This window comes from Flavobacterium sp., from assembly GCF_049318185.1.
Taxonomy (GTDB): Bacteria; Bacteroidota; Bacteroidia; order Flavobacteriales; family Flavobacteriaceae; genus Flavobacterium.
Map to the genome: position 1 here is coordinate 1 of NZ_JBMOGV010000006.1, position 46,604 is coordinate 46,604.

The window sequence follows — 46,604 nt, forward strand, 5'->3', positions numbered from 1 at the left end:
AATACGCTTGGAATGATGATCAACGAGATATTGCTAACGAAAAGATGGGTGGAAGTGCTGCTATTCAACGTTATAAAGGTCTTGGAGAGATGAATGCAGAACAATTATGGGAAACTACAATGGATCCAGCATATAGAACTTTACGTCAAGTTACGATTGATAGCCTAGCCGAAGCTGATAGAGTTTTCTCTATGTTAATGGGTGATGAAGTGCCGCCAAGAAGAGAATTCATTGAGAAAAACGCAGTGTATGCTAAGATTGATGCTTAAAAATATTTTAAATTTTGAATTATAAATTTTTAATAATTCAAAGTTTAACACCAATTAAAATTCAAAATATATAATTTAAAATAAAAGGAATGAAAGTTACGATTGTAGGAGCAGGAAACGTTGGAGCTTCTTGTGCTGATGCTATCTCTTATAGAGGAATAGCTAGCCAAGTAGTCATATTAGATATCAAAGAAGGTTTTGCCGAAGGTAAAGCCATGGATTTGATGCAATGTGCTACCAATACTGGATTTAATACCCAAATTACGGGAGTTACCAATGATTATTCAAGAACAGCTAATAGCGAAGTAGTAGTAATTACTTCTGGAATTCCTAGAAAACCAGGAATGACCCGTGAGGAATTGATTGGCATTAATGCTGGAATTGTAAAATCGGTGGCAGAAAATTTATTGCAACATTCTCCAAACGCTACCTTTGTTATTGTGTCTAATCCTATGGATACTATGACATATTTAGCATTCAAATCTTTAGGTTTACCAAAAAATAAAATCATTGGTATGGGTGGTGCTTTGGACAGTTCTCGTTTTAGGTATTATTTGTCTAAAGCATTGAACAAACCCGCCAATGATGTTTCGGCGATGGTTATTGGAGGTCATGGTGATACTACCATGATTCCGTTAACACGTTTGGCTTCCTATAATGGTATTCCAGTTTCTGAATTTTTATCGCAAGTACAATTAGATAAAGTAGCTGCTGATACAATGGTTGGTGGTGCCACTTTAACCGGACTTTTAGGAACTTCTGCTTGGTATGCTCCTGGTGCATCTGTAGCTTATTTGGTAGACAGTATTTTAAATAACCAAAAGAAAATGATTGCTTGTTCTGTTTTATTAGAAGGCGAATATGGACAAAACGATATTTGTATTGGAGTTCCATGTATTATTGGTAAAAACGGAATTGAAGAGATTGTTTCCATTCAATTAAATGATGCAGAAAAAGCTTCATTTGCCAAAAGTGCTGATGCCGTTCGAAACATGAATAATGATTTGAAATCTCATTTAGGATAATATATTTAGATAAAAGAAAAAAAGACTGCATAACGTGCAGTTTTTTTTTGATATTAATCGTTAAAATATTGGTTAATCTTATCTATAATTATATATTTGCACGTTTCAAGAAAAGGAATTATTGTAAATTCAACAGTTTATTACATAATGTTTTGAATTTCAATGATTTTATTTTTTTAAATAATTTAACATAAACAGAGAATTAATTAATTTTTAGAATAATGCAGAATAAAGGACTAGTTAAATTTTTCGCAATTTTATTTGCCTTGGTAAGTATCTACCAACTTTCATTCACGTTTGTGGCTAACAAAGTAAAAGATGATGCCAAAAATTTCTCAGGAGGAAATCCAGTTAAAGAAATAAAATATCTTGACTCAATTGGTAAAGAAAATGTATTTCTTAATTTCTTTACTTACAATGAAGTAAAAGACAAACAAATTAATAAAGGCCTTGACCTTGAAGGAGGAATCAACGTAATTCTTCAGATTTCGGTTAAAGATGTCTTGAAACAATTGTCTAACAATTCAAAAAATCCTGTTTTCAATAAATCTTTGGAAGATGCAAAAACAAATCAAAGAGGTAATCAATCTTATTTGGATGCCTTTTATGAAGCGTTTGATAACAATTCAAAGGGAACAGTAAAATTAGCATCTCCTGATATTTTTGCGAATAGAAATCTTCAAGGTGAAATTGATTTCAGTATGACTGATGCTCAAGTGAAAAAAGTCTTGGTTAAGAAAGTTGATGAGTCAGTTGAATCAGCATTCGGAGTTTTAAGAAGTCGTATAGATAAATTCGGTGTTACACAACCTAATATTGCCAAACTTGGACAAACAGGAAGAATTTTAATTGAATTACCTGGTGCAAAAGATGTTGATCGTATAAAAAAATTAGTTTCAAGCAAAGCGGAATTAGAGTTTTGGGAAACCTACAAAGCTGAGGAGTTAATGGGCTTTTTAAGTTCAGCAAACGAAGCTTTAAAAGCTACAGTTAAAAAAGATGAAAAAGTTGCTGCTGCAAAACCAGCAGATTCAATTAGTAAATTATTAACTGATAAGGATAAAGATTCTACGGCAACCAAAAAAGGTAACAATCCTTTATTTGATAAGTTTATTTCTCAAGGTGGTGGACCAGTTTTAGTTATTGCTTCACCTAAAGATACTGCAACTATAAATGGTTATTTCAAAAAATCAGAAATTCGTTCTTTGTTACCAGCAGACAAGCGTTATGCAAAATTTGTTTGGGGAAAACCAAATATAAAAGTTGATGAGAAAACTAAGAAAGAATCAGAAACAGTTGAATTATATGCTTTAAAAGGTAACAGAGATGATGTTGCTCCAATGAGTGGTGGTGTAATTGTTGACGCAAGAGACACTTTTGACCAATCGGGTAAACCTGCAGTTTCAATGCAAATGAATGGTGCTGGAGCAAGAACTTGGGAAGAATTAACAGGAAGAGCATTTACTCAAAAAAGTTATATTGCTATAGCTTTAGATGATGTAGTATATTCTGCGCCTGGTGTTACTTCTGGACCAATAGCGGGTGGTAGATCTGAAATTTCTGGAAATTTTGAAGTTGCAGAAACTAAAGATTTAGCTAATGTTTTAAGAGCTGGAAAATTACCTGCAACTGCTGAAATTATTCAATCAGAAGTAGTTGGGCCATCTTTAGGAGAAATTGCCATTCATGCCGGTTTAATTTCTTCAATCGTTGGATTCTTATTAGTTTGTTTCTGGATGGTTTTCTACTATGGTAGAGCGGGTTGGTATGCTAATGCTGCATTATTATTGAACTTACTTTTCCTATTTGGAGTAATGGCAAGTTTTGGATTTGTGTTAACATTACCTGGAATTGCTGGTATCGTTTTAACATTAGGTACTGCAGTTGATGCTAACATCATTATTTATGAAAGAGCAAAAGAAGAATTACGAGATGGTAAATCACTTGCAGATGCTGTTGTGACTTCCTACGGTTGGAAAGGTGCTATGCGATCTATTATTGATGCTAACGTAACACACGTTTTAACCGGAACAATTTTATTCGTATTCGGAACAGGATTAATTCAAGGATTTGCTTTAACTTTATTAATAGGTATATTTACTTCTTTATTTACTTCTATTTTTATAGCAAGAATTTTTATTGATAAAGATATTGCTAATAATAAGACATTAACTTTCTCAACTAGTCTTACTAAAAATTGGTTTACAGGTTTCCATTTCGATTTCATCGGAATAAAAAAATGGTCCTACTTATTTTCTTCAGCTGTAGTTGTAGTAAGTTGTATTTCTTTCTATTTTAATGGTTTGGATGAAGGTGTAGATTTTGTAGGTGGAAGAACTTTTCAAGTTAAATTTGTAAAAGCTGTTGAACCAACTCAGGTTTCAGATGAATTATCTGCTGAATTTGGAACTACAGTAGAAGCAAAAGTTTTTGGAGATGCTAACCAATTAAAAATTACTACAAAATACAAAATCAAAGAAGATGGAGTAGATGTAGATAAAGAAGTAAACGAGAAGTTGTTCAATGCTTTGAAAAAGTATTATGGTGCTGGTATAACGTATGATAAATTCATCAATACCTATGACGGAAAACAAGTGGGTGTATTGCAAGCTTCAAAAGTAGGCGCAGCTATTTCTGCGGATATAAAAACCAACTCGTTTTGGGCTGTATTAGGTGCTATGCTTGTAGTTGGGTTATACTTAGTGATATCATTCCGTAAATGGCAATATTCACTTGGAGCACTTGCGGCTGTTGTCCATGACGTAATATTTGTATTGGGAATGTATTCATTGTGTTACAAATATGCACCATTCCACATGGAAATGGACCAACATTTTATTGCTGCAATTTTAACAGTTATTGGTTACTCTATGAATGATACCGTTATTGTATTTGACAGAATTAGAGAGTATTTAGCTGGAGACAGAAAAGGACACTTTAAAGATGTGGTAAATGCCTCTATTAATTCTACTTTGTCTAGAACTTTGAATACATCATTGACGATGATTTTAGTATTATTAATCATGTTTGTATTTGGTGGGGAGTCAATTAGAGGATTTATTTTCGCCATGTTGATTGGAATTATAGTGGGAACATACTCTTCATTATTTATTGCAACACCAGTGTTAGTAGATACTATGAATAAAGTTGCTATTGATGATATTGAAAAAAGACATGGAAACTAATTCAAGTAGTAAATAAACTTAAATAAAAGGGTTGTCAATTTTGACAACCCTTTTTAGTTTTTATGTATTTATAATCAATATTTAGAACTTAAATATTTTATATAATTAATCTCAAAAGTTTTAATTTAATTTCATCCAAAGAGTCGATATAATTAATTAATTCATAAGTGTTTTTTGTATTTTTGGAGTTCTAATATTTATCAAAATGAAAATCGTTATATCGCCAGCAAAATCTTTAAATTTTGAAAAAGTAGTACCAACTTTGAGTTTCACCGAACCAAAGTTTTTAAAACAAGCTACCACAATTCAAAATATTTTAAAAAAGAAAAAGCCAAAACAACTTTCTGAGTTAATGGATATATCTGAAAAATTAGCTGAACTTAACTGGCAACGTAATCAAGAATGGCAAACTCCATTTACTAAAGATAATGCCAGACAAGCTATTTATGCTTTCGATGGCGATGTGTATACAGGATTGGATGTTTATAGTTTGCCATCAGACAAATTATCTGTTTTACAGGATAAACTCAGGATTCTTTCAGGATTGTATGGTTTGCTTAAACCATTGGATTTAACGCAAGCTTATAGGTTAGAAATGGGAACTTCTATGGCTATTGGCAAAACTAAAAACTTGTATGAGTTTTGGAAAAAAACAATTACAGAAAATTTAAATGAAGAATTACAAAAAGAAGAGTTGTTTATCAACTTGGCTAGTAATGAATATTTCAGTGCAATAGATGTAAAGTTGTTGAAAGTTCCAGTTATTACTCCTGAATTTAGAGATTATAAAGACGGAAAATTAAAAATGATTAGTTTTTTTGCCAAAAAGGCGAGAGGATTAATGGTGCGATACATTTTAGATACTAATGCAGAAACTCTAGAGGATTTAAAAGGATTTAACTATGAAGGTTATGCTTTTGATGCTAATTTGAGTAGAGGAAATACATTGGTTTTTACAAGATAATTACACGTGCAAATATTCCTGATATTCTCTTATAGTTTCTTTAGTTGCTTTTTTTTGATCTCTCGCCAATTCTCGCATGGCTTCTACGCCTTTCTTGGCACAACGTTTTACTTTGTATAAACGTGTTGAAAAGGTTTGTAGTTTCTCTAGATCTTGAGGTGAAAGTTTAGTTTCTAATTCACTCATAAAGTCATTGAATTCTTTTAAAACAACTTTGTTTTCTTCATAATCAGTTTTTAAATCATCAAGAAGTTCATGAATTTCTTTACTAATGTCATTGCTAATGTCTTCACTTTTCTTGCAAAGTTCAGCAATTATTTTTTTATCGTGAGCATTAAAAAGTCCCATAATAGTTTGGTTTTAGTTGTTGGTCTGACAAGTAAAACCAAATTTAGGAAAATGTTTAGTAATAATTGCAAAATTGTTGATAACTAAGTAATTAGCATAATATAATCATTATAATTATCAAAAAAGCAAAGTATAGTAAAAATCTATAGTTAACATTTAATTAATTGTATATCAATTTATTATATAATATTAATTAAAGTATATTATTAATAAAATTTTCAATGGAATGAATTCCGTTTTTTGAAATGTATTGAATAAAACTACTACCAATAATGGCTCCTTTTTGGCGTTTTATAGCTTGTTGGAAGGTTGTTTTATTACTTATTCCGAACCCAATAATTTGTGGATTTTTCAAATTCATGTTTGCGATTCTCTCAAAATAGTTCATTTGAATTTCATCAAAACTATCCCGACTACCTGTTACGCTAGCAGTACTGACCAGATAAATAAACGCGTTAGAATTAGCATCAATTAATCGAATTCTTTCGTCAGATGTTTGAGGTGTTATTAAGAAAATCATAGCAATACCATGGCTTTCAAATAGTTCTTTGTATTCTAGGATGTAGATTTCCAAGGGTAAATCAGGGATTATTAAACCGTCAATACCTGTTTCAGCACATTTTTTTATGAAATTATCTATACCAAATTGTAAAATCGGATTAAAATACCCCATAATGACTAACGGAATTTCAATTGTTTCCCGAATGTTTGTCAATTGTTCAAATAAAAATTCAGATGTCATTCCGTTATGTAATGCTGTAGTTGAGCTTGCCTGAATAACCGGTCCGTCTGCCAATGGATCACTAAAAGGAAGTCCGATTTCAATCATGTCTACACCATTTTTTTCTAAATTTTCAATTAAACTTTTAGTATCGTTTAAGTTAGGAAAACCTGCTGAAAAATAAATAGATAGTATTTTTTTATTTGTAGATAATTTATTTTGAATTCTGTTCATTTTTATAGCTTAAAATATTTAATATAGGTGTTTAAATCCTTGTCACCTCGACCTGATAAATTGACAACAACTACATCGTCAGGTTGGAATTTTTTATAATGGAAAACGGCAAAAGCATGAGCGGTTTCTATAGCAGGAATAATACCTTCGGTTTTAGTCAAATCAATTCCTGCTTGCATAGCATCTTCATCTGTTATGGCAATAAATTCTGCTCTTTTTGTTTCATATAAATTAGCATGCATCGGTCCAATACCGGGATAATCCAGTCCTGCAGAAATAGAGTAAGGTTCAGTGATTTGTCCATCTGGTGATTGCATTAAAAGTGTTTTGCTTCCGTGAATAACGCCAATTTTACCCAAGACGGAAGTAGCAGCACTTTCGCCGGTATTAATTCCTTTTCCAGCCGCTTCAACAGCAATTAGTTTTACATCTTCGTTATCCAAAAAATGATAAAAAGCACCAGCAGCATTGCTTCCGCCTCCAACACAAGCAATCACATAATCAGGGTTTTCTCGATTTTCTTTTTCTAAAAGCTGGCTTTTTATTTCTTCCGAAATGACACTTTGAAAACGTGCTACCATATCAGGATAAGGATGCGGACCAACTACCGATCCAATAATATAAAATGTATCAACAGGATTGCTAATCCAATCTCTAATGGCTTCATTGGTAGCGTCTTTCAGGGTTTTTGATCCTGATGTCGCTGGACGAACTTCGGCACCGAGCATTTTCATTCGGGCTACGTTTGGTGCTTGACGTTCAATATCTACTTCGCCCATATAAACAAAACATTGCAAGCCCATTAAAGCACAAACAGTTGCCGTTGCAACACCATGTTGCCCTGCTCCAGTTTCGGCAATAATACGTGTTTTGCCTAGTCTTTTAGCTAACAATATTTGTCCGATAGTATTATTGATTTTATGCGCCCCAGTATGGCATAAATCTTCTCGCTTTAGATAAATTTTTGTATTGAATTGCTTAGATAATCTTTTGGCAAAATAAAGTGGTGTTGGTCGCCCAACATATTCTTTTAGCAAGAAGTGAAATTCCTCCTGAAAGCTTGGTTCTGCCGTAATTGATAAATATTGTTGCCGTAATTCCTTTACATTAGGATAGAGCATTTCTGGGATGAATGCACCACCAAAGTTACCGTAAAATCCTTTTTCGTTAACGTTATATTTCGATGTCATAGCTATGGTTTAATTTTTGGATAAATTCATTTATTTTTTTTGGATTTTTCATTCCAGGTTCTGTTTCAAATTTGCTATTAAGGTCAATAGCATAACAGTTTTTTGCATACTTTTTTTGAAGAAATTCTTTTATACCTTCGATGTTTTCATAGCCAATTCCACCGCTTAAAAAATAGGGTTTTTCTAAAGAATAGTTTTCTAAAATATTCCAATCAAAAGTTACTCCGTTGCCACCATACTGTTTTCCTTTTGTGTCAAATAAAAAGTAAGAACACGAGTTTTTATAAAATAATAATGTATTAAAATTGAATTCATTATCTACTGAAAACGCTTTAATTACTTTAACTAATTTAGTTTCGATTTTATGACACAACTCAGGAGTTTCTTCACCGTGCAATTGAACCAAGTCAAGTTGATATTGCCTTACTTTTTCTTTAATTTCTTCATAAGAAGCATTTACAAAAACACCCACTTTTTTTATAGATTTGTTACTATATGGAATTGTATTTTCAAAATATCTTGGCGATTTAGTATAGAAAATAAAGCCCAAATAATCTGGTTGAAGCAAAGCAATTTCTTCCATATTTTCAGGATATTTCATACCGCATATTTTTATTTTTACTCCCATTATTTTTTTAATTCAGTTATAAATTCTAATAAACTTTCACCAGGATTATTGGTTTTCATAAAATTTTCTCCTATCAAAAAACCTTGAAAGTCATGATTTTTTAAAAGTTTTACATCTTTAATTTGGCTTATTCCACTTTCCGATATTTTAACAAAATCGTTTGGAATATGCTTTATTAAATCTATACTTGTTTGTAAACTCAATTCAAAAGTTTTTAAATTTCTATTGTTAACCCCAATAAGATCCAGACTTGGCATAATGCTTTTTTCTAATTCTTCAAGATTATGAACTTCTAATAAAACTTCTAACGTTAAGGATTGTGCAAACTCGGAAAGTTGCTTTATTTCTTCTTTGGATAAAACCGCTGCAATCAGTAAAATAGCATCAGCGCCATTGGCTTTGGCTTCCAAGATTTGATAGTCATCAATAATAAATTCTTTCCGAAGTAATGGTGTTTTGACAGTTGCTCTAGCCAAAATAAAATCATCTAACGAACCACCAAAATAGTGGTTATCCGTTAAAATAGAAATACCACTTGCACCAGCATTTTCATATCCTTTAACCACTTCTTCAACAGAAAAACTATTGTTTATAGTAGCTTTTGATGGAGAACGTCTTTTGTGTTCCGCAATAATTCCGAATGGTGAATTCATTATTGATTTCCTCAAGGAATTAGTTTTGGAATTAAATAAATCTGAATTTTCCAGTTGTTTAACAGAAACTACAGCTTTTTTTAGCGCCACTTCTTTTCTTTTACTAGCAATTATTTGATCTAAAATTGTCATTAGGCTTGGCTGATTTGTTGTAATTTTTTTAATTTTTCAAGAGCTTTTCCTGATTGTAAACTTTCTTTGGCTTTGACGAAAGCATCTAAAACTGTAATTTTCTCAACTGTTACAATGGCTAAAGCGGCATTGGCACAAACCACATTTTGTTGTGCTTCGGTTCCATTTCCAGAGATGATATTCATGAAAATTGATGCTGATTGTTCAATAGTTTCTCCTCCTTTGATATCTTCAAATTGCAATTTTGTAAGTTGAAAATCATTCGAGGTAATTATACTTTCTGAATTTCGGCTAATCATTTTAGTATCTGCTGTTAGTGAAATTTCGTCATAACCATCCAAAGCATGTAAAATGGAATAATTCACATTGGTATTTTGGTACAAATAGGCATACATTCGAGCCAATTCTAAACTAAAAACACCAACCAATTGATTTTTTGGAAACGATGGATTGACCATTGGTCCCAACATGTTGAAGAAGGTTTTAACTCCCAATTCTTTTCGAATAGGCCCCACATTTTTCATAGCTGGGTGAAATAGTGGTGCGTGAAGTATGGCAATATTAGCTTCATTAATGCATTTGTTCAAGAAACTGTTATCATTACTGAATTTCACTCCTAAACTTTCCATCACATTGCTAGAACCCGAAATGGAAGAAACGCCATAATTTCCATGCTTTGCGACTTTAATTCCAGCGCCAGCGGTTACAAAAGATGCTAAAGTGGAAATATTGAAAGTATCTTTTCCGTCACCACCAGTGCCACATAAATCAATCGTGTTGTAATCTGAAAAATCTATTGGAATGCAAAGTTCTAATAAGGCTTCTCTAAAACCCGAAAGTTCTTCAATGGTACTATTTCGCATCATGAAAACCGTTAAAAAAGAAGCTATTTGACTTGGGTTATATTGCCCTGAAGAAATGTTTACCAAGACTTCTTTGGCTTCGGCATTTGTTAGCGTTTCATGATTTATTAATCTGTTTAAAATTGTTTTCATGAGTTTACCCAGTTTTCTAAAATTTGTTTTCCAAATGGAGTTAACACGCTTTCAGGATGAAATTGAACACCTTTAATATCAAGTGTTTTGTGTCGCAATGACATGATTTGTCCGCTTTCGTCTACCGAAGTAATTTCTAATACATCCGGAAAACCTTTATTTGCAACAACCCAAGAATGATAACGTCCTACTTCAAACTCGTTAGGGAGCTTATCAAATAAAGCTTCGTCTGTTACTGATTTTGTTACTTTGCTTGCAACACCATGAAAAACTTTATCTAAATTGATTAACGTACCTCCAAATACTTCTCCAATGGCTTGTTGTCCTAAACAAACGCCTAGTATACTTTTACTTTCAGCATATTTTGATATCACTGCCTTCAATAAACCTGCTTCCTCAGGAATTCCAGGTCCGGGAGAAAGTAGAATTTTATCAAATTTTTCTAATTCTTCTAACTCAAATTCATCATTTCTATAAACAGAAACACCTGCGTTTAAATCTTCTAAATAGTGAACTAAGTTGTATGTAAAACTGTCGTAATTGTCAATAACTGCTATCTTTTTCATAGTTTGTTTTTTAAATGGTTTCTGCTAGTTCTAAAGCTTTATTTAAAGCACCTAATTTATTGTAAACTTCTTGCATTTCGTTTTCTTCATTTGAACTTTCAACAATTCCTGCACCAGCTTGGTAATGTAGTTGGTGATTTTTGGATAAAAAAGTTCTTATAATTATGGCGTGATTAAAATTTCCTTCAAAGTCCATGAATCCAATAGCGCCGCCATAAAAAGTTCGATTTCTATTTTCGATATTTTCAATTAATTGCATCGCTTTATGTTTTGGAGCACCACTCAAGGTTCCAGCAGGAAAAGTATTGGCTACCAATTTCATGGAATTTCCTTTTAGTTTTCCAGTTACTTTGGAAACCAAATGTATGACATGGGAAAAAAATTGAACTTCTTTGTATTTTTCAACTTTAACTTCCGAACAATTTCTGCTTAAGTCATTTCGGGCTAAATCGACTAACATCACATGTTCGCTATTTTCTTTAGTATCTTCGGATAGTTTTTTGGCTAAAATAGCATCTTGTTCATCGTTTCCCGTTCGTTTGAATGTTCCGGCTATCGGATGAATTTCTGCATTATTATTGGATATTACTAATTGGGCTTCTGGCGAAGAGCCAAAAATTTTGAAATTACCATAATCAAAAAAGAACAAATAGGGTGAAGGGTTTATACTTCTTAAAGCTCTATAAACATTAAATTCATCGCCTTTGAAAGCTTGAGAAAATCGTCTGGATAAAACCAATTGGAATACATCACCACGATGACAATGTTTTTTGGCCAATGAAACATTGTTTTTAAATTCGTCATTTGTTAAATTGGAAACAGCGATTCCTTCTTTGGAAAATGAGTAACTCGCAAAAGTTTTGGTTTGTAATAATTGTTCAATTTCTTTAATGTTATTCGTGTTGTTTATGCTGTGGCAAAAAATATAAGCTTCGTTTTTGAAATGATTAATAGCAATAATATTTTGATAAACGGCATAATATAATTCGGGAATGGCTATGTCATTTTCTTTTTTGGCAATGGTAATTTTTTCAAAATACTGCACAGCATCATAACTCATATAGCCAAATAAACCATTATTGATGAACTTAAAATCATTCTTTTCTGGTTTGAATTGAAAGGCAAAATCTTGAATAATTGTTGGAATGTTTGATTCAATTGAAATAATAACTTCTTCCGAAGTACCATCAGGAAAGGTTTTTGTAATAGTATTATTTTCAATTTTAATGGAAGCAATAGGATTGCAACATATATAGGAAAAACTATTGTCAGCTGTGTGGTAGTCACTACTTTCAAGCAAAACACTATTGGGAAATTTATCTCTAATTTTCAAATATACACTAACAGGCGTAATGGTATCTGCTAGTATTTGTTTGAAATGGGTTTTTAAGGTGTATGTTTTCATAAACTTTATTTTTTGTATAAAAAAAAGGCTTGTCGTGATTGACAAGCCTTTTATGATATTTATATTTAAAATATACTTACTATAGCTCAGTTCACGACGTTTGACGTAAATTGTTCCACCACCAAGTATTATTTAAAGTATTGTTCATTTTGTTTTTAACTTTAACAAATATAGTCAAGTCTTTTTTATTTTCAGACAAAAAAATAAAAAAACCTCGAATTTTTTTTCGAGGTTAATTTTTCATAGCAATTGTTCTGTATTTATTAAAACTGAAGGGCTATAGCTAATTCGAATTCGTCATAAATGGCCTTATCCCCAATGCTTTCAAAGAAACTTTTTGAACCATATTTAATGTCGTATTTTGTTCTGTCAACTTTGAAAGTTGTTGAAGCTTTGTTTCCATTTACAGTCATATCAAAGGTTATTGGTTTAGTAATTCCTTTGATGGTTAAATCAGCAGTTACGGTGTATAATTCTTTTGATTTTGTTGCAATAGTTTTAAATTCAATTTTTGCAGTGTCAAATTTTTCAGTTCCAAAAAAATCATCTGCTTTCAAGTGACCTTCTAAATTTTCTTTTCCTTTTCCTGCTTCTAAATCGGTAACGGTGATAGAAGCCATATTAACAGTGAAAATTCCACCAGCAAGTTTGTTTTTTTGGAATACTAAAACACCATCTTTAAAATTAATAGTACCTGAATGTTTTCCGGTTACTTTTTCTCCAACCCAGTTGATATTACTTTTTTCAAGGTTGATTTTTTTGTTTTGTGAAGAAACAGCGTTTGTTCCAAAAGCTACTAATAATGCAATTGCGATTTTTTTTAATTTTTTCATTTTTTAGATTGTTTAAATTTTAGATTATAAATTGATAAATAGTTCTTCATTTGATTTACGGACTTTCGCATAATGCTGTGTAGCATCATCTTCGTGACGGTATCCAATAGTTGCCAGAACAGAAGCATTTAAACCTAGTTTTGTAAGTCCAAGTATTTCATTGACTTTTTCTGGTTCAAAACCTTCAATCGGCGTAACATCTATTCTTAATTCGGCAGCTGCATTTAACAAATTTCCTAGTGCTAAATACGTTTGTTTAGAAGTCCAAGTATTTCTAACGTCTTCTGAAAGTGCGCCAATTTTTGATTTCATAAAATCTCCGTAACCTTTCAGCGCATCAGCTGGTAAACCTCTAGTTTCAGCAGTTAAGGATAAACTAGCATCAATGTCTGCATCACTAAAATTTGTCATATTTGCAAATACAATTAGTTGAGAAGCATCAACAATTTGTGTTTGTCCCCAGGCTACAGGTTGAATTTTTGCTCTTAATTCAGGATTTTCAATTATAAAAACCTTGTATGGTTGTAAACCATATGAAGAAGCTGACAAACGAATCGCCTCTTTTAAAGTTTCTAAGTCTTCTGTTGATACCTTCTTTGTTGTATCAAATTTTTTGGTTGCATAACGCCAGTTGGCATCTTTAATAAAATTACTCATAGCTATTTTTAATTAATGGTTCTATATTTTTCTAATAAATTATTTAATTCTTTTAATTCTACTGGTTTTAAATTATAAGCAAATAGTTGTTCGTGTTGTTTTACTATTGGATCTAATTCATTTAAAACATTTAACCCTTTTTGAGTAATTAAAACTTCTATCTTTCTTCGGTTTTCTGGACAAACTTCTCTAGTGACAAAATCTTTAAGTAATAATTTATCAATTAATCTAGTGGTGTTACTGCTTTTTGCCAACATACGTTCTTGTATTACAAACATATTAACAGGGCAACCTTTCTGACCGCGAAGTATTCGTAAAACATTGTATTGTTCACCTGATAAATCATAAGGCTTAAGTATCTCACTAAAATTATCATTTATCACATTTTGTGTATACATGATATTCAAGATTACTTTCTTTGCTTCATCTAATGCTACTGTCGTTTTTATGATTTCTTCAATTTTCATAATTACCTATACAATATTTGTAGGTACAAATATAGATTAATTTTTATTTCTACATATAAATATAGTGTTATTTTTTTTCTTAAAAAATGGAATTGGCGTTAGTAGCTAAAGTTTTTCAAATACATTTTTTTAATTCTTAAATAAACTATATTTGTTAATCTGAATTATTAATTATGAATTTATCACAACAAGACTGGAAAGCACAATTAGATAGAGATTCAAATGCATTCATACTAGATGTAAGAACAGCCGATGAATGTAGCGATGGTTATATTCCAAATGCAATAAATATTGACATTTACAAAGGGCAAGGATTTATTTATGCTATTGAAGAATTAGATAAATCTAAAAATTACTTTGTCTATTGTAAAGCTGGAAGCAGGAGTGCTCAGGCTTGTCAAATTATGAATGAATTGGGTTTTGAAAACACTTTCAATCTTGAAGGTGGATTTATGCAATGGAAAGGTGATGTTGCTTTTTCTATTGAAGAATAATTTTAATTATGAAAATTCCAACTTCCAATAATTCTAGTGTTGTAATAATCGGTTCTGGATTAGCCGGTATTGCTTTAAAAAAAAATACTTAGAAATAAAAATCTTCAAGTAGTTTTATTGAATAAGCATAATTACCAAACTTTTCAACCTTTTTCTCATAAAGCGGCAACAATTGGAAGAAATCTAGCTATGAAGTATAAGTTATGAAAAAATTAATATTTTTATTATTTACCATCATTTTGATTTCTTGTAAATCAACTCAACTAGATTCCAAAAAATCTCCTATTTTACTAGATATTTCAAAAGAAACCGATGATAATGCTATTGTAAATCTTAAAAATTACAGCAACGATTTTGTGTTTGATATGAAATATGCCACAGACGATAATTTTCTAAAAGAAAAATTGTATCCGTGTGCCGAATGTTTCCTGAGAGTAAAAACAGTAAAGTCATTACTCGAAGCCAATAAAGCTTTTTCACAAAAAGGATATAAAATCAAACTATTTGATTGCTACAGACCAATAGCCATTCAAAAAAAGATGTTTAAAATTGTTCCTGATCCAAATTTTGTGGCTAATCCAAAGAAAGGTTCTATTCACAATCGTGGTGGTGCAGTGGATATATCTTTGGTTGACTCGCTAGGTGTGGAAGTGAATATGGGAACTAAATTTGATTTTTTTGGGGAAGAAGCTAGTCATAATTACCAAAATTTATCTGAAGAAATATTGGCAAATAGAAAGTTTCTAAAAAAAATAATGTTACAAAACAACTTTAAATCATTCGACTCTGAATGGTGGCATTATAATTTGAACGGAAGTAATACTGATAAAGTTGAAAACTTAAAATGGTATTGTAACTAGTTTTCAATACATTTCAAGTAATTGACAAAGTAATTTTCTGGTTCATAGGTCTTTTTATCCATTTCTGAAACAAAAGATGTTTTGAAAGGAAAGTCTAAAGTTTCACCCAAAAATTTTACTCTCATGAAGGTTACTGGCGATATTTTCAAATCTTCATAATTATCTTTAGAAAAAACAAATGAGCCGCTAATAATTCTCGTGTTTTGGTTTCTCTCATTTCGAACTAGTGTACCACAAGTATCATTTCCAGTGTATAAAAGCGTAACTATTTTTCCGTTATTTAATTGAAGATAAATTCTTGAATTTGTATCTAAACAATATGCTTTAACAAATTCAAAACTACTGGCTAATTGTTGAGTTTCAAGACTAATAACTCCATTAGTGTTTGATAAAGCAAAAAAGATATTGTTTGAATTTCCAGCAAAACTTCTTTCAAAAATCATTTGCTGTTTAGTAGCTTTATAAGTGCCTAAACTATCAGTTACATTTGTGTCTATTTCACAAGGTTTTTGGGCAAATGCAAAAGTGTTTAGTAATAAAAATAATACAAAAATAATCTTCTTACTCATAACTTTAAAATTGATTTTTTGGTATTTGTGAACCTTCGGTTTCATAGTTGTTTTAATTTGTCGCAAAGTAAAACTATTTTAGTATTATTTACATCAGTTGTAAAAAAACAATATAGGTTTCCTCCATCAGCTATTTTCCATTTTTTCCTTATGATTTCAACTGAATCAGGAAAGTTTCTTGTTGTGATATTAGCCTTTTCATTTTCAAGAAATGTTTTCATATCTGTTTTTGTATAATTAATAGATTTTTTTATTTCAAAAACTCTACCAGGAAAATCAATTAGGTTTTCGGAAGTGTATAGATGTGAATGCTGATGCAGTTTTTCAATTTTAAAATAAGAAGGAATTACATCAAAACCTCCAGATTTCATAATAGCTGCATTGGGTTCGTAAAGATATTTTTTTGGTAAAAAATAGCTGAGATTTAATTCGGTTTCATTCAATTTAAATGAAAATTCTTCAGTTTTGTTTTTCGAAATATTTACAGTTGTAATTCTAGTTAGTTTTGAAGTATCTTTTTCTAAAATCCAAAGTAGTTCTTTGACTTCATTTTCAATAGCTATGATATGAATAGCTGAAACATTTTTTAATTCTGATAATCCAGCAGTAATATCAAGTATTGGTGCTGTTTTTATCATAATATTGGATGAATATTTAAAATAAGTATCCAAAAGTTCAGGCACATTTGGTAAACAATCTTTCAGCATGAAAACCTTGCCTTTGGCATCATTTCTTCTAGAAGGATCAATATAAATCCAATCAAATTTTTGATTTAAAGTTGCCAATATTTCCAAACTATCACCAGTGAAACACTTTATAGTTGTAGCTTTTAATTGTTCAAAATTATGCTTTACAATTTCTGACAATTCAGGATTGATTTCGCAATGAGTAATCTGATTTACTTTTTTTGAAAAATAATAATTATCTACACCAAATCCGCCAGTTAAATCTATTAGGTTTTTGCCAGAAACTAGTTGTGATTTGTATTCTGCAGTTTTTTCAGAGGAAGTTTGTTCTACTGAAATTTTACTTGGATAGATTATGTTTTTGACAGCAAACCAAGTGGGTAATTTTGTTTTAGCTTTTTGTTTAGCAGCTATTTGATTTAAAATTTTTAACCAATCTTGATTAGAATACTTGTTTTTTTGTAAAGCTAAATTAGTAACATTTACTTCTATATTTTTATTGATAAAATCCTGAATTTCGGCAGACAATAGCAATTTATCCATGCCATATTGTTTTTAATTTTTAAAAATATAATTCAAAATATTAGCTCCCATTTTTAAAGCTTTTTCACGAACTTCTTTAGGGTCGTTGTGCACTTCTTGATCTTCCCAACCATCGCCAAGATCACACTCAAATGTATAAAGTAAAACTAATCGATTATCAATAAATATTCCAAAAGCTTGTGGCCGTTTTCCATCGTGTTCATGAATTTTTGGTAAACCATTGGCAAATACATTAGGTTTTTGAAAAATAGGATGATTACTTGGGATTTCAACTAAATCATTATTAGGAAATATTCTTTTAATTTCTCTTCGAATATATTGATCCATTCCATAATTATCATCAGCATGAATAAATCCACCAGACAAAAGATAATTTCTCAAATTGATGATATCAGCGTCACTAAAAACTACATTCCCGTGACCAGTCATATGCACAAATGGATAACCAAAAATATCGGGACTACCTGGTTCTACTGTGGCATGTTTTAGTTTGATATTAGTATTTATGGATTTATTGGCATACTTAATCAAATTTGGTAAAGAAGTTGGATTAGCATACCAATCGCCTCCACCATTATATTTTAATAAAGCAATTTCTTGGGAAAACCCAAGTGATGAAATCAAAAAAAATAGAAAAAAAAGTTTTCTCATAATACATTAATTTTAGATTTCATTTTTAAAAACAACACTATGGCAAGCCACTATTGCTGCAGTTTCTGTTCGTAATCTTGTATTTCCCAAAGATACTGGAATAAAATTATTAGCAATAGCCATTTCAATTTCATTAATAGAAAAATCACCTTCAGGACCAATTAAAATGGTGACATCTTCATTGCTTTTTAATTCATTTTTCAATGATTTTTTATCGGTTACTGAACAATGAGCAATAAATTTTTGACCATTGAATTCTTGCTTAATAAAATCTTTGAAGGCAATTGGTTCATTTAATTTTGGCAAATAAAAATGCAAAGATTGTTTCAAAGCACTTTCTAAAATCTTTTGAAATCTATCTGTTTTAATTATTCTTCTTTCGGAATGTTCGCAAATTATCGGTGTGATTTCTTGTATTCCAATTTCAGTAGCTTTTTCTAAAAACCATTCGTAGCGTTCATTCATTTTTGTAGGTGCTACAACTAAATGTAAATGGAATTTTGACAGTTCTTGCTTTTCAACTGCATTAATTTTTACGGTACATTTATTGTCTGAAGCAATTGTAATTTCGGTTACAAACAAAAAACCTAAACCATTAGTGACATGCAAAATATCGCCTTCTTTTTTGCGCAACACTTTGATAATATGTTTACTTTCTTCTTTGTCAAAAACAAATGAAGTTGCGGTTTCGGTTATGTTTGGATTGTAAAATAGTTGCATAATTAAAATTCGATTCGGGCTTTAGAAACAGTTGATTGGTCAACAAATTTATCGTGTAAAAAATTATGATAGCCTACAATTCCGATCATTGCAGCATTATCAGTAGTATATTCAAATTTTGGAATAAATGTTTTCCAACCATATTTGTTTTCGGCTTCCTTTAAAGTAGTTCTAATACCAGTATTTGCAGAAACACCTCCACCAATAGCAATTTGTTTTATTCCAGTGTCAGCTACTGCTAATTTTAATTTTTCCATTAAAATTTCAATGATAACACTTTGAACTGATGCACAAATGTCATTTTTGTTTTCTTCTATAAAATTTGGATTTTCCAGAACGTTTTTTTGAACAAAATAAAGGATTTGTGTTTTTAATCCTGAAAAGCTAAAATCCAAATTGGGGACTTTTGGTTTGGTAAAAGTATATTTTTTTGGATTTCCTTCTTTAGCAAATTGGTCTATCAATGGTCCGCCAGGATAAGGTAAACCTAATATTTTGGCGGTTTTATCAAAAGCTTCACCCACAGCATCATCCGTTGTCTCTCCTATGATTTCCATATTGAAAAAGTCATTCACTTTGACAATTTGTGTATGTCCACCAGAAATTGTCAATGCTAAAAAAGGAAATGTTGGCTTATCAAATCCATCTTCGTCAATAAAATGAGCCAAAATATGGGCATGCATGTGATTCACAGCAATCAGAGGAATGTCTAATGCAAAAGCCATTGATTTTGCAAAAGAAGAACCAACCAAAAGAGAACCCATTAATCCGGGGCCCTGTGTAAATGCGATGGCAGAAAGTTGTTCTTTGTTGATATTTGCTTTTTTTAACGCTGTATCAATTACAGGAACTATATTTTGTTGGTGTGCTCTTGAAGCTAATTCTGGAACAACACCACCATATTCCTCATGAATACTTTGTCGGGCTACAACGTTTGAAAGTACTTTATCATTTCTCAAAACAGCAGCTGCAGTATCATCACATGAACTTTCGATAGCTAGAATAAAAACTTCTTTGAAATGCATAAAAGGCACAATTTTTGGTTTATATTTGACACTACAATTAGAAAATCAAATGTAAAGATTTTTGCAAAGGTAATTTTCTTTCCCAAGTCAGAATAATAATTGGAAAAAATTAAAACAAATAGCGGTTTTAAAAAGTTCAGGAAAATTCTTTTTCGCACCATTTCAGTGTTGTTTTTACTTTTATTACTGCTAAGTATCTCACTCCAACTTCCTTTTGTACAGACAAAAATCGCCCATTACTATACCACCAAAATCAATAAAGATTATGATACAAATATCAATATTGATGAAGTAGCTATAACTTTTTTTGGCGGTGTTAAATTGAAAAAAGTATTGATTTTAGACCATCATCAAGATACTTTGATTTATTCAAAAAGGATTAAAACAAGTATTTTAGATTTCAAAAAGCTTATTGACGGCAAACTTCTTTTTGGAGATTTGCAATTGGATAATTTTTACCTTCAAATTAAGAATTATAAAGGTGAAAAAGAAACAAATTTAGACTTGTTTGTTGCTGCCTTTGATGATGGAAAACCTAGTAATGGTCAATTCTTGATGAAATCAAATAACATTAATCTTATTGACAGTAGGTTTGTTGTGATAGATGAAAATCGAATTATTCCAAAGGACGTTGACTTCACAAAGCTTAATGTTCATTTGAAATCATTTCAAATAAAAGGACCAAATGTTACTTCCAATATAAACAAAATGTCTTTTCAAGATCATCGGGGTGTTTTTGTAAATAATTTAACCTCTGATTTTACTTATACGAAGAATGATATTAGACTTGAAAAGTTAGAACTAGCAACAGAAGAGTCTTTTCTTAAAGGTCAAGTCATATTGAAGTATAATAAAGATAATCATGATTTCAGTGATTTTAACAATAGAGTAAAATTTGATGTAATGTTGGATAGCTCTATAGTATCAACTAATGATATTCGTCATTTTTATAAAGAACTTGATAAAAATCAAAAGTTTTTCTTGAAATCTACAATCAAGGGGACCTTGAATAATTTTTATGCCACAAAGCTGTATTTAGTTGACAATAAAAAATCAATTATTAAAGGAGATATTAATTTCAAGAATTTATTTCCACGCAGTCCAGGGTCCTTTTATATGAAAGGGAATTTTAATAAAATAGCTTCAAATTATAAAGATTTAACAAAGCTATTGCCAAATATTCTTGGAAAAAAACTTCCATCATCACTACAAAAATTAGGACAATTTACATATACAGGAAAAGTAGAAGTAACTCAAACCTATATCAAAACTAATTTTGTAATGAACACAGCATTAGGAATTGTTGAATCTGATTTGATGATGTCGAATCTTAACAACATTGACAATGCCAATTACAAAGGAAATATTATTCTTGATGGTTTTGATGTTGGTGCATTTATAAATGATAAAACCATTGGGAAAGTAAGTCTAAATCTAGATGTAGATGGCAAAGGATTTACTAGAAAATATTTGAATACTACTTTTTTGGGGGATGTTTTTCAAGTAAAGTATAACGGATATAACTACACCAAAATCATAGTGGATGGTAGTTTTAAAGAGCCAATTTTTAGAGGAAAATTTTATATTAATGATCCAAATTTGTTTATCGATTTTAATGGAAAAGTTGATTTGTCAAAAAAAGAAAACAGTTACGATTTTCTTTTAAAAATTGACCATGCCAATTTGCGAAAACTTAATTTTACAAAGGATTCCATTTCTGTTTTTAGAGGAGATGTCGTTATTAAAGCCTTTGGAAATTCTATAGAAAACATGAAAGGTGATTTGTTGTTGACAAACGCTTCTTATCAAAATAAAAAAGACCTTTATTTTTTAGATTATTTAAAAGTAACTTCAAGCTTTGAAAGCAATGGTGAAAGAACAATAAAAATTAATTCCCCAGATGCCATAGAAGGAACAATAGTTGGGAGATATAAATTCAACCAATTCCAAAAAATGGCGGAGAATTCGTTGGGTAGTTTTTATGCCAATTATAGACAAAACAAATTGCTGCCTAATCAATATTTGAAATTTAATTTTGCTCTACATAGTAAAATTATCGAGATTTTTTTTCCAGATATATCATTAGCTGCTAATACAGTTTTGAAAGGAAATATTAGTTCAGATTCTAAGAATTTTAATTTAGATTTTAATTCACCAAAAGTAGTGGCATATGACAACACTTTTGATAATGTTTCAGTGAAATTAGACAACAAAAATCCTTTGTATAGTGCTTATGTTCAAATGGATTCAATCAAAACCAAGCATTATAAAGTTAGAGATTTTAGTATGATTAATACATTTGCTAATGATACTTTACATTTTAGAACGGAGTTTAAAGGGGGAAAAAAAGGACTTGATTTTTACAACTTAAATTTTTATCACACCATCAATAAAGAAAATAAAAATGTTATTGGTTTCACTAAATCAGAACTTCAATTCAAGGATTATTTATGGAGCTTAAATGAAAAAGAAAATCCTGAAAATAGTAAAATTATCTTTGATAAAAAATTAACTAATTTTTCTTTTGAAAATTTAATTTTCACACATGAGAATCAAAATATAAGTTTTGTAGGATTGATAAATGATAGGAAATATAAGGATTTGCAATTAACATTTGATAATGTCAATTTAAACAAAATAACACCTGATGTGGAAAAATTTGTATTCAATGGAAATTTAAACGGTAAGATAAATTTTAAACAAAAAAATACAATTTTTCAGCCAACAGCGTCATTAAAAATTGATAGTCTATCTGTTAATGAAGTTGCCTTAGGTAAACTAAATTTACAGATTTCTGGTGATGAAACTCTCAGCAAATTTTACATTAATTCAAATTTAGATAATGAAAATGTAGAAGCTTTCAACGCAAAAGGAAATATTCAAATATTAGAAAATCAAACTTTTGCGGATATTGATTTGAATTTTGATAAATTTAACTTAGGGATTTTAGGAAAAATAGGTGGAGATGTTATTAAAAACATTCGTGGCTTTGCCTCAGGTAATGCAAGAATAGATGGAAATATCAATCAATTGGAATATAATGGTAGACTATTCATAAATGAAGCTGGATTAACTATTCCTTATCTAAACACAGATTACAAGTTTGCTAACAATTCTATAGTTGATGTAACAGAAAATAAATTCATTATTAGAGAAACCACCATAACTGATACTAAGTTTAACACAAAAGGAAATATTAATGGTTTTATAAAGCATAAGCAATTTGGAGATTGGCAACTTGATTTAGCTATTAATTCAGATAGGCTTTTAGCGCTTAATACAAAAGATCAAGAAGACTCAGCCTATTTTGGTAAAGCATTTATGGATGGTTCAGCTTCAATAGTAGGGCCAACAAATGGATTGATAATAAAAGTAAATGCAAAATCTGCTAAAGGAACTGATCTCAAAATCCCGATCAACGATGCAGAAGCAATTCAAGAAAATAATTATATCCATCTCTTAACACCATTAGAAAAAAATAAAAATAATGCTATTGCCCAAATCAAAAATTATAATGGACTTCAAATGGATTTTGAGTTTGATATTACTCAAGACGCAAATATTGAAGTAATTCTTAACAGAGAATCTGGTCATGGTATGAAAGGGAACGGAAGAGGTTCACTTAATATGAGTATTAATACTCTAGGTAAATTTCAAATGTTTGGTGATTTTCAAGTTTATGAAGGTTTTTATAATTTCAAATATGGAGGAATTATTGACAAAAAATTTGAAGTAAAAAAATATGGTTCTATAATTTGGGATGGAGATCCAATGGCAGCAACACTTAACTTGGAGGCAATATATAAAACTACTGCTAATCCGGCTGTATTGATTGATAATCCCTCTTTTAATAAAAAAGTTGATGTTGAAGTTGTGATTGGTGTAAAAGGAAATTTAAGAAGTCCAGATCCTGATTTTAATATTAATTTCCCATCGGTTTCTAGTTCTTTAAAATCTGAAATTCAGTATAAATTGGATGATAAAGATAAGCGTCAAACACAAGCATTATATTTACTCTCAACTGGTGGGTTTTTGAGTCAAGAAGGTGTAAATCAAAATCAATTGTCTAATAACTTATTTGAAAAAGCAAGTAGTCTTTTTAATGATATTTTTTCTGGAGACAATGATAAAATATCCATTGCTCCAGAATATGTAGTAGCCGATAGAACACCAGGACAACAAACTGATGGCAGATTAGGAGTTTCACTTACTTCAAGAATTAATGACAGAATTACGGTTAATGGCAAAGTAGGTGTGCCAGTAGGAGGAATAACAGAAACAACAATTGTAGGTGATGTTGAAGTACAATATCGTGTTAACGAAGATGGCACATTAAATCTAAGAGTTTTTAATAAAGAAAATGACATTACTTATATTGGACAAGGAATTGGATACACACAAGGAATAGGAATGTCTTATGAGGTCGATTTTGATACTTTAAGAGAATTGGTCAACAAGATTTTTAGAAATGCAAAATTAGATAGGATTTCTAATAATAAAAATAACGAAATACCTGATTCTTTGCTTCCGGATACTATGCAATTTAATAAAAATGATGACAATAAGAAAAAGAAAAAAACTGAAATCATTCCTAATAAAGAGGGAATTCCATCTGAGGATTAAAAGACAAGACTTTTTTTAGTTTAATTTAAAGAAAAAACTTATTAACGAAAACGATTGAATTTAATTCATTTTTATCAATACACTAATAATTGGATATAATTACACTTCTTGTTTGTTAATTTTACAATTTAATATTAAAAATATGTCTAAAACCATAAAAAAAATAGGTGTCTTAACTTCTGGTGGTGATTCACCAGGGATGAATGCTGCCATTAGAGCTGTAGTGAGAACTTGCGCCTTTCACAATGTTGAATGTATTGGAATTTACAGGGGTTATCAAGGCATGATTGAAGGTGATTTTAAAGAATTGGGAGCAAGGAGTGTAAATAATATTGTAAATAAAGGAGGAACTATTTTAAAATCGGCTCGTTCAAAAGAATTTATGACCAAAGAAGGGCGTCAAAAAGCACATCAAAACCTTATAAATGCTGGAGTTGAGGCTTTAGTAGTTATAGGTGGTGATGGTTCATTCACTGGAGCTGAAGTTTTTAACGAAGAATATAATTTTCCTGTGATGGGAATTCCTGGAACTATTGATAACGATATTTTTGGAACTAGTTACACTTTAGGCTATGATACTGCACTTAATACAGTTGTTGAATGCATCGATAAAATTAGAGATACTGCCAGTTCACATAACCGTCTTTTCTTTGTTGAAGTAATGGGAAGAGATGCTGGTCATATTGCTTTGAATGCTGGGATTGGAGCTGGAGCTGAAGAAATTTTAATACCAGAAGAAAATTTAGGATTAAAAAGATTATTAGAGTCATTACAAAAAAGTAAAGCTTCGGGAAAATCATCAAGTATAGTAGTTGTGGCTGAAGGTGAAAAGTTGGGGAAAAATGTTTTTCAACTTAAAGATTACATTGAGGAACATTTACCAGAATATGATATTCGTGTTTCAGTTCTTGGACACATGCAGCGTGGTGGTTCACCTTCTTGTTTTGACAGGGTTTTAGCTTCAAGATTAGGCGTAAAAGCTGTAGAATCTTTACTGGAAGGAAAATCCAATTTCATGGTGGGGTTATTAACAGACAAAATAGAGCTGACTCCCTTACAACAAGCTATCAAAGGTCATTCAGCAATTGATAGAGAATTACTTCGTGTTTCTGATATAATGTCAACATAAAAATAAAAAATAACATAAATTATAAAAAATGTCAAAAGTAAAATTAGGGATTAACGGATTTGGTAGAATTGGAAGAATTGTTTTTAGAGAAACTTTTAATAGAGATAATGTTGAAGTGGTTGCCATCAATGATTTATTAGACGTAGATCATTTGGCTTATTTGTTAAAATACGATTCAGTTCACGGTCGTTTTGCAGGAAAAGTAGAAGTAAAGGATGGTAAACTTTATGTAAACGATAAATTTATTAGAGTTACAGCTGAAAGAGATCCAAAATTAGTTAAATGGGATGATAAAGATGTAGATGTAGTTGCAGAATGTACAGGTTTCTTTACAACCATTGATACTGCAAATGCTCACCTTGAAGGTGGTGCCAAAAAAGTAATTATATCTGCGCCATCTTCTGATGCTCCAATGTTTGTAATGGGAGTAAACCATACTGAAGCTAAAGCTACTGATACCGTTGTTTCAAATGCATCTTGTACTACTAATTGTTTAGCACCATTGGCTAAAGTTATCAATGATAATTTTGGAATTGTTGAAGGTCTAATGACTACAGTACACGCTACTACTTCTACTCAAATGACTGCAGATGGTCCATCAAGAAAAGATTGGAGAGGTGGACGTGCTGCTAGTATTAATATTATTCCATCTTCTACAGGTGCTGCTAAAGCAGTTGGAAAAGTGATTCCATCACTGAATGGAAAGTTAACAGGAATGTCTTTCCGCGTTCCTACTGTTGACGTTTCTGTTGTTGATTTAACGGTAAAAGTTGCTAAAGAAACTACATACGAAGAAATAATGGCTGTGTTAAAAAAAGCTTCTGAAAACGAAATGAAAGGAATCCTTGGTTATACTGAAGACGATGTAGTATCTCAAGATTTCGTTTCTGATTCAAGAACTTCAATTATTGACGCTAAAGCAGGAATTGGTTTAAATTCCACTTTTTTTAAATTAGTTTCTTGGTATGACAACGAATATGGTTATTCTAGTAAATTAATTGATTTAGCTGTTCATATTTCTGGTTTAAAATAATAAATAGAATTAATTGTTTTTTAGATTTTTAAATTCCTAATTATGAAATTATTAGTTGACAGTGGTTCTACAAAAGCTGATTGGATTGCTATAGACGATATAGGAAAAGTATTATTTACTACTCAAACATTAGGACTAAATCCGGAAGTATTAGATAAATCTGAAATCATTGCCCGTTTAGATGATAAATTTGATATTGAACATAATAAAGAAAAAGTATCTCATTTATACTTTTACGGTGCAGGTTGTGGAACAGATAGAATGAAAGATTTCTTGGCAGTTGTTTTTAAAGAATACTTTATAAACGCGCTTGTTTCTGTTCACGAAGATACCTTTGCAGCAGTATATGCTACAACTCCAAAAGATGAAAAAGCAATTGTTTGCATAGTAGGAACTGGATCAAATTGTAGTTATTTTGATGGTAAAGTATTGCATCAAAAAGTGCAATCACTAGGTTACATTGTCATGGATGATGGTTCAGGAAATCGTTTTGGAAGACATTTGCTAAGAGGATATTATTTTAACAGTATGCCTCCTGTATTAGCTAAAGAATTTGAACTTGAATACAATCTTGATGCTGATTTTATAAAAGCAAATCTTTACAAAGAATCAAACCCAAATGCTTATTTAGCAACTTTTGCTAAATTCATTATCAAACATAAAGACAATGAGTTTTGCAAAAAAATAATTCGTAAAGAATTAAAATTATTTGTTAAAAACTATATTATGCAATTTGATAATTGCAAAGAAGTTCCTGTACATTTTGTCGGCTCTATTGCTTTTTATTTAAAAGATGAATTGGAAGAAATCCTAGAAAAATATTCTATTAATATGGGCAATGTACTCCGAAGACCTATTGATGGATTAATTGCTTATCACATTTTAAACAAATAAAAAAGTCCCTTCTGGGACTTTTTTATTTTAGTTTACTTCATAGCAATCATTGAAATTTCTACATTTACATTCTTCGGCAAGCAAGCAACTTGTACAGTTTCACGAGCTGGTGCTATTTTCTCATCAAAATAACTGCCATAAACGTTATTTATTATAGCAAAATCTCCCATATTCATAATGAAAATGCTTGTTTTTACTACATTGTCAAAAGTCATATCAGCTGCTTCTAGCACAGCTTTCATATTTTCCATTACTTGTTTGGTTTCAGTTTCAATATCATCAAGTACTAATTCCATTGTAGTTGGATGAAGTGCAATTTGCCCTGAAGTATATAATATATTACCCATTAAAACTGCTTGGTTGTAGGGACCAATTGGTGCAGGTGCTTTGTCAGTAAAAATTATTTTTTTATTACTCATAATTTATGATTAACAATTAACGAATGGTTTTATCAGGTTGTTTTCGTTTATCCCATTTGATATCGCTCAATACACCTGCTTTTATTCCTATAAAAAATCCCCAATAGGCATTATCTCCAAAAGGTACCCAATTGAAATCCATGCGCCAACTGAGCAAATCTCTTTCAAACCTAAATTGAGTGAAAGTTACTCCTTTTTGAACAAAGTCATAGCCTGTGGAAACACCGATTTTCCATTTGGGTGTCAAATCGGTATTCATAGAGACCATAACTGAATTTCCAGTCACTTTCTTTTCTCTGTTATTATTAGAATAGGTAAGTGAATAGGCCAAGTTCATATCCCATGGTAGCTTATATTTAAAAAATTCTGAAATAGTATTTTCTTCCCCATTATCCTTATTGAATTGGCTATCTTGTCTGTAACTTAAATCAGTATTTGTGCCAAACAAGTCATCCTCGCGACCACCATTACTTTTTCCCTGTATATTTTTTTTATCTTCATTTTCTGAGTCTTTACTAGAAAAGTTATAATTTAAAGTCATATTGGCACTAGTCATTCTGAATAAACTACCGCTATTATCAATATTCCAAGTGTTAATTCTTTGTCCAGCGTTGTTAATAGCATATGGGTCTAAAGTTGCTGCAAAATTCACATTCATTTTTTGTTTCAAGAATTGTGTTCCGCCACTTACTCTCATGGGAGACCACTTTAGAGAATCAGCTGTCATGTCGTAGGAGGTTGAAAAATTTAAATTATTTAATAACATCACTTTCTTAGGTTCTGTTTTAGTGGAATCTTTATCAGTAACTTTTGCTTCAAAAGTATTACTCAAATTGAAACCTAAATTGTTTGACATGTTTTTTCCTGGCGCGCCAAAAATCCCGTTATCAAATCGTGTATAATCTTTTCTCATAGTTCCGCTACCATCAGGATCATAAGTGTCATAATAATTTGAAAAACTTGGTATATAGCTATAGGAAACGTTGGGTCTCATTACATGTCTTATGGCTTGTATTTTTTTCTTTTCACCAAAATTAAATGTTCCGTAGATAGTGGTTCCAAGTCCTGCAGTGAAGGAATAAGTTCTGAAAGCATCAAAACCTTGTACGTCAACATCAACGACTTTGTTTTGTGTAGCATCAAATTGTTTTCTAATAGTTTTAAAATACCAAACTTCATTATAATTTAAAGAAGTAGAAGCACTAAAATATTTAAATACTTTAAAATTAGTGCTAAGCGGAATACTATGTTGCAATCCCATTTTAGCATCATTAAACATTTCTGGTTTGAAAAAAAGCGAGTCGGTGGTTTGAATTCTGTTTTCGCCTCTTAAATTATATTGAAAATTTATATTCTTAAAAAGACCTTTCTTTACACCATCATTTGGAGCAAATGGAAAAATTCTATCTACACTCAATTGAAGTGTTGGCAATGTCATGTTTATTTGTTCTGTATTTGTGTTTTGGGAATGTGTGGCTGTCAATGACAAGTTCACCTGTGGAATAGAATTAAATGTTTTTGAATAGGATATAGAGGAACTTAACGTGTTGTTCAAATTAGAACCTACATTGACTTGATTAAGAGATTGCCTAAAATATTTACTACTTCCAAGATTTACTGATGCAGAAAATCTTGAGTTTGGATTTGATTTTGAATCTTTAGAATGTGACCATTGGATGTTATAAATCGTTGACCTTGCATAGTCGGGATAACCTCTTTCGCTATTAACTAAATTTTCATATCTAATGTTAACGCGTCCTTGAAATTTATAGCGCTTGGCATAGGATGATTCAAACCGCAAACCATAACTTCCGTTAGTAAAATAATCGCCTAAAACGGCTAAATCATAATTATTACTTAAAGCAAAATAATAACCCCCATTTTGCAATGAAAAACCTCGAGTGTTGCTATCATTATAAGTAGGTATTATTAATCCAGAACGACTTTTCTCTGTCATTGGAAAAAATGCAAATGGTAATACTAAGGGTGTAGGCACATCTGCAATTACCATATTGGTTAAGCCTACAACAATCTTTTTTCCTGGTACAAGTTTTACTTTATTTGTTTGAAAATAATATTCAGGATTTTCTAGGTCTTTGGCCGTTGTAAAACGCGCTCCTTTCATAAAGTAAACGGAGTCGTTTTCTTTTTTAGTAATAGCAGCTTTTACTTTAAACTCGTCTTGGTCTGTTCGAGAATTCCAAACCAAAGCTTTCTTGGTTTTATAATTAAATCTTATTGAATCAGGATTTACAATATTTGCGCCTTGCTTAAAAACAGGCAATTGGGTATAAGCACCCGTAGAATCTTTTATTCTGCCCGCATAAACTTCATTTTTTTGATAATCAAAAATTATAATTCCTGATTTTAATTCAATGTCTTGATAATATAATTCTGCTTTATCATAGAGGGTGACTAGCTTTTTCTTTTGGTCAATTTTGGCATACTTTTCTGCTTTGTATTTTACTTTTCCTTCAAGCAAAGCTTTTTTCTTACCCAGACTATCAACTTTAATAGTATCAATAACTTCAAGAGTGCTTAAAGTTTCTTTTTTAGTAGTATCGGTTTGATTTTTAGCAGGAAAAGAATTGTTTTTAGGAACTAATTCTTGTGAATATATTTTTGTGCTTCCCAGTGTTAGGAAAATTGTTAAAAAAACGATATAAAATAAGTTTCTTTGCAAATGTTTAATACTATTTTTGTAGAAATATTGTTTGGTTTTTGAAGTGACAAACTTAAACAATATTTTTGGTCAAAAATAAGGAAATATTAACTTTATGACCATTCGATTTTAATTAAAATTAACTTTTACATTCTTATGAATACACATAAATTCAGCAAAATTATAGTAGCAATATTATTCTTCTTTTCATTTGCTTCACTATTTGGACAATCAAAGTTTAAAGTTACACTTGATGCTGGTCATGGTGATCATGACTACGGTGCCATTTATCATGGACATATTGAAAAAAACATTACCTTGGCTATTACCTTGAAGGTAGGCAAACTATTAGAAAAAAACTCTAGTATTGAAGTTATCTATACTCGAAAAACAGATCAATTTATTGATCTTGTTGAGCGTGCTAACATTGCTAACCGAGCCGATTCGCATATTTTTGTTTCGATTCATTGTAATGCTAACAAAAATGAATCTGCTGACGGTTCTGAAACTTATGTAATGGGTTTATCTAAAAATGCTTCAAATCTAGAGGCTGCAAAAAGAGAAAATGCAGTAATTACTCTAGAAAAGGATTATAAACAAAAATACGAAGGGTATGATCCAAAATCACCAGAATCAATTGCTAGTGTGACGATGATAGGTGAAGAATATTTAAGTAATAGTATTTCACTAGCTGGTAGAATACAAAATCATTTTATTGATGATTTAAATAAAAAAAGTCGGGGTGTAAAACAAGCTCCTTATATGGTTTTACATAAAGCCTACATGCCTAGAGTATTAATTGAAACTGGTTTTATTTCTAATCCTACAGAGGGTGCGAAATTGGACTCAGAAGAAGGACAGCAAGAAATTGCTCAAGCCATTGCAGATGCTATTATTAGTTACAAGAAAGAATATTTTGGCACTACTGCAAGTGATGATACAGAAAAACCATCTCAGAAAATAGAAAAACCTTTAAAAACTTCGGATTCTATTGTAGCTCCAAAACCAACGGCTAAAACTCCAGAGAAAAAACCTGAAGTAAAAAGACCTGAAGTAAAAAGACCAGAAACTAAGCCTGAAGTAAAAACTGAAGTGGTTACAACAACTGCTTCATCTTTTAAAGTGCAACTTTTGGCAAGTGGAAAAAAAATTGAGTTAGTGCCAAGTAATTTTAACGGATTATCGAATATTTCTGCTTCTACGGAAGGTACATTATACAAATACATGTATGGAGACACTTCTAATTATGAAGAAGCAAAACGATTGTTAGTCGAAGCTAAAGCAAAGGGATACTCCTCAGCTTTTTTGATTGCTCTAAAAAATGGTAAAAAAGTTTCAATTCAAGAAGCATTAAAGCAATAATAATAAGGATTAACACTATTTTATTTTAACTTTGCAAAAAGAATAGCATTGAAAATTACTAGAGAAATTAAGACTGCGATATTAGTTATTGCTTCTATTTTATTATTTATTTGGGGTTATAGTTTCTTAAAAGGAAGAGACATACTCACTAATTATAAAACTTTTTATGTTCAATATGATAATGTTGAAGGTTTAGTTAGTTCAGCTCCAGTTACCATAAATGGTTTAACAGTCGGAAAAGTAAGTAGTATAGATTTCTCAGATAACTTAGGAAAAATACAGGTAGAACTTCAAATTAAATCCGACTTTCCTTTTTCTAAATCAAGTATAGCATATATCTATGAACCAGGATTAATAGGAGGAAAGCAAATTATGATTGTCCCAAATTTTGAAGATAAAATCATCGCACAATCTGGAATATCTTTAATAGGGGGCAATAAGCCTGGACTCACAGCGTTAGTCGCAGAAAGATTAACGCCATTACAAGAAAAAGTTGAGAAAATGGTTGTTTCTGCTGATGATTTATTGAAAAATGTAAATTCTATTTTAGATGCTAAAACCAAAGAGCATTTGAAAAGTGGTATCAGCAACTTGGATTCAACATTAGTTGCCTTCAGAAAAGCTTCTAAAAACGTAAATGAAATGTTAGCGGATAATAAAGGAAAAATCAATAACACGATGACCAATCTAGACAAAGCATCTGGAAATTTCGCCAAAATATCCGACTCTATTGCTAAAGTAAATATTAGTGAAACCGTTAAAAAATTAGAAAAAACACTAGCAAGTGTTGATAAAATATTGGCTGATGTTCAATCTGGAAAAGGAACTTTAGGAAAATTAGCTAAAGACGAAACTTTATATACCAATTTCACTAAAACTTCAAGAGAACTAGAGTTATTATTACAAGACTTACGTTTAAATCCAACTAGATATGTGAATGTTTCGCTTTTTGGAAAGAAAAATAAACCCTATAAAGCACCTGTAAAAGATTCAATTAAAAAGTAAAAATACTTGTATGATGTATATTGATAACCTACTTTTTGCTATTATTCTAGTTTTAGGGATAGGTTTTTTTGCTAAAAATGTTAAAAAACTAAGACGTAATATCAAGCTAGGTCAAGATGTAAATCGTTCTGATAATCCTTCAGTACGATGGAAAAACATGGCTATGATTGCCCTTGGTCAATCAAAAATGATAAAAAGACCAATTGCTGGGTTTTTACATGTTATTGTTTATGCCGGTTTTATCATTATTAACTTGGAAGTTTTAGAAATCATTATAGATGGACTTTTTGGTACGCATAGAATTTTTTCAAACTATATTGGTAGTTTTTATAGTTTCTTAATCGGTTCATTTGAAATTTTGGCAGTATTAGTTTTGGTTGCCGTAATCGTTTTTTGGTTCAGAAGAAATATAATCAAATTAAAACGTTTTGTTGGTTCTGATTTGATTGGTGCTCCAAAACAAGATGCTGATATTATTTTATACTTTGAAATTGTATTGATGTCTTTGTTTCTAATTATGAATGCAACTGATTTACATTTCCAAATGATGAATTCAGGTAATGTAATTTCTCAATTTATTACGCCTTTGTTTTATGACATGGATATTACAACTGTTGAGATTGTTGAAAGATGTGTGTGGTGGTTGCATATAGTAGGGATTTTGATTTTCTTGAATTATTTATACTATTCTAAACACTTACATATTTTATTAGCTTTCCCAAATACTTATTTTGCCGACTTGAATTCCAAAGGAAAATTTGATAATCTTGAAAGTGTTACCAAAGAAGTAAAACTAATGATGGACCCAAATGCTGATCCATTTGCGGCTCAACCAGTTGATGATAACGCAATCCCAACTAAGTTTGGGGCTTCTGATGTGCAAGATTTGAATTGGGTTCAATTATTAAACGCTTATACTTGCACGGAATGTGGTCGTTGTACCTCTTCATGCCCCGCAAATCAAACAGGAAAAAAATTATCGCCACGTAAAATCATGATGGATACACGTGATCGTTTGGAAGAGGTAGGAAGAAATATTGATACCAATAAAGGCGTTTTTGTTCCAGATAATAAATCATTATTAAACGATTATATTTCTACCGAAGAGCTTTGGGCTTGCACCTCATGTAATGCTTGTGTAGAAGAATGTCCGGTAAATATTAGTCCATTATCTATAATTATGGATATGAGAAGGTATTTAGTAATGGAGCAAAGCGCTGCTCCACAATCATTGAATGCTATGATGACCAATATCGAAAATAATGGAGCACCATGGCAGTACAATCAACAAGATAGATTAAACTGGAAAGAGGAAAAATAAAAAATAACATCAACAGATGAATTCTCATAAATGTTAAGCTTGAGGATTTGTAGAATGAATTTGATAACTATAAAAAGTAAAAAAATGAACGCGGAAGACATTGACAAAAACTTGCAAGCTATTACAGAAAACGGACAACATTTAAGTCCAATTTTACCTGAAGGAATTAAAAATTATCTAATTGACATAGACGGTACAGTTTGTGATGATATTCCAAACGAAGAACCAGAAAGAATGCTAACCGCTGAAGTTTATCCTGATGCATTAATAACATTGAACAAATGGTTTGATGAAGGCCATGTTATATTTTTCTTTACTTCAAGAACTGAAGAACATAGAGAATATACAGAGATTTGGTTGAAAAAGCATGGTTTCAAATACCACGGAATTCTTTTTGGTAAACCACGCGGAGGAAATTACCATTGGATTGATAATCACCTAGTAAAAGCTACTCGTTACAGAGGAAAGTTTACCGATTTAGTTGAAAAAGAAGTAACTATTCAAGTGTTTGACGATGAACATCATGAATAATATTAGATGTTAAATATCATATTTTAAATATTTTATATTTAAAATCATAAAATCTAAAATTACAATATGTCAGAAGTATTAAATGTGCCAACTATGGCAGAAATGATGGCGCAAGGTAAACAACCCGAAGTTTTATTTTGGGTGGGTTGCGCTGGAAGTTTTGACGACCGAGCAAAAAAAATTACCAAAGCATTTGTGCGCATTTTAAATCGAGCAAATGTAGAATTTGCAGTACTCGGAACTGAAGAAAGTTGTACTGGCGATCCTGCAAAAAGAGCAGGTAATGAGTTTTTGTTTCAAATGCAAGCCATGATGAATATTGAGGTTTTGAATGCTTATGAAGCAAAAAAAATAGTAACTGCTTGTCCACATTGTTTTAATACCCTGAAAAATGAATATCCTGAATTGGGTGGAAAATATGAAGTAATTCATCATACAGAATTTCTAAAATCACTTTTAGATTCTGGAAGATTAACAATAGAAGGTGGACAATTCAAAGGAAAAAGAATCACTTTTCATGACCCATGTTATTTAGGACGTGCTAATAATATTTATGAAGCACCAAGAGATTTAATTCAAAAATTAGATGCTGAATTGGTTGAAATGAAACGTTCACGTGCCAATGGATTGTGTTGTGGCGCTGGCGGCGCTCAAATGTTTAAAGATGCAGAACCTGGTAACAAAGAAATCAATATTGAAAGAACAGAAGATGCTTTAGAAACTAAACCTGAGATTATTGCTGCAGGTTGTCCCTTTTGCAATACTATGATGACAGATGGTATTAAAGCTAAGGAAAAAGAAGCAGACATCAAAGTAATGGACATTGCTGAATTAATTGCTAACGCTCAAGATTTGTAAATCCTTAATCCTAATTCCTAAATCAAATGTACGTTCCCTTTGAAAATTTACCTGAAGACTCTAAAATTTGGATTTATCAATCCAATTGCAAGTTTTCTGATGATGAAATTACTGAAATAGAAAGTGATTTGAAAATATTTATAGAAAATTGGTCAGCACACGGAACAACTTTGGAAGCATCTTACATTATTAAATACAATCGATTTATAATACTAGCTGTAAATCAAGAAGTACAACAAGCAACTGGTTGTTCAATTGATGCTTCTGTAGCATTTATTCAAAATTTGGAACAAAAATATCAAGTCATTTTATTAGATAAAATGAACGTAACGTTCAAAAATGGAGATCACATTGCCCACAAATCTTTAATCGATTTTAAAAGAATGGCCAAAGAAAAAGCAGTAACGGTTAATACTATTGTTTTCAATAATTTAGTAAATTCTATTGAAGAATTTAATGATAACTGGGAAGTTCCTGCTGGTGAAAGCTGGCACAGTCGCTTCTTTTAATCAATCATTCATGAAATGTCTTCTAACTAGAATTGCTTTATTTTCAGCACTGCTTTTTTTGATTACTAATTGTTCGTCAATAAAGAAAACATCAAAAAATGTATTACTAGGCAGCGCTCGAATCGCTGAAGACGAAGAAATTTATATTCCACAAATAAAATCGGAACGCAAAAACTTTTTCCCAGTTTCTTCTGCAGAAAATAAATGGGTTGATAGTGTATACTCCCAACTTTCTTTTGATGAAAAAGTAGGACAACTTTTTATGGTCGCTGCCTATTCAAATAAAGACACTATTCATACCAACGCTATTGAAAAATTAGTTAGAGATTATAAAATTGGTGGACTGATATTTTTTCAAGGTGGGCCAAAGCGCCAAGTGAAGCTCACTAACAAATACCAATCCTTATCAAAAGTTCCACTTTTTATTGGAATAGATGCTGAATGGGGATTGAGTATGCGTATTGACTCCACTTTTCGCTATCCTTTTAACATGACATTGGGAGCTATCAAAGACTTAAATTTAGTTCAAAAAGTAGGTATTTGTATGGCCAAAGAGAGCAAAAGAATGGGTGTTCAATTCAATTTTGCTCCAGTTTTAGACATTAATACTAATCCTAAAAATCCAATAATAGGTTACCGTTCATTTGGTGAAAGCAAGGTCAATGTGACAGAACATGCTATTGCTTTTATGGAGGGTGTTCAAAGTCATGGTGTTTTCTCAACAGGAAAACACTTTCCAGGTCATGGCGATACTTCAACCGATTCACATAGTACTTTGCCAATAGTAAATGCCTCATTAGATCATTTAGAAAAAGTAGAATTATATCCTTATAAACGAATGTTTGACGAAGGATTAGTCTCTGTAATGGTTGCTCATTTAAATGTACCAAGTCTCGAACCTCGTGAAGGATATCCTACTTCTATTTCTCATCACGTTGTGACCGATGTATTGAAAAACGAAATGGGTTTTGATGGTTTGATTTTTACTGATGCTTTAAATATGAAAGGCGCTAGTAATTTCAAAAAACCAGGTGATATTGATTTAGAGGCTTTTCTTGCAGGAAATGATATACTTCTTTATGCAGAAAATGTACCATTAGCTTCCGAAAAAATAGGTATGGCCTTTCAAGAAGGAATAATTTCAGAAAGTCGTCTTGAAGAGTCAGTTAAGAAAATATTGCATTATAAATTTAAAGCTGGTTTAAATAATTATAAACCCATTGAAGAATTCAATTTATATAATGATTTGAATCCAATTTCTAATGAAGCTTTGCAATATCAATTGTATGAAAATGCAGTTACAGTTGTCAAAAATACTAATGTATTACCAATTAAGAATCTAAATCAAAAAATAGCCTACATAAAACTAGGAGAAGATACTAATAATTCGTTTGTTACTACCCTAAAAAAATATACTGAAGTAACAGAAGTAGTTGATGAAAATATTGATTCGCTGATGACTAAGTTGAATAATTTTCAAACTGTAATTATTGGCTATCACAAATCTGATAAAACATGGTGGAAATCTCCAGAATTATCAGATAATGAATTGCAACTTATAGATAAAATTGCTTCTCAAAAGAAAGTTATTCTTGATTGCTTTGCTAAACCGTACTCGTTATCAAAAATCACCAATTTTGATGCTATAGAAGGCGTTGTTGTTTCTTATCAAAATAGCGATATAGCTCAAGAGGTTTCAGCTGAGCTTATTTTTGGAGCGATAGAATCTAAAGGCAAATTGCCTGTTTCTATAAACGACATTTATAAAGCAGGAGATGGCTTAACTACAGAAAAACTAAATCGTTTAGGCTTTACAATACCAGAAAATGTAGGTATGAGTTCTGAAAAATTAGCCCAAATTGAAAAAATCACCCAAAAAGCTATAAATGGAAAAATGGCTCCAGGAATGCAAGTATTAGTAGCTCGAAAAGGTAAAGTTATTTATCAAAAATCTTTTGGATATCAAACCTATGAAAATACAATAAAAGTAAAAAATTCAGATTTATATGATGTTGCTTCGGTGACTAAAATAGTAGCTACTTTGCCCAATGTTATGCAATTATACGACAAGAAAAAAGTAACACTAGAAACTACATTAGCAGAAATGTTGCCAATATTTAAAGGCACTAACAAGCAACAAATTACTTTCAAAGAATTATTATCACATTATGGAAGAATGCAAGCTTGGATTCCTTTTTACAAATCCACTTTAGATTCTGCAAAAATACCTTTAGAAAAATATTATAGAAAAATTGCCACAGAAGGTTTTAGTAAGCGAGTTTCAGATAGTTTATTTCTTCGCGATGATTATCATGACACCATCTTTAAAAAAATCATCAATAGTCCTTTAATTGATAAAAAAGAATACCGCTACAGCGATTTCACTTTTATTATTCTTAAACAATATTTAGAAAAAGTAACAGGAAAACCTTTGGATGAATTAGCTGAAGATAATTTTTATAAAACACTCGGGATGAACTACACGCTGTATAATCCTTTGAAAAAATTTGATAAAAGTGTTATTGCACCAACAGAAATAGATAATTATTTCCGCCATGATACCATTCAAGGATATGTTCATGATATGGAAGCTGCCATGGAAAACGGAGTAGGAGGTCATGCCGGAATTTTTTCTAATGCTATGGATATTGCCAAAATTATGCAAATGTATCTTCAAAAAGGAAACTATGGAGGCATTCAATATTTCACTCCAGAAACTTTTAATACATTCAATACGTGTTGGTATTGTGCTGAAGCTAACCGTCGTGGTTTAGGATTTGACAAACCGCAACTTAGTGGCAGCGGTCCAACATGTGGTTGTGTTTCCTTGTCAAGTTTTGGACATACTGGTTTTACTGGAACTATTGCTTGGGCAGATCCAGAAACTGATATTGTTTATGTATTTCTATCTAATAGGACTTTCCCTGATTCTAATTTACCTAATAAACTCTCTAAAGAAAACATCAGAGAAGCTATTCAAAAAATAATTCAAGAAGCTATTATTGATAAATATTAAGTAATTGTTCTTACTATTGAGAGCAATAATCTTATATAACAATCTATATTTTCACTAAATTTGTTGTAATAAAATTTCATTATGAAAATAGCCATTGTTTGCTATCCAACCTTTGGAGGAAGTGGAGTTGTAGCTACAGAATTAGGATTAGAATTAGCCCATCGTGGTCATGAAATTCACTTTATTACTTATCGTCAACCAGTTCGATTGGCTTTGCTTAATCCTAATGTACACTACCACGAAGTAAACGTTCCCGAATATCCATTATTTCATTATCAACCTTATGAGTTAGCTTTATCTAGCAAGTTGGTGGATATGGTAAAACTCTATAAAATAGAATTATTGCATGTGCACTATGCTATTCCTCATGCCTATGCGGGTTATATGGCTAAGCAAATGTTGAAAGATGAAGGAATTATAATTCCTATGGTAACGACACTTCATGGAACAGATATCACCTTAGTTGGTAATCATCCTTTCTATAAGCCAGCAGTTAGTTTTAGTATCAATAAATCAGATGTTGTAACATCGGTTTCTAAAAGTTTAAAAGATGATACGTATAATTTATTCAACATTAAAAAGGAAATACATGTTATTCCTAATTTCATTGAATTAGATAAAATAAGAAATGAGAGTTTAATTTCTTGCCAACGATCGGTAATGGCAAAAAAAGAAGAGCGAATTGTTACACACATAAGTAATTTCAGAAAGGTAAAAAGAATTCCTGATGTCATCAAGATTTTCTATAAAATTCAGCAAAAAATACCCGCCAAACTAATGATGGTAGGCGACGGAGCAGAAAAAGTTAAAGCGGAACAACTTTGTAATGATTTAGGAATTCAAGATAGAGTGATTTTCTTTGGCAACAGCAATGAAATAGACCAAATTTTATCCTTCTCCGATTTATTTCTTTTGCCTTCAGAAACAGAAAGTTTTGGTTTAGCAGCACTTGAAGCCATGGCATGGAGTGTGCCAGTAATATCTACTAATTCTGGTGGTTTGCCCGAAGTGAATTTTGAAGGAATATCTGGTTATTTAAGCAATGTTGGCGATATTGAAAGTATGGCTAATAATGCTATAAAGATTTTATCAAACGACCAAACACTAGCTAAATTCAGAACAAATGCACTCAATGTTGCCAAGCAATTTGATATTAAAAATATACTTCCACTGTATGAAAATTTATATATTGAAGCCATAAAAAACACTAAATGAAAAGAATAATTTCACTACTAATTTTTGTGTTAATTGTTTATTCATGTTCATCTAGAAGCAGTAAAGCCTTAAAGCCTTTTTATGAAACATTGACCGTTAACAATGATGGTGGTGCAAATATTAAGTTTTATGAAGTACTCACTGAATCAAAAGAAATTATGATGCTACTAGGTGATGAAACTTTGAGAAAAAAAATTAAAGCAGATGATATAATTAAAAGTAGTTTTATAATTCTTAATGCTGGTCCAACGAATGAAAAATTGAATAAAATTACTATTGAAAAAGTCATAGAAACTCCAACTCAAATTGAAGTATATATTAATGATACTCAAAAAAGCATTACTGAAGATCAATCTAATGATGTTACAAATCGTCCTTATACTATTGTTAAAATAAATTCGAAGAAACAAATTGTTATCAAATAAAAAAATCCCTTCTGATAAAGAAGGGATTTTTTTTGTTTATGTGATTTTATTAAAATCTATAACGAATTCCAAGTGCGATATCTGGACCGAAACTATGATAATTGTAGCCATCTAGATTTCTTCTGTTGTCCCCAAAGTAAATCTCAGGTCTAAAGTCTAAAGACAACTGAATTGGCGCTTCTTGAAAATTATATTCAATTCCAATATCTCCAGCAGCCAATAAAAATGTACCACTATCGCTATAGCCACCTTTGTCATAACTCCAGCTTCCTAATCCACCACCAAAACCTACATACCAATTGAATCCTCTATCAATTTCCCAAATCCATTGGTATAAACCAACTAATTTAAATGCATCAACATCGTTACTGTTACTAAAGCCTAAATCTAATTCTAAACGATTGTTTTTAGAAAATCCTTTTTGGTAAGATACTTCTACACCAAAACCATCGTTGTCTCCCAGACGAAGACCTAATGCGTTTTTCGCGATGTCTTGGGCCTTAACGCTAAATGCTAATCCAATTAGCATAAAAGCAGATAAAATGATTTTTATCATAATTTTATTGATTTAAAATACTATATAAAGATAGTAATATAACGCCAGTATTTAATTTTTATTGTTTGTTATTAATTATAAAATTCATAAAATAACTAATATAATGGTCTTTAGGTAGTCAATTAAATGCACTTTTATATAATTTAGTTATTACTTTTAGCTCATAAATACTACATTTGTTTAAAACACGACTTTATGGCTGGAAATAGCTACGGAACACTTTTTAAAGTAACCACTTTCGGTGAATCGCACGGAGAGGCATTAGGCGGAATTATTGATGGTTGTCCTGCTGGAATCGAACTCGATTTGAATGCAATTCAAATCGAAATGCAACGCAGAAAACCGGGTCAATCTTCTATAGTTACACAAAGAAAAGAAGACGATGAGGTACAATTCCTATCCGGAATCTTTGAAGGGAAAACTACGGGAACACCTATTGGGTTTATTATCCCAAATACAAATCAAAAATCAGACGATTATAGCCATATCAAGGATAGTTACCGTCCAAGTCACGCCGATTATGTTTATGAAAAAAAATATGGGATTAGAGATTATCGCGGAGGAGGAAGAAGTTCAGCTCGCGAAACCTCATGCAGAGTAGTGGCTGGTGCTATTGCAAAACAAGTTTTGTCAGATATAAAAATCAATGCATTTGTTTCTTCGGTGGGAGAAATATTTATTGATAAACCTTACCAAGAACTAGATTTTTCATTGACTGAAACCAACGCAGTTCGTTGTCCAGATTTGGTAACAGCCAAAAAAATGGAAGATTACATCAAAGAAATACGAAAAGAAGGCGATACTGTTGGTGGAACAATTATGTGTGTTATTCAAAACGTTCCCATCGGACTTGGAGAACCAGTTTTTGATAAACTACATGCAGAATTAGGAAAGGCAATGCTTTCCATTAATGCAGTAAAAGGGTTTGAATTCGGAAGTGGATTTTGTGGTGCCAAAATGAAAGGAAGTGAACATAATGATTTGTATAACGATGATGGAACTACAAAAACAAACCTCTCTGGAGGAATTCAAGGTGGAATTTCAAATGGGATGGATATTTATTTCAGAGTTGCCTTTAAACCGGTGGCCACATTAATTCAAAAACAAGAAGTTTTAACCAATCAAAACGAAATTATAGAGCAGCAAGGAAAAGGTCGCCACGATCCTTGTGTTGTTCCACGTGCAGTACCAATTGTTGAGGCAATGGCAGCATTGGTGCTTGCAGATTTTTATTTACTTAATAAATCTACCAAAAATAGTGTTCAGTTGGCAGTAACACTATCTAGTAGTAAATACAGATAAAACGGATGCTGAAAACTGCTGCAGAAAATCAACCAAAATGAATACAACCGAAATTAAAAAGAAGTCTTTCTTATCCAATCTTACAGTTCAAATTCTAATTGCCATGCTAATTGGTGGTATCATTGGAATTTATGTGCACAATAATCACACTGAAGAAGCTGCTAGGGAATTTAGCGGCTACATCAAAATGTTGGCTACAGTATTCATACGATTGGTTCAAATGATTATATCACCACTGGTATTTACCACTTTGGTTGTAGGAATTGCTAAATTGGGAGATATCAAGTCTGTTGGTAGAATAGGAGGAAAAGCTTTGGGCTGGTTTTTTACTGCATCATTTATTTCTCTTTTAATTGGGATGTTTTGGGTAAATATTTTACATCCAGGAACTGGTTTACAATTATCTGGTGTTGATGCTTCAACTGCTGCTGAAGTAACTGAAAAAACACAAAGTTTTTCTGCCCAAAATTTCATTGAACACATTATTCCTAAAAGTATAGTAGAAGCAATGGCAACCAATGAAATTTTACAAATTGTAATTTTCTCTATTTTCTTTGGTTTAGCTGCAGCTTCAATTGGTGAAAATGCCAAGCCTGTTGTCAATGCGTTAGACAAAACATCTCATATAATTCTTAAAATGGTAAATTATGTTATGAAATTTGCCCCAGTTGGTGTTTTTGGTGCTATTGCAGGAGTTTTTGCTATCCGAGATTTAAATGAATTACTCATTACCTATGCTAAATTTTTTGGTTCTTTCTTAGTTGGAATTTCATCACTATGGATTATACTACTATTAGTGGGTTACATTTTCTTAAAAAGTAAAATGACATTATTGTTAAAAAGAATTGTAAGTCCACTAATCATTGCTTTTGGAACCACTAGTAGTGAAGCAGTTTTTCCAAAACTAACAGAAGAATTGGAACGTTTTGGCGTAAAAGATAAAATAGTTTCATTCATGTTGCCATTAGGTTATTCATTTAATCTAGATGGTAGTATGATGTATATGACATTTGCTAGTATTTTTATTGCTCAAGCTTATGGAGTTCATTTAGATTTTGGAACTCAAATGACGATGTTACTTGTCTTAATGCTAACCAGTAAAGGAATTGCTGGAGTTCCACGGGCGAGTTTAGTAGTTGTTGCAGCCACTTGTGGCATGTTCAAAATACCTATTGAAGGCATTGCTTTAATCTTGCCCATTGACCATTTTTGTGATATGTTTAGAAGTGCCACAAACGTTCTTGGGAATGCTTTAGCTACTTCTGTAGTGGGTAAATGGGAAAAAGATAGTTAGAAAAACATAAATTAAAAAAATATTTTTATATTTGCTAAATTAAAAACTTTAACTAACTAATTTTATGAAAAAACTTTTACTATTATTATTTGTTTGTTCGCTATCCAATGCTCAATTAATCTTTCCTGTGGAAGGTTTTGAGGGAGCGACTTTCCCCCCAACTGGTTGGTCGACAATTAACACTGTAGCAACGGCTACCAATCAATGGAAATCATCTACAAGTTCAACTTTTGTTGTTTCAGGTGATCAATGTGCTCTTGTTCAGTGGGTTGCTGATGATCAAGATGAGTGGTTAATATCACCTTCATTTGATTTATCTTCAGCTACTTCAGCTTATGCTAATTTTAATGCTGTACTAGGTTATGAGTACATGGTTGATCCAAATAACAATGCAGATTTATTAATTAAAATCTCAACAGATGACGGGGTTACTTGGGATCTGTTGTGGGCTGAAGAAGATTATGGTATTTATGCAGATTATGATGTTTTGGCAATTAGTTTAGATTTGAGTCTATATTTAGGTAATGCAAACTGTAAAATAGCATTTAATTATGTTGGATTTGATGCCGATACTATTGGAATCGATAATTTCAGTGTGACGGGTTGTAGTTTAGTTCAAAACTTAAGTTTAACTGCTTTGACAGGTACAACGGCTACTTTTACTTGGGATCCTAATCAAGATAGTTATGATATTGATTTTGGTCCGATATCTTTACCCCAAGGAGATGGTACCTTATCAAATCAAACTGCTGCATCTTTACCTCTTACAGGATTAACAGAAGGTACTGCATATAGATTTTATATTAGATCTAATTGTGCAGGAGGTGGAACAGGTCCATGGGAGGGACCATTTAATATTTACACACAGTTAACTACTCCAACAACCGTACCATATAACTATGGTTTTGAAACAGGAACATTTAATACGGCAGGTTGGCAATCAACTACAGGTACTGGTGGTGCTTGGGGTTTATCGACTGGTACAGGTGCTCTTATTCAAGATGGTGCTGCGTTAGCATTTTGTTCTAGCTCTACTACAGCCGCAACTAATGATTTTTTATATTCTAGAGCAATGACACTTCAAGCAGGTGAAATTATAACTCTTCAATATTATATAAGAAAGCTTAATGTTGCAGGAACAACTGCAGTAATTAACATGAGAAGTAAAATTGGTACTGCGGCAACTGCAGCAGCTCAAACAACTACATTATTAACTCACGCTAATTTCACACCACAGGTTTATACAGTTCAGACTGTTAATTATACTGCTCCAGCTGCTGGAAACTATTATGTTGGATTTCAGTGTTACTCACCAACTCACTCTGCAACTCAACAAGCTTATGTTTTATTGGATGCTGTTTCGTTTACTTCAAATTTATCAAATAATCAATTTGATTTACTTGATTCATTAAGTGTATATCCAGTACCGGCAACAACAGAAGTTAATGTTTCTTTGGATGATGCATTGCTAGAATCAATCGAAATTGCAGATTTAAATGGAAGAATTGTTAAATCAATGAAAGTTAATGCTACTTCTACCACAATCAATGTTTCTGATTTATCAACAGGTGTTTATATGATGAACATTAAATCTGATAAAGGTAATGTTGTTAAGAAAATTGTTAAGCAATAATTTTTAGATTATATATTAGATAAGCCATCAGTAATGATGGCTTTTTTTTATGTCAAAAAATTTTAAGTTATTTTATGAAGTTGATAATCTTCAACTTTGTTTTTTTACCCGAATTAATTATTTCTTTTTTTTGCATTATAATTATAAATAATAATCAAAAAACTTTATTAAATTTGTTGTCTTAATAATTTAAAAATATATGTTTATGAAAAAACTTTTACTTTTAGTAGTTTTATTTTTGGGAGCTTTAACAGCTTCAGCTCAGCAAGATTGTGCGAATGCAATAGAGTTAACTGCAAATGGTACAACAACTGCACCAGCTGTAACAGGAACTTTTCAAACAGGTTGTTACAACGACACTTTTGATGTTTCTGGGACTGGAGCAATTTATGGAATATGGTATAAATACACACCAACTGCTTCCGGACAAATTACAATTTCATCAGATTTAACTCAAAATGTATCTCCATCTAGTACAGATACAAGATTACAGGTTTTTACAGGTGTTTGTGGTAATTTAACTTGTTATAGTTCTGCTGATGATACTGGAATTAACACACTAAAATTAACTACTTTAAGTTTTACAGTAGCTGCAAATACTACTTATTATTTTCAATGGGATAATTTCTACAATAGTGCTGGATTTGATTTTGACTTTACTTTTACAGAATTATCATGTTTACCTGTTATTACTGTTAATTCAGTAACTAATACAACTGCAACATCTATCACTCTAAATTGGGACGCATCGTTAAGCAACCCAAGCAGTTACGATGTTGAGTACGGACCACTTGGATTTACTCAAGGAACTGGAACAACTGTTTCTACATCAACAAATTCAATTACAATAGCTCAATTGACTGCATCTACATTATATGATTACTATGTAAGAGCTAATTGCGGTCCTACTCAAAGTGCTTGGACAACAGTAAACACTTTTACAACAGCAAAAATATTGCCATATGCTTCAGGTTTTGATAATGCAACTACAGATTTT

Annotated in this window: 41 protein-coding genes and 1 pseudogene; 23 read left to right on the forward strand and 19 right to left on the reverse strand. The window is 31.3% G+C overall.

Features of this window, described 5'->3' with window-relative positions:
- The 4 genes and pseudogenes from ACOYLT_RS01220 to yaaA form a co-directional block, all read left to right on the forward strand.
- A pseudogene (locus tag ACOYLT_RS01220) lies at positions 1–269 on the forward strand (DNA topoisomerase IV subunit B); the annotation flags it as partial.
- 89 nt (positions 270–358) lie between these two features.
- Entirely contained in the window at positions 359–1,294 is a 936-nt protein-coding gene (locus ACOYLT_RS01225) for a malate dehydrogenase (protein WP_422852013.1), read from the forward strand.
- 221 nt (positions 1,295–1,515) lie between these two features.
- The gene (secDF, locus tag ACOYLT_RS01230; RefSeq protein ID WP_422852014.1) at positions 1,516–4,479 is read left to right on the forward strand and encodes a protein translocase subunit SecDF; all 2,964 of its coding nucleotides are present in this window, start codon (positions 1,516–1,518) and stop codon (positions 4,477–4,479) included.
- Between the two features lie 205 nt (positions 4,480–4,684).
- Positions 4,685–5,443: a peroxide stress protein YaaA gene (gene yaaA, locus ACOYLT_RS01235; RefSeq protein ID WP_422852015.1), complete on the forward strand. Its 759-nt coding sequence runs from the start codon at positions 4,685–4,687 to the stop codon at positions 5,441–5,443.
- Here yaaA and ACOYLT_RS01240 read toward each other — a convergent pair whose 3' ends face one another.
- The 11 genes from ACOYLT_RS01240 to ACOYLT_RS01290 form a co-directional block, all read right to left on the reverse strand.
- Complete coding sequence (locus ACOYLT_RS01240) at positions 5,444–5,791, reverse strand: hypothetical protein (protein ID WP_422852016.1); 348 nt, start codon at positions 5,789–5,791, stop codon at positions 5,444–5,446.
- A gap of 193 nt (positions 5,792–5,984) precedes the next feature.
- Entirely contained in the window at positions 5,985–6,746 is a 762-nt protein-coding gene (trpA, locus tag ACOYLT_RS01245; protein WP_422852017.1) for a tryptophan synthase subunit alpha, read from the reverse strand.
- Positions 6,747–6,748: 2 nt separating this feature from the next.
- A complete protein-coding gene (gene trpB / locus ACOYLT_RS01250; protein WP_422852018.1) occupies positions 6,749–7,936 on the reverse strand; it encodes a tryptophan synthase subunit beta in 1,188 nt (395 codons plus the stop codon).
- Positions 7,920–8,537: a phosphoribosylanthranilate isomerase gene (locus ACOYLT_RS01255; protein WP_422852019.1), complete on the reverse strand. Its 618-nt coding sequence runs from the start codon at positions 8,535–8,537 to the stop codon at positions 7,920–7,922. The genes trpB and ACOYLT_RS01255 overlap by 17 nt, the downstream gene beginning before the upstream one ends.
- Positions 8,538–8,563: 26 nt before the next feature.
- The gene (trpC, locus tag ACOYLT_RS01260) at positions 8,564–9,349 is read right to left on the reverse strand and encodes an indole-3-glycerol phosphate synthase TrpC (RefSeq protein WP_422852020.1); all 786 of its coding nucleotides are present in this window, start codon (positions 9,347–9,349) and stop codon (positions 8,564–8,566) included.
- Positions 9,349–10,344 carry an anthranilate phosphoribosyltransferase gene (trpD, locus tag ACOYLT_RS01265; protein ID WP_422852021.1) on the reverse strand — a complete coding sequence of 332 codons (996 nt, stop codon included), beginning with the start codon at positions 10,342–10,344 and terminating at the stop codon, positions 9,349–9,351. The genes trpC and trpD overlap by 1 nt, the downstream gene beginning before the upstream one ends.
- The gene (locus ACOYLT_RS01270) at positions 10,341–10,910 is read right to left on the reverse strand and encodes an anthranilate synthase component II (RefSeq protein ID WP_422852022.1); all 570 of its coding nucleotides are present in this window, start codon (positions 10,908–10,910) and stop codon (positions 10,341–10,343) included. Before ACOYLT_RS01270 ends, trpD begins: the two co-directional genes overlap by 4 nt.
- A 10-nt stretch (positions 10,911–10,920) precedes the next feature.
- Positions 10,921–12,315: an anthranilate synthase component I family protein gene (locus ACOYLT_RS01275; protein ID WP_422852023.1), complete on the reverse strand. Its 1,395-nt coding sequence runs from the start codon at positions 12,313–12,315 to the stop codon at positions 10,921–10,923.
- 263 nt (positions 12,316–12,578) lie between these two features.
- Complete coding sequence (locus tag ACOYLT_RS01280; RefSeq protein WP_422852024.1) at positions 12,579–13,148, reverse strand: YceI family protein; 570 nt, start codon at positions 13,146–13,148, stop codon at positions 12,579–12,581.
- Positions 13,149–13,172: 24 nt separating this feature from the next.
- On the reverse strand, positions 13,173–13,805 hold the full coding sequence (locus ACOYLT_RS01285; RefSeq protein WP_422852025.1) for an NAD(P)H-dependent oxidoreductase: 633 nt from the start codon (positions 13,803–13,805) through the stop codon (positions 13,173–13,175).
- 8 nt (positions 13,806–13,813) lie between these two features.
- Positions 13,814–14,272, reverse strand: a complete 459-nt coding sequence (locus ACOYLT_RS01290) for a MarR family winged helix-turn-helix transcriptional regulator (protein WP_422852026.1) — start codon at positions 14,270–14,272, stop codon at positions 13,814–13,816.
- A 173-nt stretch (positions 14,273–14,445) separates the two neighbouring features.
- Here ACOYLT_RS01290 and ACOYLT_RS01295 point away from each other — a divergent pair, with 173 nt between their 5' ends.
- Both ACOYLT_RS01295 and ACOYLT_RS01300 read left to right on the forward strand, forming a co-directional pair.
- Positions 14,446–14,766, forward strand: coding sequence for a rhodanese-like domain-containing protein (locus tag ACOYLT_RS01295; RefSeq protein WP_422852027.1), 321 nt, complete (start codon positions 14,446–14,448; stop codon positions 14,764–14,766).
- A gap of 203 nt (positions 14,767–14,969) precedes the next feature.
- Complete coding sequence (locus tag ACOYLT_RS01300; protein ID WP_422852028.1) at positions 14,970–15,626, forward strand: M15 family metallopeptidase; 657 nt, start codon at positions 14,970–14,972, stop codon at positions 15,624–15,626.
- Here the strand turns inward: ACOYLT_RS01300 and ACOYLT_RS01305 are convergent.
- The 5 genes from ACOYLT_RS01305 to tsaD are packed head-to-tail and all read right to left on the reverse strand — an operon-like array spanning position 15,623 to position 19,820.
- A complete protein-coding gene (locus tag ACOYLT_RS01305; protein WP_422852029.1) occupies positions 15,623–16,195 on the reverse strand; it encodes a hypothetical protein in 573 nt (190 codons plus the stop codon). The two genes, ACOYLT_RS01300 and ACOYLT_RS01305, sit on opposite strands and share 4 nt — an antisense overlap.
- Positions 16,196–16,236: 41 nt before the next feature.
- Complete coding sequence (locus ACOYLT_RS01310; protein WP_422852030.1) at positions 16,237–17,424, reverse strand: THUMP-like domain-containing protein; 1,188 nt, start codon at positions 17,422–17,424, stop codon at positions 16,237–16,239.
- Positions 17,425–17,436: 12 nt separating this feature from the next.
- The gene (locus tag ACOYLT_RS01315) at positions 17,437–18,075 is read right to left on the reverse strand and encodes a DUF4159 domain-containing protein (protein WP_422852031.1); all 639 of its coding nucleotides are present in this window, start codon (positions 18,073–18,075) and stop codon (positions 17,437–17,439) included.
- 12 nt (positions 18,076–18,087) lie between these two features.
- A complete protein-coding gene (locus ACOYLT_RS01320) occupies positions 18,088–18,795 on the reverse strand; it encodes a 16S rRNA (uracil(1498)-N(3))-methyltransferase (RefSeq protein WP_422852032.1) in 708 nt (235 codons plus the stop codon).
- A 2-nt stretch (positions 18,796–18,797) separates the two neighbouring features.
- Positions 18,798–19,820 carry a tRNA (adenosine(37)-N6)-threonylcarbamoyltransferase complex transferase subunit TsaD gene (gene tsaD / locus ACOYLT_RS01325; RefSeq protein ID WP_422852033.1) on the reverse strand — a complete coding sequence of 341 codons (1,023 nt, stop codon included), beginning with the start codon at positions 19,818–19,820 and terminating at the stop codon, positions 18,798–18,800.
- Between the two features lie 99 nt (positions 19,821–19,919).
- On the opposite strand from tsaD, the gene ACOYLT_RS01330 reads away from it, so the two are divergent.
- The 4 genes from ACOYLT_RS01330 to ACOYLT_RS01345 all read left to right on the forward strand — a co-directional run bounded on the left by ACOYLT_RS01330 (position 19,920) and on the right by ACOYLT_RS01345 (position 27,499).
- Positions 19,920–24,443, forward strand: a complete 4,524-nt coding sequence (locus ACOYLT_RS01330; RefSeq protein WP_422852034.1) for a translocation/assembly module TamB domain-containing protein — start codon at positions 19,920–19,922, stop codon at positions 24,441–24,443.
- 142 nt (positions 24,444–24,585) lie between these two features.
- Positions 24,586–25,572, forward strand: a complete 987-nt coding sequence (pfkA, locus tag ACOYLT_RS01335) for a 6-phosphofructokinase (protein ID WP_422852035.1) — start codon at positions 24,586–24,588, stop codon at positions 25,570–25,572.
- A gap of 28 nt (positions 25,573–25,600) precedes the next feature.
- Entirely contained in the window at positions 25,601–26,605 is a 1,005-nt protein-coding gene (gap, locus tag ACOYLT_RS01340; protein WP_422852036.1) for a type I glyceraldehyde-3-phosphate dehydrogenase, read from the forward strand.
- 42 nt (positions 26,606–26,647) lie between these two features.
- The gene (locus tag ACOYLT_RS01345; RefSeq protein ID WP_422852037.1) at positions 26,648–27,499 is read left to right on the forward strand and encodes a BadF/BadG/BcrA/BcrD ATPase family protein; all 852 of its coding nucleotides are present in this window, start codon (positions 26,648–26,650) and stop codon (positions 27,497–27,499) included.
- A gap of 32 nt (positions 27,500–27,531) precedes the next feature.
- Here ACOYLT_RS01345 and ACOYLT_RS01350 read toward each other — a convergent pair whose 3' ends face one another.
- Together ACOYLT_RS01350 and ACOYLT_RS01355 are read right to left on the reverse strand one after the other, a co-directional pair.
- The gene (locus tag ACOYLT_RS01350; RefSeq protein WP_422852038.1) at positions 27,532–27,918 is read right to left on the reverse strand and encodes a RidA family protein; all 387 of its coding nucleotides are present in this window, start codon (positions 27,916–27,918) and stop codon (positions 27,532–27,534) included.
- Positions 27,919–27,934: 16 nt separating this feature from the next.
- Positions 27,935–30,661: a putative LPS assembly protein LptD gene (locus tag ACOYLT_RS01355; protein WP_422852039.1), complete on the reverse strand. Its 2,727-nt coding sequence runs from the start codon at positions 30,659–30,661 to the stop codon at positions 27,935–27,937.
- Positions 30,662–30,736: 75 nt separating this feature from the next.
- On the opposite strand from ACOYLT_RS01355, the gene ACOYLT_RS01360 reads away from it, so the two are divergent.
- From ACOYLT_RS01360 to ACOYLT_RS01400, 9 genes are all read left to right on the forward strand, one after another.
- Positions 30,737–31,942 (forward strand): N-acetylmuramoyl-L-alanine amidase, encoded by a 1,206-nt coding sequence (locus ACOYLT_RS01360; RefSeq protein WP_422852040.1) that lies wholly within the window; start codon positions 30,737–30,739, stop codon positions 31,940–31,942.
- Between the two features lie 48 nt (positions 31,943–31,990).
- A complete protein-coding gene (locus tag ACOYLT_RS01365) occupies positions 31,991–32,947 on the forward strand; it encodes an MlaD family protein (RefSeq protein ID WP_422852041.1) in 957 nt (318 codons plus the stop codon).
- A 10-nt stretch (positions 32,948–32,957) separates the two neighbouring features.
- Positions 32,958–34,268: a 4Fe-4S dicluster domain-containing protein gene (locus ACOYLT_RS01370; RefSeq protein ID WP_422852042.1), complete on the forward strand. Its 1,311-nt coding sequence runs from the start codon at positions 32,958–32,960 to the stop codon at positions 34,266–34,268.
- A gap of 84 nt (positions 34,269–34,352) precedes the next feature.
- Entirely contained in the window at positions 34,353–34,799 is a 447-nt protein-coding gene (locus tag ACOYLT_RS01375; protein ID WP_422852043.1) for an LNS2 domain-containing protein, read from the forward strand.
- 66 nt (positions 34,800–34,865) lie between these two features.
- On the forward strand, positions 34,866–35,657 hold the full coding sequence (locus ACOYLT_RS01380) for a (Fe-S)-binding protein (protein WP_422852044.1): 792 nt from the start codon (positions 34,866–34,868) through the stop codon (positions 35,655–35,657).
- A gap of 26 nt (positions 35,658–35,683) precedes the next feature.
- The gene (locus ACOYLT_RS01385; RefSeq protein WP_422852045.1) at positions 35,684–36,166 is read left to right on the forward strand and encodes an ABC transporter ATPase; all 483 of its coding nucleotides are present in this window, start codon (positions 35,684–35,686) and stop codon (positions 36,164–36,166) included.
- 10 nt (positions 36,167–36,176) lie between these two features.
- Positions 36,177–39,182, forward strand: coding sequence for a glycoside hydrolase family 3 N-terminal domain-containing protein (locus ACOYLT_RS01390; protein ID WP_422852046.1), 3,006 nt, complete (start codon positions 36,177–36,179; stop codon positions 39,180–39,182).
- A gap of 81 nt (positions 39,183–39,263) precedes the next feature.
- Positions 39,264–40,397 carry an N-acetyl-alpha-D-glucosaminyl L-malate synthase BshA gene (gene bshA, locus ACOYLT_RS01395; protein WP_422852047.1) on the forward strand — a complete coding sequence of 378 codons (1,134 nt, stop codon included), beginning with the start codon at positions 39,264–39,266 and terminating at the stop codon, positions 40,395–40,397.
- The gene (locus ACOYLT_RS01400; protein WP_422852048.1) at positions 40,394–40,822 is read left to right on the forward strand and encodes a hypothetical protein; all 429 of its coding nucleotides are present in this window, start codon (positions 40,394–40,396) and stop codon (positions 40,820–40,822) included. The genes bshA and ACOYLT_RS01400 overlap by 4 nt, the downstream gene beginning before the upstream one ends.
- Before the next feature lie 49 nt (positions 40,823–40,871).
- Here the strand turns inward: ACOYLT_RS01400 and ACOYLT_RS01405 are convergent, their stop codons facing one another.
- Positions 40,872–41,378, reverse strand: coding sequence for a hypothetical protein (locus ACOYLT_RS01405; RefSeq protein ID WP_422852049.1), 507 nt, complete (start codon positions 41,376–41,378; stop codon positions 40,872–40,874).
- 195 nt (positions 41,379–41,573) lie between these two features.
- On the opposite strand from ACOYLT_RS01405, the gene aroC reads away from it, so the two are divergent.
- The 4 genes from aroC to ACOYLT_RS01425 form a co-directional block, all read left to right on the forward strand.
- Entirely contained in the window at positions 41,574–42,680 is a 1,107-nt protein-coding gene (aroC, locus tag ACOYLT_RS01410) for a chorismate synthase (RefSeq protein WP_422852050.1), read from the forward strand.
- A gap of 37 nt (positions 42,681–42,717) precedes the next feature.
- Positions 42,718–43,974 (forward strand): dicarboxylate/amino acid:cation symporter, encoded by a 1,257-nt coding sequence (locus tag ACOYLT_RS01415; RefSeq protein WP_422852051.1) that lies wholly within the window; start codon positions 42,718–42,720, stop codon positions 43,972–43,974.
- A gap of 64 nt (positions 43,975–44,038) precedes the next feature.
- On the forward strand, positions 44,039–45,607 hold the full coding sequence (locus ACOYLT_RS01420) for a choice-of-anchor J domain-containing protein (protein WP_422852052.1): 1,569 nt from the start codon (positions 44,039–44,041) through the stop codon (positions 45,605–45,607).
- A 205-nt stretch (positions 45,608–45,812) separates the two neighbouring features.
- A partial coding sequence (locus tag ACOYLT_RS01425) for a fibronectin type III domain-containing protein (protein ID WP_422852053.1) occupies positions 45,813–46,604 on the forward strand: 792 nt, incomplete at its 3' end.

Bases quoted from the DNA above. Each gene is read 5' to 3' on its own strand.
- ACOYLT_RS01225 (WP_422852013.1), top strand. From the start codon at position 359: ATGAAAGTTACGATTGTAGGAGCAGGAAACGTTGGAGCTTCTTGTGCT.
- secDF (WP_422852014.1), top strand. From the start codon at position 1,516: ATGCAGAATAAAGGACTAGTTAAATTTTTCGCAATTTTATTTGCCTTG.
- yaaA (WP_422852015.1), top strand. From the start codon at position 4,685: ATGAAAATCGTTATATCGCCAGCAAAATCTTTAAATTTTGAAAAAGTA.
- ACOYLT_RS01240 (WP_422852016.1), bottom strand. From the start codon at position 5,791: ATGGGACTTTTTAATGCTCACGATAAAAAAATAATTGCTGAACTTTGC.
- trpA (WP_422852017.1), bottom strand. From the start codon at position 6,746: ATGAACAGAATTCAAAATAAATTATCTACAAATAAAAAAATACTATCT.
- trpB (WP_422852018.1), bottom strand. From the start codon at position 7,936: ATGACATCGAAATATAACGTTAACGAAAAAGGATTTTACGGTAACTTT.
- ACOYLT_RS01255 (WP_422852019.1), bottom strand. From the start codon at position 8,537: ATGAAATATCCTGAAAATATGGAAGAAATTGCTTTGCTTCAACCAGAT.
- trpC (WP_422852020.1), bottom strand. From the start codon at position 9,349: ATGACAATTTTAGATCAAATAATTGCTAGTAAAAGAAAAGAAGTGGCG.
- trpD (WP_422852021.1), bottom strand. From the start codon at position 10,344: ATGAAAACAATTTTAAACAGATTAATAAATCATGAAACGCTAACAAAT.
- ACOYLT_RS01270 (WP_422852022.1), bottom strand. From the start codon at position 10,910: ATGAAAAAGATAGCAGTTATTGACAATTACGACAGTTTTACATACAAC.
- ACOYLT_RS01275 (WP_422852023.1), bottom strand. From the start codon at position 12,315: ATGAAAACATACACCTTAAAAACCCATTTCAAACAAATACTAGCAGAT.
- ACOYLT_RS01280 (WP_422852024.1), bottom strand. From the start codon at position 13,148: ATGAAAAAATTAAAAAAAATCGCAATTGCATTATTAGTAGCTTTTGGA.
- ACOYLT_RS01285 (WP_422852025.1), bottom strand. From the start codon at position 13,805: ATGAGTAATTTTATTAAAGATGCCAACTGGCGTTATGCAACCAAAAAA.
- ACOYLT_RS01290 (WP_422852026.1), bottom strand. From the start codon at position 14,272: ATGAAAATTGAAGAAATCATAAAAACGACAGTAGCATTAGATGAAGCA.
- ACOYLT_RS01295 (WP_422852027.1), top strand. From the start codon at position 14,446: ATGAATTTATCACAACAAGACTGGAAAGCACAATTAGATAGAGATTCA.
- ACOYLT_RS01300 (WP_422852028.1), top strand. From the start codon at position 14,970: ATGAAAAAATTAATATTTTTATTATTTACCATCATTTTGATTTCTTGT.
- ACOYLT_RS01305 (WP_422852029.1), bottom strand. From the start codon at position 16,195: ATGAGTAAGAAGATTATTTTTGTATTATTTTTATTACTAAACACTTTT.
- ACOYLT_RS01310 (WP_422852030.1), bottom strand. From the start codon at position 17,424: ATGGATAAATTGCTATTGTCTGCCGAAATTCAGGATTTTATCAATAAA.
- ACOYLT_RS01315 (WP_422852031.1), bottom strand. From the start codon at position 18,075: ATGAGAAAACTTTTTTTTCTATTTTTTTTGATTTCATCACTTGGGTTT.
- ACOYLT_RS01320 (WP_422852032.1), bottom strand. From the start codon at position 18,795: ATGCAACTATTTTACAATCCAAACATAACCGAAACCGCAACTTCATTT.
- tsaD (WP_422852033.1), bottom strand. From the start codon at position 19,820: ATGCATTTCAAAGAAGTTTTTATTCTAGCTATCGAAAGTTCATGTGAT.
- pfkA (WP_422852035.1), top strand. From the start codon at position 24,586: ATGTCTAAAACCATAAAAAAAATAGGTGTCTTAACTTCTGGTGGTGAT.
- gap (WP_422852036.1), top strand. From the start codon at position 25,601: ATGTCAAAAGTAAAATTAGGGATTAACGGATTTGGTAGAATTGGAAGA.
- ACOYLT_RS01345 (WP_422852037.1), top strand. From the start codon at position 26,648: ATGAAATTATTAGTTGACAGTGGTTCTACAAAAGCTGATTGGATTGCT.
- ACOYLT_RS01350 (WP_422852038.1), bottom strand. From the start codon at position 27,918: ATGAGTAATAAAAAAATAATTTTTACTGACAAAGCACCTGCACCAATT.
- ACOYLT_RS01360 (WP_422852040.1), top strand. From the start codon at position 30,737: ATGAATACACATAAATTCAGCAAAATTATAGTAGCAATATTATTCTTC.
- ACOYLT_RS01370 (WP_422852042.1), top strand. From the start codon at position 32,958: ATGATGTATATTGATAACCTACTTTTTGCTATTATTCTAGTTTTAGGG.
- ACOYLT_RS01375 (WP_422852043.1), top strand. From the start codon at position 34,353: ATGAACGCGGAAGACATTGACAAAAACTTGCAAGCTATTACAGAAAAC.
- ACOYLT_RS01380 (WP_422852044.1), top strand. From the start codon at position 34,866: ATGTCAGAAGTATTAAATGTGCCAACTATGGCAGAAATGATGGCGCAA.
- ACOYLT_RS01385 (WP_422852045.1), top strand. From the start codon at position 35,684: ATGTACGTTCCCTTTGAAAATTTACCTGAAGACTCTAAAATTTGGATT.
- ACOYLT_RS01390 (WP_422852046.1), top strand. From the start codon at position 36,177: ATGAAATGTCTTCTAACTAGAATTGCTTTATTTTCAGCACTGCTTTTT.
- bshA (WP_422852047.1), top strand. From the start codon at position 39,264: ATGAAAATAGCCATTGTTTGCTATCCAACCTTTGGAGGAAGTGGAGTT.
- ACOYLT_RS01400 (WP_422852048.1), top strand. From the start codon at position 40,394: ATGAAAAGAATAATTTCACTACTAATTTTTGTGTTAATTGTTTATTCA.
- ACOYLT_RS01405 (WP_422852049.1), bottom strand. From the start codon at position 41,378: ATGATAAAAATCATTTTATCTGCTTTTATGCTAATTGGATTAGCATTT.
- aroC (WP_422852050.1), top strand. From the start codon at position 41,574: ATGGCTGGAAATAGCTACGGAACACTTTTTAAAGTAACCACTTTCGGT.
- ACOYLT_RS01415 (WP_422852051.1), top strand. From the start codon at position 42,718: ATGAATACAACCGAAATTAAAAAGAAGTCTTTCTTATCCAATCTTACA.
- ACOYLT_RS01420 (WP_422852052.1), top strand. From the start codon at position 44,039: ATGAAAAAACTTTTACTATTATTATTTGTTTGTTCGCTATCCAATGCT.